At 61.3% G+C, this 56,265-nt stretch carries 55 protein-coding genes and 3 pseudogenes (2 of these 58 only partly in view); 30 read left to right on the top strand and 28 right to left on the bottom strand.

From position 1 onward, the window contains the following. Positions 1-146: the 3' portion of a PIN domain-containing protein gene (locus LB545_RS08985; protein ID WP_140581672.1), read on the top strand. The gene continues 322 nt to the left of window position 1, outside the view; only the last 146 of its 468 coding nucleotides appear in the window; its start codon lies beyond the left edge, outside the window; the stop codon is at positions 144-146. A 132-nt stretch (positions 147-278) separates the two neighbouring features. Here the strand turns inward: LB545_RS08985 and LB545_RS08980 are convergent, their stop codons facing one another. From LB545_RS08980 to LB545_RS08955, 6 genes are all read right to left on the bottom strand, one after another. Then, positions 279-1,115, bottom strand: a complete 837-nt coding sequence (locus tag LB545_RS08980; protein ID WP_140581674.1) for an HNH endonuclease — start codon at positions 1,113-1,115, stop codon at positions 279-281. Between the two features lie 505 nt (positions 1,116-1,620). Next, the gene (locus LB545_RS08975) at positions 1,621-2,814 is read right to left on the bottom strand and encodes an IS91 family transposase (RefSeq protein ID WP_140581677.1); all 1,194 of its coding nucleotides are present in this window, start codon (positions 2,812-2,814) and stop codon (positions 1,621-1,623) included. A 2-nt stretch (positions 2,815-2,816) separates the two neighbouring features. Further along, the gene (locus LB545_RS08970) at positions 2,817-3,725 is read right to left on the bottom strand and encodes a tyrosine-type recombinase/integrase (RefSeq protein WP_140581679.1); all 909 of its coding nucleotides are present in this window, start codon (positions 3,723-3,725) and stop codon (positions 2,817-2,819) included. 284 nt (positions 3,726-4,009) lie between these two features. Beyond that, entirely contained in the window at positions 4,010-5,875 is a 1,866-nt protein-coding gene (locus LB545_RS08965; RefSeq protein WP_140581682.1) for a TRAP transporter large permease subunit, read from the bottom strand. Between the two features lie 65 nt (positions 5,876-5,940). Further along, positions 5,941-6,924, bottom strand: coding sequence for a TRAP transporter substrate-binding protein (locus LB545_RS08960; RefSeq protein ID WP_140581684.1), 984 nt, complete (start codon positions 6,922-6,924; stop codon positions 5,941-5,943). Positions 6,925-7,003: 79 nt separating this feature from the next. Then, positions 7,004-7,762 (bottom strand): GntR family transcriptional regulator, encoded by a 759-nt coding sequence (locus tag LB545_RS08955; RefSeq protein ID WP_140581901.1) that lies wholly within the window; start codon positions 7,760-7,762, stop codon positions 7,004-7,006. Positions 7,763-7,929: 167 nt separating this feature from the next. Between LB545_RS08955 and LB545_RS08950 the strand changes: the two genes are divergently transcribed. From LB545_RS08950 to LB545_RS08935, 4 genes are all read left to right on the top strand, one after another. Next, positions 7,930-9,129 carry a mandelate racemase/muconate lactonizing enzyme family protein gene (locus tag LB545_RS08950; protein ID WP_140581687.1) on the top strand — a complete coding sequence of 400 codons (1,200 nt, stop codon included), beginning with the start codon at positions 7,930-7,932 and terminating at the stop codon, positions 9,127-9,129. A gap of 9 nt (positions 9,130-9,138) precedes the next feature. Further along, on the top strand, positions 9,139-9,900 hold the full coding sequence (locus LB545_RS08945) for an SDR family oxidoreductase (RefSeq protein ID WP_140581690.1): 762 nt from the start codon (positions 9,139-9,141) through the stop codon (positions 9,898-9,900). A 764-nt stretch (positions 9,901-10,664) separates the two neighbouring features. Next, the gene (locus tag LB545_RS08940; protein WP_140581692.1) at positions 10,665-11,144 is read left to right on the top strand and encodes a hypothetical protein; all 480 of its coding nucleotides are present in this window, start codon (positions 10,665-10,667) and stop codon (positions 11,142-11,144) included. 151 nt (positions 11,145-11,295) lie between these two features. Further along, entirely contained in the window at positions 11,296-12,450 is a 1,155-nt protein-coding gene (locus LB545_RS08935) for a hypothetical protein (protein WP_140581695.1), read from the top strand. Here LB545_RS08935 and LB545_RS08930 read toward each other — a convergent pair. Continuing rightward, on the bottom strand, positions 12,417-12,656 hold the full coding sequence (locus LB545_RS08930; RefSeq protein WP_140581697.1) for a hypothetical protein: 240 nt from the start codon (positions 12,654-12,656) through the stop codon (positions 12,417-12,419). The genes LB545_RS08935 and LB545_RS08930 overlap by 34 nt on opposite strands. Positions 12,657-12,918: 262 nt before the next feature. Here LB545_RS08930 and LB545_RS08925 point away from each other — a divergent pair, with 262 nt between their 5' ends. After that, positions 12,919-13,200 (top strand): hypothetical protein, encoded by a 282-nt coding sequence (locus LB545_RS08925; RefSeq protein ID WP_224704891.1) that lies wholly within the window; start codon positions 12,919-12,921, stop codon positions 13,198-13,200. A gap of 243 nt (positions 13,201-13,443) precedes the next feature. Then, entirely contained in the window at positions 13,444-13,734 is a 291-nt protein-coding gene (locus LB545_RS31155) for a sigma factor (protein WP_411971074.1), read from the top strand. On the opposite strand, the gene LB545_RS08915 is transcribed toward LB545_RS31155, so the two are convergent. Beyond that, on the bottom strand, positions 13,722-14,684 hold the full coding sequence (locus LB545_RS08915) for an alpha/beta fold hydrolase (protein WP_224704890.1): 963 nt from the start codon (positions 14,682-14,684) through the stop codon (positions 13,722-13,724). The two genes, LB545_RS31155 and LB545_RS08915, sit on opposite strands and share 13 nt — an antisense overlap. A 173-nt stretch (positions 14,685-14,857) precedes the next feature. On the opposite strand from LB545_RS08915, the gene LB545_RS08910 reads away from it, so the two are divergent. Together LB545_RS08910 and LB545_RS08905 are read left to right on the top strand one after the other, a co-directional pair. After that, a complete protein-coding gene (locus LB545_RS08910; protein WP_140581700.1) occupies positions 14,858-15,916 on the top strand; it encodes a PdxA family protein in 1,059 nt (352 codons plus the stop codon). A 31-nt stretch (positions 15,917-15,947) separates the two neighbouring features. Further along, positions 15,948-17,021 (top strand): tartrate dehydrogenase, encoded by a 1,074-nt coding sequence (locus LB545_RS08905; RefSeq protein WP_140560091.1) that lies wholly within the window; start codon positions 15,948-15,950, stop codon positions 17,019-17,021. Positions 17,022-17,100: 79 nt separating this feature from the next. Here the strand turns inward: LB545_RS08905 and LB545_RS08900 are convergent, their stop codons facing one another. From LB545_RS08900 to LB545_RS08890, 3 genes are all read right to left on the bottom strand, one after another. Next, positions 17,101-18,444: an MmgE/PrpD family protein gene (locus LB545_RS08900; protein ID WP_140581703.1), complete on the bottom strand. Its 1,344-nt coding sequence runs from the start codon at positions 18,442-18,444 to the stop codon at positions 17,101-17,103. Positions 18,445-18,510: 66 nt separating this feature from the next. Then, positions 18,511-19,260, bottom strand: a complete 750-nt coding sequence (fabG, locus tag LB545_RS08895; RefSeq protein WP_140581705.1) for a 3-oxoacyl-ACP reductase FabG — start codon at positions 19,258-19,260, stop codon at positions 18,511-18,513. Then, positions 19,257-19,967 (bottom strand): FCD domain-containing protein, encoded by a 711-nt coding sequence (locus LB545_RS08890; RefSeq protein WP_140560088.1) that lies wholly within the window; start codon positions 19,965-19,967, stop codon positions 19,257-19,259. The genes fabG and LB545_RS08890 overlap by 4 nt, the downstream gene beginning before the upstream one ends. Positions 19,968-20,071: 104 nt before the next feature. On the opposite strand from LB545_RS08890, the gene LB545_RS08885 reads away from it, so the two are divergent. From LB545_RS08885 to LB545_RS08840, 10 genes are all read left to right on the top strand, one after another. Next, the gene (locus LB545_RS08885) at positions 20,072-20,656 is read left to right on the top strand and encodes a chromate transporter (protein ID WP_140630282.1); all 585 of its coding nucleotides are present in this window, start codon (positions 20,072-20,074) and stop codon (positions 20,654-20,656) included. Continuing rightward, complete coding sequence (locus tag LB545_RS08880; protein WP_140560086.1) at positions 20,643-21,182, top strand: chromate transporter; 540 nt, start codon at positions 20,643-20,645, stop codon at positions 21,180-21,182. The genes LB545_RS08885 and LB545_RS08880 overlap by 14 nt, the downstream gene beginning before the upstream one ends. A 165-nt stretch (positions 21,183-21,347) precedes the next feature. Next, positions 21,348-22,406 (top strand): ABC transporter ATP-binding protein, encoded by a 1,059-nt coding sequence (locus LB545_RS08875; protein ID WP_224704928.1) that lies wholly within the window; start codon positions 21,348-21,350, stop codon positions 22,404-22,406. Between the two features lie 11 nt (positions 22,407-22,417). After that, complete coding sequence (locus LB545_RS08870) at positions 22,418-23,464, top strand: ABC transporter substrate-binding protein (RefSeq protein ID WP_140560084.1); 1,047 nt, start codon at positions 22,418-22,420, stop codon at positions 23,462-23,464. 135 nt (positions 23,465-23,599) lie between these two features. After that, a complete protein-coding gene (locus LB545_RS08865; protein ID WP_224704889.1) occupies positions 23,600-25,330 on the top strand; it encodes an ABC transporter permease in 1,731 nt (576 codons plus the stop codon). Positions 25,331-25,538: 208 nt separating this feature from the next. Then, a complete protein-coding gene (locus tag LB545_RS08860; RefSeq protein ID WP_181171885.1) occupies positions 25,539-26,246 on the top strand; it encodes an FCD domain-containing protein in 708 nt (235 codons plus the stop codon). A gap of 248 nt (positions 26,247-26,494) precedes the next feature. Continuing rightward, positions 26,495-27,904 carry an MmgE/PrpD family protein gene (locus LB545_RS08855; RefSeq protein WP_140581716.1) on the top strand — a complete coding sequence of 470 codons (1,410 nt, stop codon included), beginning with the start codon at positions 26,495-26,497 and terminating at the stop codon, positions 27,902-27,904. Positions 27,905-27,963: 59 nt separating this feature from the next. Continuing rightward, positions 27,964-29,055 (top strand): isocitrate/isopropylmalate dehydrogenase family protein, encoded by a 1,092-nt coding sequence (locus tag LB545_RS08850; protein WP_140560081.1) that lies wholly within the window; start codon positions 27,964-27,966, stop codon positions 29,053-29,055. Next, entirely contained in the window at positions 29,042-30,127 is a 1,086-nt protein-coding gene (locus LB545_RS08845; protein WP_140581719.1) for a tartrate dehydrogenase, read from the top strand. The genes LB545_RS08850 and LB545_RS08845 overlap by 14 nt, the downstream gene beginning before the upstream one ends. Before the next feature lie 448 nt (positions 30,128-30,575). After that, on the top strand, positions 30,576-31,670 hold the full coding sequence (locus LB545_RS08840) for an IS1595 family transposase (protein ID WP_140581722.1): 1,095 nt from the start codon (positions 30,576-30,578) through the stop codon (positions 31,668-31,670). Positions 31,671-31,708: 38 nt separating this feature from the next. On the opposite strand, the gene LB545_RS31150 is transcribed toward LB545_RS08840, so the two are convergent. Continuing rightward, positions 31,709-32,023, bottom strand: a complete 315-nt coding sequence (locus LB545_RS31150) for a Tn3 family transposase (RefSeq protein WP_140581906.1) — start codon at positions 32,021-32,023, stop codon at positions 31,709-31,711. 13 nt (positions 32,024-32,036) lie between these two features. Continuing rightward, the gene (locus LB545_RS31145; protein WP_140581724.1) at positions 32,037-32,447 is read right to left on the bottom strand and encodes a Tn3 family transposase; all 411 of its coding nucleotides are present in this window, start codon (positions 32,445-32,447) and stop codon (positions 32,037-32,039) included. Here LB545_RS31145 and LB545_RS08830 point away from each other — a divergent pair. Then, positions 32,370-32,805 (top strand): annotated as a pseudogene (locus LB545_RS08830) (transposase); the annotation flags it as partial. The gene LB545_RS31145 and the pseudogene LB545_RS08830 sit on opposite strands and share 78 nt — an antisense overlap. A gap of 110 nt (positions 32,806-32,915) precedes the next feature. Further along, positions 32,916-33,040, top strand: a pseudogene (locus LB545_RS30990) (type IV secretory system conjugative DNA transfer family protein); the annotation flags it as partial. A gap of 917 nt (positions 33,041-33,957) precedes the next feature. Here the strand turns inward: LB545_RS30990 and LB545_RS08825 are convergent. The 7 genes from LB545_RS08825 to LB545_RS08795 form a co-directional block, all read right to left on the bottom strand. Next, positions 33,958-34,722, bottom strand: a complete 765-nt coding sequence (locus LB545_RS08825) for an ATP-binding cassette domain-containing protein (protein ID WP_140581727.1) — start codon at positions 34,720-34,722, stop codon at positions 33,958-33,960. Then, complete coding sequence (locus LB545_RS08820) at positions 34,715-35,875, bottom strand: hypothetical protein (RefSeq protein ID WP_140581730.1); 1,161 nt, start codon at positions 35,873-35,875, stop codon at positions 34,715-34,717. The genes LB545_RS08825 and LB545_RS08820 overlap by 8 nt, the downstream gene beginning before the upstream one ends. 81 nt (positions 35,876-35,956) lie before the next feature. Continuing rightward, a complete protein-coding gene (locus LB545_RS08815; RefSeq protein ID WP_140560076.1) occupies positions 35,957-36,358 on the bottom strand; it encodes a periplasmic heavy metal sensor in 402 nt (133 codons plus the stop codon). Further along, a complete protein-coding gene (locus LB545_RS08810; protein ID WP_140560075.1) occupies positions 36,355-36,789 on the bottom strand; it encodes a hypothetical protein in 435 nt (144 codons plus the stop codon). The genes LB545_RS08815 and LB545_RS08810 overlap by 4 nt, the downstream gene beginning before the upstream one ends. After that, positions 36,786-37,382, bottom strand: a complete 597-nt coding sequence (locus LB545_RS08805; RefSeq protein ID WP_140560074.1) for an RNA polymerase sigma factor — start codon at positions 37,380-37,382, stop codon at positions 36,786-36,788. The genes LB545_RS08810 and LB545_RS08805 overlap by 4 nt, the downstream gene beginning before the upstream one ends. A 96-nt stretch (positions 37,383-37,478) precedes the next feature. Then, positions 37,479-37,859 carry a hypothetical protein gene (locus LB545_RS08800; RefSeq protein WP_224704888.1) on the bottom strand — a complete coding sequence of 127 codons (381 nt, stop codon included), beginning with the start codon at positions 37,857-37,859 and terminating at the stop codon, positions 37,479-37,481. Between the two features lie 46 nt (positions 37,860-37,905). Further along, on the bottom strand, positions 37,906-38,340 hold the full coding sequence (locus LB545_RS08795; RefSeq protein ID WP_140581735.1) for an EF-hand domain-containing protein: 435 nt from the start codon (positions 38,338-38,340) through the stop codon (positions 37,906-37,908). 252 nt (positions 38,341-38,592) lie between these two features. Here LB545_RS08795 and LB545_RS08790 point away from each other — a divergent pair, with 252 nt between their 5' ends. From LB545_RS08790 to LB545_RS08780, 3 genes are read left to right on the top strand one after another with little or no spacing between them, the layout of a single operon-like run. Beyond that, positions 38,593-39,015: an EF-hand domain-containing protein gene (locus LB545_RS08790; protein WP_140581738.1), complete on the top strand. Its 423-nt coding sequence runs from the start codon at positions 38,593-38,595 to the stop codon at positions 39,013-39,015. Between the two features lie 36 nt (positions 39,016-39,051). Then, complete coding sequence (locus LB545_RS08785; protein WP_140581741.1) at positions 39,052-39,477, top strand: BA14K family protein; 426 nt, start codon at positions 39,052-39,054, stop codon at positions 39,475-39,477. A gap of 52 nt (positions 39,478-39,529) precedes the next feature. Continuing rightward, complete coding sequence (locus tag LB545_RS08780) at positions 39,530-39,973, top strand: VOC family protein (RefSeq protein ID WP_140581744.1); 444 nt, start codon at positions 39,530-39,532, stop codon at positions 39,971-39,973. Positions 39,974-40,864: 891 nt separating this feature from the next. Here LB545_RS08780 and LB545_RS08775 read toward each other — a convergent pair. From LB545_RS08775 to LB545_RS08765, 3 genes are all read right to left on the bottom strand, one after another. Continuing rightward, positions 40,865-41,080, bottom strand: coding sequence for a hypothetical protein (locus LB545_RS08775; protein ID WP_140581746.1), 216 nt, complete (start codon positions 41,078-41,080; stop codon positions 40,865-40,867). 414 nt (positions 41,081-41,494) lie between these two features. Further along, positions 41,495-41,638 (bottom strand): hypothetical protein, encoded by a 144-nt coding sequence (locus LB545_RS08770; RefSeq protein WP_181171884.1) that lies wholly within the window; start codon positions 41,636-41,638, stop codon positions 41,495-41,497. Further along, positions 41,635-42,279: an autotransporter outer membrane beta-barrel domain-containing protein gene (locus tag LB545_RS08765; RefSeq protein ID WP_140581749.1), complete on the bottom strand. Its 645-nt coding sequence runs from the start codon at positions 42,277-42,279 to the stop codon at positions 41,635-41,637. The genes LB545_RS08770 and LB545_RS08765 overlap by 4 nt, the downstream gene beginning before the upstream one ends. Positions 42,280-43,270: 991 nt before the next feature. On the opposite strand from LB545_RS08765, the pseudogene LB545_RS08760 reads away from it, so the two are divergent. Next, a pseudogene (locus tag LB545_RS08760) lies at positions 43,271-44,165 on the top strand (HNH endonuclease). A gap of 29 nt (positions 44,166-44,194) precedes the next feature. On the opposite strand, the gene LB545_RS08755 reads toward LB545_RS08760, so the two are convergent. Then, complete coding sequence (locus LB545_RS08755; RefSeq protein ID WP_140581751.1) at positions 44,195-46,558, bottom strand: hypothetical protein; 2,364 nt, start codon at positions 46,556-46,558, stop codon at positions 44,195-44,197. 191 nt (positions 46,559-46,749) lie between these two features. Between LB545_RS08755 and LB545_RS08750 the strand changes: the two genes are divergently transcribed. From LB545_RS08750 to LB545_RS31140, 3 genes are all read left to right on the top strand, one after another. Then, a complete protein-coding gene (locus LB545_RS08750; protein ID WP_140581754.1) occupies positions 46,750-47,436 on the top strand; it encodes an XRE family transcriptional regulator in 687 nt (228 codons plus the stop codon). Further along, positions 47,437-47,946, top strand: coding sequence for an RES family NAD+ phosphorylase (locus tag LB545_RS08745; RefSeq protein ID WP_318012529.1), 510 nt, complete (start codon positions 47,437-47,439; stop codon positions 47,944-47,946). A 1,096-nt stretch (positions 47,947-49,042) separates the two neighbouring features. Further along, complete coding sequence (locus tag LB545_RS31140; RefSeq protein ID WP_411971073.1) at positions 49,043-49,261, top strand: FCD domain-containing protein; 219 nt, start codon at positions 49,043-49,045, stop codon at positions 49,259-49,261. An 85-nt stretch (positions 49,262-49,346) separates the two neighbouring features. Here the strand turns inward: LB545_RS31140 and LB545_RS08735 are convergent, their stop codons facing one another. After that, positions 49,347-50,354 (bottom strand): LysR family transcriptional regulator, encoded by a 1,008-nt coding sequence (locus LB545_RS08735; protein ID WP_140523218.1) that lies wholly within the window; start codon positions 50,352-50,354, stop codon positions 49,347-49,349. Between the two features lie 122 nt (positions 50,355-50,476). Between LB545_RS08735 and LB545_RS08730 the strand changes: the two genes are divergently transcribed. Together LB545_RS08730 and LB545_RS08725 are read left to right on the top strand one after the other, a co-directional pair. Beyond that, complete coding sequence (locus LB545_RS08730) at positions 50,477-51,175, top strand: HAD-IA family hydrolase (protein ID WP_140523221.1); 699 nt, start codon at positions 50,477-50,479, stop codon at positions 51,173-51,175. Positions 51,176-51,206: 31 nt separating this feature from the next. After that, positions 51,207-52,502 (top strand): NAD(P)/FAD-dependent oxidoreductase, encoded by a 1,296-nt coding sequence (locus tag LB545_RS08725; protein ID WP_140581759.1) that lies wholly within the window; start codon positions 51,207-51,209, stop codon positions 52,500-52,502. 20 nt (positions 52,503-52,522) lie between these two features. Here the strand turns inward: LB545_RS08725 and LB545_RS08720 are convergent, their stop codons facing one another. The 3 genes from LB545_RS08720 to LB545_RS08710 all read right to left on the bottom strand — a co-directional run. After that, positions 52,523-54,565 carry an NADH:flavin oxidoreductase gene (locus LB545_RS08720; protein ID WP_140523226.1) on the bottom strand — a complete coding sequence of 681 codons (2,043 nt, stop codon included), beginning with the start codon at positions 54,563-54,565 and terminating at the stop codon, positions 52,523-52,525. A gap of 142 nt (positions 54,566-54,707) precedes the next feature. Beyond that, positions 54,708-55,499, bottom strand: a complete 792-nt coding sequence (locus LB545_RS08715; protein ID WP_281405127.1) for an amino acid ABC transporter ATP-binding protein — start codon at positions 55,497-55,499, stop codon at positions 54,708-54,710. Next, a protein-coding gene (locus tag LB545_RS08710; RefSeq protein WP_140523229.1) for an ABC transporter permease subunit crosses the window boundary here: on the bottom strand, positions 55,483-56,265 show its 3' portion. 57 nt of this gene lie beyond the right edge of the window; the window shows 783 of its 840 coding nt (coding positions 58-840); its start codon lies off the right edge, out of view — the gene reads right to left on this strand; its stop codon occupies positions 55,483-55,485. Before LB545_RS08710 ends, LB545_RS08715 begins: the two co-directional genes overlap by 17 nt.

Below are 56,265 nucleotides of genomic sequence, written 5' to 3'. Positions count from 1 at the left end.
CGAAGGCGGCGTCGGAGGGACGAGGCGTGGTCACCATGGAGGAGTTCAAGCCGAACGGCGCGAAAATCCCGAACATTTGCCGCCATTTCGAGGTGGAGTGCCTGTCGCTCGAAGAGTTCATGGAGCGCGAAGGCTGGGAGTTCTAGAGGCACTTGGGCTTAAACCTGCGACCCGCTTATTGAGAGTAGCTGCGGGCGCCGCGATGGCAGCTTTTTGCCAGTCACCGCCCGCCAATCGCCAGTCGGTCCCCATAGGCACTCGGGGGTCTCCGCCGCTATCTAATTCTCCGCCTCTGCCGCAGCGGCTGCCCGTTCATCGGGCGTCGGGAAGATAGTTAGAAGCTCCTCAGGAGGAATGTTTTTTGAACCTTTTTCAAGCAAGCCGCTGGAGGTAAGGCATATAAAGCCGATTCCGAATTGGCACGCGGAGATCATAAAGTCCTCCTTCTCCTTGTAGCCGTAGCGGTAGCCGAATCTGCGCCCGTACTCCTTGATGTTGCGTCGGGTCCCCTCCTCTGTCTCGGGCAGCATCCGATTCAGGTAGTCCGTCAGCATCGAAGCCCGCGGATGGCGGCCATGCACTATGCCCGCCCAGATGTAGTGCTTCCTCGTAAGGAACTTGCCGCCCGTCTCCCTGTAGTAGATCGCGCAAGCTAGCTTCCGACCGATGACCTTTGCGGCCTCGAAAAACTCCTCGGACGCTCCCGCAAGCGGCAAGTTGGTCAGGTCAGCATCCGGCGGCACCTGGATACCCATCTTAGTGAGCGCTTCCGCCTTGGCCTTATTGCTAAGCTTTGTGTTTAAGAGTGCCGATTTGTAGTTGTTCTTGATGCCGTCCCGTAGCTTCCACATCGACCACAGGTCTTTGGTGAACAGATCGGGGTTCCCCATCTGCATGTAGTAGCCGAATATCTGGTCTTCCTTCTTGCTCGACCGGTTGCAGGCTTCGCACGCCGGAAACTCAAAATCCTCGGGGAAGTAGCCTTTCGGAAAACACGCCTGAGGCGGGATGTGATCGATCGTGGACGACTTTGTCGCGCCGCCGCAGAGGCAGCACAGGGGATGATCCTCTAGCAGCTGTTGATAGCGGCTCTTCTTCTGCTTCGCTTGTCCCATCTAGCATCTCCCAGAGTGCTTGCCAGCTTGCAGCCTTTAGCCACGCAATGACGGTGTCTTACGCGCCTCCGATCAAGCCTAAAGTTGGGCGTGCCCGCAATGGCAGACTTCGGGAAGCAGTCAGTGGCTTCGGAACGACAGAGATGAGGTCGGCTGCGGAATGGCAGCTATAGAGATAAATACAGCCGAAAGCTGACGGACTGCTGTCGTGAAGAGTTTCGGGCGCCGGCAGGCGTACGAAAGTCCCCGAGGAAGGAACCCGCGGGCCACAGGCGATGGCTATGGGGATTTCGATTTTTGGCTGGTGTCGGGGATGGCGCGACCACCGCCGAGAAGCGGCGGGATTGATGCACACGGACCGCCTTGTCTTCCGGCCTTCGGCATGCTCGGCTCGGGGTGCGGTCGGACGCAGCCCTGTCGAGGCCGATGATCACCATGGACGCGCGTGGGTTCGTTGCCGGAGGCTGAGCGCCTGTGGCTGAAGGCTGGACTTCGCCATGCCGCGTCATGGGACGCTCTCCCGGTTCGTCGCCGATGCGTCCGGCGGCCCGCGCGGCTGCCTCCACCGTTCGAACACGTCGATGATGATCATCCGTCCGCCGCAGCACGGGCATGGCGGGCGGAAGTCAGTCGGTTCTTCCGGAGTGTCGTCTTCGGGCGGCGGCGCGACGCTCAACAGTTTGCGCGCGAGTGCGAGGCTGGCCTTGCGAGCAGAGCCGGCGAGCAGGCCGTAGTGCCGGATGCGGTGGAAGCCACGCGGCAGGATGTGGAGCAGGAATCGGCGGATGAACTCGTCGGTGGCGAGCGTCATGATCTGCTGCCGGTCTGTGCCGTCGCGACGATAGTCCTTGTAGCGGAACGTGACCTCGGCCTCATCGAATCGGATGAGGCGGCGGTTCGAGATCGCAACCCGGTGGGTGTAGCGGGACAGATAGGCAAGTACGGCTTGAGGCCCGGCGAAGGGCGCCTTGGCATAAACCACCCAGCGCTTCTTCCGGACCGGCGCCAGGTGCCGCAGGAATGCTTGCCGGTCGGTGAAGTGCGCCATCGATCCAAAGAAGGTGAGCCGGCCGGCATCGTGCAGCGCGACCAGCCGCGTGAGGAACAGGCGGCGGAACAGCTTGCCGAGCACGCGCACCGGCAGCAGGAAGGCCGGGCGCGACGATATCCACCGGCTTCCGTCTGGCGCGATGCCGCCGCCCGGCACGATCATGTGCACGTGCGGATGGTGCGTCATCGCCGAACCCCAGGTGTGGAGCACGGCAGTGATGCCGATGCGCGCGCCGAGATGCTTCCGATCTGCCGCGATGGTCAGCATCGTCTCCGACGCTGCCTTGAACAGCAGGTCGTAGACCGCCGCCTTGTTGTGGAAGGCGATGTCGGCGACCTCGGCGGGCAGCGTGAAGACAACGTGGAAGTAGCCGACCGGCAGCAGGTCGGCCTCGCGCTCGGCAAGCCATGTCCGCGCGGCCGCGCCCTGGCACTTCGGGCAGTGCCGGTTGCGACAGGAGTTGTAGGCGATGCGCCACTGGCCGCAGTTCTCGCAGGCTTCGACATGCCCGCCGAGGGCCACGGTGCGGCAGTGCTCGATCGCCGACATGACCTTGAGCTGCTGCAGGGTCAGATGTCCTGCATGGGCGGCCCGGTAGGCGGGCCCGGCAGTGCGGAAGATGTCGGCAACCTCGATCGAGGCGCGCACGCTCAGCCGTCGGGTGAGATCTCTTCCGGCTTGAAGAGGCCAAGCTTGTCGAGCGGGCTCGTGACCGTGCGCACCGTGCGGGTTGCAACCTTGGTGTAGAAGGCGGTGCTATTTAGCTTGGCGTGCCCGAGCAGGACCTGGATGATCCGGATGTCGGTGCCGTCCTCCAGCAGGTGGGTGGCGAAGCTGTGACGCAGCGTGTGCGGCCCGACCCGCTTGGCGATGTCGGCGGCCTGCGCTGCCTCGACGACCACGCGATAAAGCTGGCGGGTGCTGATCGGCTTCATCGCATGCTGCCCCGGAAACAGCCAGCCGTCGCGATGCATCACCCCCTGCTGGCGTCCGACCTGCCACCACTGGCGCAGCAACAAGAGCAGATCTTGCGACAGCATGGCGTTCCGGTATCGCCCGCCCTTGCCACGCTCGACACGTAGCAGCATCCGCTCGCTATCGATGTCAGCGACCTTCAGCGTCGAGACCTCCGCCACGCGCAGGCCCGCGCCATAAGCGACCGACAGCGCGGCCTGGTGCTTGAGGCAGGTGGTGGCGTTGAGCAGCCGGGCAACCTCGTCGCGGCTCAGGACCACGGGCAGCGTGCGCGGATGCGCCAGCCGAACGAGCTTGCGCGCCAGATCCGGACGATCGACCGTATGCGTGAAGAAGAAGCGCAGCGCCGACACGATGCTGTTCATCGTCGGCACGGGAACGCCGTCGTCCTGCTGCTCGATCTGGAAGCGGCGCAGGTCGTCGGTGGTCGCTGTGTCTGGTGAGCGCCCGAGGAACGTCGCCAGGCGTCCGATGTCGCGGAGATAGTTGCGCTGCGTCTCCCGTGAGAAACGCCGCATGTTCATGTCGTCGATCAGCCGCTGCCGCAGCGGACTGATAGGTGCATCAAGAATAGGATAGGGCATGGTCGGGCTCCTTGTTGAAGAAGCCCGTGATGCTCTGCCCCTGCCGAACCCCGCTCAACGCAGGCGCAACGTCCGGTTCTTGATCTCTACCTCAACCGCAGGCGCCCATCCCGCGCAGCGGGTTCGTTCATCGGCCCCATCGGTCGTCAAGCTGCGTTCGTAGACTTTCAAAAGCGGGAACTGCCTCTAATACATCCGAGTGCCAGCCGATTATGTCGGCACGCACTCGTCAATGCTTGTGGTACGTACGCCGTTACCTTCGATGCCGAATCCGTTTGGGGAAATCACTCCATCAGATTCCACAAGCCGAGCGTCAGAACCGGGAAAGCGCAGACGAGGGCTAGGACGATGACGCCGGCAAGGAAGAACGGCATGACCTCCCGGAAGACCTTGACCGGTGAGACCTTGGCGATCTGGGCCGAGATGAACACGAGAATCCCGACCGGCGGCGTCAGCCCGCCCATCTGCAGGTTGATGATCATGATCATCCCGAGCTGGACCGGGTCCATGCCGACCGATTTCATCAGCGGCAGGAACAAAGGCGCCAGGATCAGCATCGCCGGGGTCAGGTCGAGGAACATGCCGGCCACGAACAGGATTGCGTTCATCATCAAAAGGAGCAGCAGCTTGCTTTCGCCGCCGACGCCGATCCACTCGATCAATTGCTGGGGAATCTGCTCGGCGATCAAAACCCAGGCGAACGGGATCGATGCCGCGATCAGGAAGCCGATCAGGGCCGAATCCGTCGCGCATTCGACGAGCGAGCGATAGAAGGCCTTCCACGTGTATTCCCGGTAGGCGAACTTGCCAAGGATGAAGGTCCAGAACAGCGCGATCGCCCCCGCTTCCGTCGCCGTGGTGATGCCGAAGCGTATGCAGCCGATGATGATCGCGGCGATGAACAGGGCTGGCAATGCGCGCAGGAACGTCGTGCCGACCGTGCTCAACGGTGCCCTTGCCGACGCCGTTTCATAGCCGCGCTTTCGCGCGACCAAATAAGCCGTCGTCATCATGGCGATCGCGATGAGCACACCGGGCACGTAACCCGCAATGAAGAGCTTGGCGATCGAGACGTCGGCGACCGAGGCGTAGACCAGCATGGCGATGGCCGGCGGTACAACATTCGGAAGGATCGATCCTGCAGCGGTCACGGCACAGGAAAAGGCCGGTGAATAGCCGCGCTTGACCATCTGCGGAACGATGATCTTGGTAGTGCTGGCCGCATCCGCTCCGGACGAGCCGGAGATACCGCCGATCAGCAGGCTATTCAGGATATTGACGTGGGCCAGCCCGCCGCGGAGATGGCCGACAAGGGCTGCGGCCAGATCGATGAGCCTGGACGACAGGCCGCCGAGATCGAGCAGATAGCCCGTCGTCAGGAAGAAGGGGATGGCGAGCAGCAGGAAGTTCGTCGCGCCGCTCGCCATTGTCTGGACCACGGCCGGGCCGGGAATGATGTCGGCGCCCCAGGTCGTCAAGAATGCGCCGAAAAGCAGCGAAAACGCTACCGGAACGCCGAGAAACAGGCAGACGAAGAAGGTCACCGTCATCAGAAGGCTGGGCGAGATGTCGATGAATGGCAGGAAGGACGAATTGTCCATCACAAGATAGGCGATTGCCGCGGTGACGATGGCAGCCGCATTGCGCAAGAAGGTGCGGCCGTCTCCGTCCTGGAACAGCGCGAACAGGAGCCCGATAGCGGCGGTCGTGGGGATCACGCCGAAGCGGTAGGCGTTCGGCCATTGCAGGGTGATGCTGAGGCCGCCGACGAGGGTGGCGAGCCGGTAGCCCGCGAACGCCAGCATGATGAGGGTCAGCGCCACAATGACGTCCCGAAGGAATCGCGTGACGCGGTACCCCAGGACGAAATCGACCGCGACATGCCGTTTCTGCCGGATGCCCATCGCCGCGCCGATGAAGATCATCCAGGTGAAGGCCCAGACAGAGAACTCCTCCGTCCAGGAAAAGGAATCGTTGAAGACGTAGCGTGAGACCACGCCTGCCAGAACGGAAAGCGACATGAGAACGAGCACGACAAAATTGACGGCGCCCATGGCTTTCTCAATGAGAGAAATCACGGGCTCGAACCGCGCCTCAATAGAGGAGCCGCGGCCAAGCGCCGTGGCCTGCACGCTATCTGGAGCTTCCATGACCTTCCTCCCGGCAGTAACGGTAGAGAGCGTCGGCTCCGGTCATGGGGCCGACGCATGAGACGCTATTTGGTGTTCTGGATGATCTTGATGAGCGCGTCGGCGTCGGGGATCTTCGCGGCGAACTCTTTTTGCACAGGTTCCATCAGCGCAATCCAGGGCGCCTTGGCCTCGATCGTCTTGATCTTGGCGCCCTTGCTTTCGGTTTCGGCGAGCGCTGCGCTGTCCGCCTTTTCCTGTAGCGCCGGCAGTTCTTTCTGGGCCTTGACGGCCTCTTCGGTAACGATCGCCTTGTAGTCGTCGGGCAGCTTGTTCCACCAGTTGTCGGCCACCACCCAGGTGCCGAAGGCGTAGATGTAGTCGATCTTCGTGTAGTAGGGCGCGACTTCATAGAATTTGAACGTCAGGTAGTTTGAGGCCGTGTTGTCGAAATAGTCCGCCACGCCGGTCTGCAGCGCATTGTAGATTTCGGGAGCCGGGATCGGCACGGGATTGGCGCCGACCGCCTTCCAGGTCGCAACGAAGAGCGGGCTCTGGATGACGCGCATCTTCTTGCCCTTCACATCGTCCGGCTTATCGATCGGAAAGGTGCTCATCAGGTTGCGGGCGCCGTTGACGGAAAACCCGAGCAGATGGAACCCCTGCTCCTCGAATTTCGGAGCAAGCTGCTCCGTCAGCGGCCCGTTGATCGCAACGGCCTGGGCATCCGACGTCACCAGGAAGGGAAGATCGAGCACCTGGACCTGCGGCACCCAGGACGACAGGACTGAACTGGTGAGAACGCCCATCTGCACGGAACCCAGCCGGATTCCCTGCGCCGCGTCGGCTTCGCCGCCAAGCAGGCTGTTGGGATAGATCTTGATATCGACGTCGCCCTTGGTGCGCTGGCGCACCGCTTCAGCGAAATTCTCGGCAGCGACCTCCTTGGGATTGCCCTTCTGGACGTCGAGCGAAAGCTTGGCGGTGAACTTGGCAGCTAAAGCGTCTGTGGCAGACAGGGCGGTCGCTGCTATCGCGGCGGAAAAGATCAAGGCAAGGATAGATTTCACGTGGGTTCTCCTCTCTGAAGTTTGGAATGCAGAAAATTGGGCGTAGGGTTATTGGCCCATCGCCGGCGACGTTTACAGATCAGATCAGCGGCGCCAGGCTGGCATCGAGAAGCGAGGGATCCACCTCTCTCTCGATCGCTTCGAACATACTTTCTACGAAAGCGATGAGATCGTTCGTGGCCCTCACCGCCCGATCTTCATGGCGGTTTGCCACGGCATCGAGGATCGCCAGATGGCAATCGATGGCCGCGGCCAGGCCGTCCGTGGCCGACAATTGTGTGTGATGAATCCAGCCGATCCGCCGGAAGATCGTGTGGAGCGGACGTAACGTATGCTCGAGAAACGGCTCGGCGGCGGCGGAGAGAATAAGCTTGTCGATGCGGCGGTCCAGAACGTTGAAGGCATCGACCGTCAATGTATCTCGCCGCTCTCCCAGTAGACGGGACATATGCAGCAACTGGTTGCGGTGGGTCGACTGCGAGCGTTCGGTCGCAAGCTGGATAACGAACCGCTCCAGATCACCGCGAAGCCGGAGCAGCGTCCGGTCACGGGCAAGATCGATCGGCGCGATTTGGAGCCCGTGGCGCGGATGGACGACGATCAGGGTGTCGTCAGCGAGCCTGCCGACGGCCTGATGGACCGGCGTACGACTGAATCCCGAGAGGTTCTGAAGCTCCTGGATCGAAAGCCGGCTGCCCGGCCTGAGCTCACAGTTGATGATCAGCCCCTCGATCCTCTCGTAAGCGAGCTCGAAGAGATTTCTAGAATTTTGTCGCCGGGGCGCATCCTCCGCCACCAGCGAATCCGCCAGTTTCGGCACTGTTCGTTTGTTAGCCATGCCAATCCTCCCGAGACGGCGTTCCAACTCACCGTAAAAACTCTTATGACATATTGTGATATTTCACAACAGGGATTACGCTGCCGTACGTTACCGGGGAACATGGTCACTCATGACTTGACCGTGCGCCGTTCTCTGGAAGCAATATCTGGAGGAGGATTTCGACCATGAAAATCACTGCGCTTGAAACCCTGCGCACCGAGGAATTCTCCAACGTCCTGTGGGTGCGCGTGCACACCGACCAAGGCACGATCGGGTTGGGAGAAACCTTCTATGGCGCCGGCGCGGTGGAAGCTCAGATCCACGACACGCTGGCGGGCCGTCTTCTTGGACAGGACCCACTGCGCATCGAAGCACTCAATCGGATCATGACCGACCTGCCGATGGCGCAGGCATCGACGGGCGTCGAATATCGCGCCGCTTCTGCCATCGACATCGCGTTATGGGACCTGTTCGGCAAAGTCTGCCATCAACCGGTGCATCAGATGCTTGGCGGCCCCTGCACCGACAGACTGCGGGTGTATAACACCTGTGCGGGGTATGGTTACGTGCGCAACAAGAATATCCGCCCGGTCGACACCTGGAACCTCGGCAACAAGGAGGGTCCTTATGAAGATCTCGCAGCGTTCATGACCGATGCGGGAGCGCTGGCCGAGAACCTGCTCGAAAGTGGCATTACAGCCATGAAGATCTGGCCGTTCGACCCGGCCGCGCAGGAAAACCGCGGCATGTTCATCAACGCCGAGCAGATGAAAAAGGCGATCGAACCCTTCGAGAAAATACGCAAGCGGGTCGGCGACAAGATGGAGATCATGGTCGAGTTCCACTCCTTATGGAACCTGCCGACAGCAAAGACAATCGCTCGCGCGCTCGAGCCCTATCAGCCGACCTGGTATGAAGATCCCATCCGCATGAATTCTCCGCAGGCGTTGGCGGAATATGCGGCCTCAACCGATGTCTGGGTATGCGCCAGCGAAACGCTCGGCACGCGGTTCCCCTACAAGGACATGCTCGATCGCGACGCCACTCATGTCGTGATGGTCGACCTGTGCTGGACCGGCGGCCTGACGGAGGGGCGAAAGATCGCGTCCCTCGCCGACACCTATCACCGCCCCTTCGCCCCGCATGACTGCACCGGGCCGGTCGGCTTCGCGGCCGCCGTGCATGCGTCCTTCAGCCAGCCCAACACGCTGATCCAGGAATCGGTTCGGGCGTTCTACGACGGCTGGTACAAGGAACTGGTCACTGTGGTTCCAACCATCAAGGACGGCTATGTGCTGCCGATGGAAGGTCCTGGCCTCGGCGTCGACCTGCTTCCTGCGGTATACGAGCGCTCTGACCTCATCTGCCGCAAATCCGAACTGTGAGGCACTGATATGACTCTGTTCGATCTCTCCGGTTCCACCGCTCTCGTCACCGGTTCTTCCCGGGGCCTTGGCCGCGCGATTGCGGAGGGGCTGGGCGCCGCCGGTGCCCGGCTTGTCCTCAACGGCCGTGCCGGCGCCGGCCTCTCGAAGGCCGCGCACGAAATGCGCGCCGGCGGCAACGAGGTGCACGAAGCCGTTTTCGACGTGACCGACGAGGCAGCGGTCAAAAAGGCCTTCGACCGCTTCGACGCTGAGGGGCTCGCGGTCGATATCCTTGTCAACAATGCCGGCATCCAGCACCGGCAGCCGATGGTCGATCTGTCGCTTGCCGACTGGCAGCGCGTGATCGACACCAACCTGACCAGCGCCTTTCTCGTCGGGCGCGAAGCGGCACGCCGCATGATCCCGCGCGGGCACGGCAAGATCATCAACATTGGCTCACTCACCAGCGAACTCGCGCGCGCCACCGTCATCCCGTACACCGTTGCAAAGGGCGGTATAAAGATGCTCACGCGCGGCATGGCGGCCGAATGGGCGAAATCCGGCATCCAGGCCAATGCGATCGGCCCCGGCTACATGCTGACCGATATGAACGAGGCCCTCGTCAACGACGAGAAGTTCGACGCCTGGGTGAAGGCAAGGACCCCAGCCGGCCGCTGGGGCAAGCCGGAGGAGCTGATAGGCACCGCCGTCTTCCTTGCGTCGCGCGCCTCGGATTACGTCAACGGCCAGATCATCTACGTCGATGGCGGAATGATTTCCGTTTTGTGAGCAGTGCCTGCATGCTCCTTTGAGTAGGCTCTAAATCTTGTCGGACATCGATCAACTCGTTGTCGCGTGGCGCCAACTGGGTCGCTACGTATCCGGTACGCATGTCCGCCGTCATTGTTCAGGCGCCGAAAGCTGCCAGTCCGCTTTCGGCGCCCTTCCGGTCCCCTTCCGGTCATTCACGCGCCCGCCGATAGCCGAAGGAGCCAGTGCTGTTGACGTCAAAAACACAAAGGCCGCCACTACATGTTCGCCATTTGTGCTTCGAAAGTCGCATAAATGGCAGTGAGGAACGCAGCCGGCCCATGACCGCTGTGATGTCCGGAATTATTTGGCATTTCATGGGGTTTACCAGTCCGGAATTATGGGCCGCAGGCGTTCAGCCTATACGATTGAAAACAAGAGGATTTTCAGGTCGAGGATAGGGGTTTCCGATCCAAAGACCGGGTTTACCAATGGCCACAATCACAGCTAATTCTGGATTGGCGTTAAGTGGTTGAATCAGCGTGGAAGTTAAGCGCCTCTATTGGTCAACCTGCTTGCGGTCGGCAACGGATAGGTCAACCCCAAAAACCCAGGATTGGTAACCGAAGCAGCAGCCCTATCGACTAAGATTCAGCTCTACGCCTTCACTGTCCCCAGCAAGGGCTCTCGGTAGCGAATGGCGCCCTTGAGCGGGCGAGGGCGGCAAGGCGTGGGTGTCACGACACATATAACTCGAGCTGCTACTCGGTGGTTTCCGTTCTGCAGCTGGGGACTAGCGCACGATGTCGAGGAAAGAGTTCGTTCCACTCAACCTGCTCGCCAGCTTGGCGGGAATCTCTCGACAAGCGGTTTGGAAGGCCTGCCAGCGCGGCAACTGGCGGGGGCACGCCCTGGAGGTGCGCGTCGTTCAGGGCAAGGGTGGCAACGCGGGCAAGCAGTATCTCGTTAGTTTGGCTTCCCTCCCACCGGAGTTGCAACTCCGGTTAAAGCCCATTGAAACGCAGGCTCAAAACCGTCCGAAGCCGATTGCAAGCCGGGGGCGGCGCGGCAGAGCGGATCAAGGCAAGAAACGCGTCGTCATCAGTCGGCAATGGGATGCTTTGGTACCGTTCGACGCTGTCACCAAGGCCCAGATTGCAGAGGATCTAAAACAGGAAACTCGAGGCCTTTTGGCGGCCGGCGCAGCCTGGGGACATGTCAAAATCTTGGCTCGCAACCTTCTGGCAGAGACCACTAGGTCATGGGGATTCCGCCCCCAATGATCCAGCCAGTTTTGAGCAAGCTTGTTCGATCCCGTGGACGCTCGTTTCGGAAGAGATGCATTATCGGAAGGTCCATCAGTTTCGCACGAACCGCAAAGGTTACGAGGACAGCCGACCGCGCGGGCGGCGCTCCATAGAAGGCATGCGCCCGATGGAATTGGTCGTCGGAGATGTGCATCCGATCGACATCCACCTGACGCGGGCGGACGGCTCGATTTGTACTGCAAAGCTGATCGGGTTCCTCGACTGGGCGACTGGCCGCGTTTGGTGTGATTTGATCGCATTCGACACGCGCGGCAGCGTCAACAACCGTGATGTGATCGAAGTATTTGCGGCCATGGTGGATCATCCAGCCTTCGGCCTGCCTGAAGCTCTCTATATCGACAACGGCAAGGAATACGGGTTCGCGACGTACCTCGACGACGCCATGACACTGATGGTGCCCGGGTTCCATGGGCCGGGTCGCTCGATGCGAGTTGTCAATGCCTTGCCCTACAACGCCTCGGCAAAGCCCATCGAACGCTGGTTCGGCGACTTCGAGTCACGCTATCTGAGCACGCTACCGGGCTGGATTTCCGGCAACCGTATGAACAAGCGCCAGGAAGCGATCGGCCGGACGGTTGCGCCCTATGGCACCTTCGAAGATTTCATTCCCGCGTTCTTCGGTCTCCTGAAGGCCTATCACAGCATGCCTACGGGAAAGCAGAGTGGCCTCAAGGGGCATTCGCCCAACACCACTTTTCAACAGCACGTGGTTGCGGGCTGGTCAGCAATCACCATGAGCCGGGACGAGGTCCGTGCTGCAGTCGCGCGCCGGGTCGAGCGCACCGTCATTCAAGGCGCGATCCAACTCCGTGGGCGTCGGTGGTCCTGCGAAGAGTTGTGGCAGTACACGCACGACAAGGTGCTGGTCTGCGACCCGGTCTATCATGCGCCGGCAGAGCTGCTTGTGCTGGACATGAAGGGTAAAAGGCTCGGGATCGCAACCCCCGATGTCCCACTTCATCCACTTGATCATCGTGGCGCCCAAAGCACGGCAGCACGAGCAAAGGCGCACCGCGATGCGATAGTGCAGATGGGCCGCTCGGTCCCGAAAATCGATGTTGCAGCTCGGCTGATGGCGCTTGGTCAGGATCAACCTGAAGTCATCCCCAACGAGCCGGCGGGCAAAGTATCATTCGACCCGTCTCAGCGGCCGGCGCGGATTCTGATGCCGAAGAAGCCGTTGATTCCTGAAGAGCGCCGGCGCGAACAGGACGAGCGCATGGCCGCTCAGATGGACTTGGTGAAGAGGATCGTCGGATGACGATATTCGTTGAAACCCGGGCTGCGCTCACCGTGCGGGCTGCGTTCGATACGGCGGTCAAGATCCGATATCCGGTGCTTGCGGTCGGCAAAGCCGGACTCGGAAAGACTGTAGCGCTCAACTGGATAGCCGGCCAAAGCGGAGCTGCCTATTGTGAAGTTGCGCAGCATACCAAGGCTATCAGGCCGATGTTCCTGATGCTGCATGACGCGTACGGCGTCCAAAGGGGCAGCAAGCACACATATGACCTTGCCAAGGATTGCATGAAATTTTTTGGGCGCCCGATGCGGCCCGACGCGTCCGTTGCTCGTGGACGAATATCAGAACTTCACACCCACTGTTTTGCGGGAGCTGCTGCATCTTCAGGAGCGATGCGGCTTCGCTTTACTGCTCGCCGGCAACACTCATCGGTTAGCGGGCACGAGGCGTGATACCCATGCTATGGATTAGATCGAAAGCCGTATCGGCATGCGTTTCGAGATCGGGCAGCCGACGCGGGAGGACTGCATAAGGATCGGCGCCGAAAACAACGTTGAGGGAGCCGACGCCTACGAAGCGATTGTTATCTACGGTGAGAACACCTCGCTTCGCGCGCTTTGCCACCTCCTCCAGAATTGCGCTGCCGTTACCAATGGCGTTGGCAGCATTCGTCTTTCTCGGATCGAGACCACGCTTCGTGTCGTGTCGTGCGGCAGCGATGCGCTCAAGCTTTTGCACGAGCGCGGCGACGACCTCCGAAGATCGGCTTAATTCCGGACAGCGACAGATAATTCCGGACTGCACACCAGCACAGCAGTGAAGGGCCTCGAAATCACGGTTGGGCGCTGGGTTACGGGCCCGTCACATCGACATATGACGAGATCAGAGTTTTGCCTGCAAGAGCCCTTATACCTTCTACCTTCCGGGTATTAGCCCCATTCAAACGCAGAAAGACGACCTTAGCACGGGTTCTGGTGAACGAGACGATGATTCCATTGTGCAACTCATCCCCGCATTGCGGGCTTTGCGCACACATTCTACCGAGCCCCGAACGATGCCGACGACCTCGTTCAGGAAACCTTAGTCAAGGCACTTAACGCCTTTGACAGCTGCGAGCAGGGCACCCGATTGAAGTCGTGGATGTTCACGATTACGCGAAATACGTTTTACACGAAAGTGAGAGTTTACGCACCAGAAGCCCCTGGGGCTACGGACTGGATCGCCGACTTGTCAGACTATCGGGAGAAGGGCGTCAGAGCACAAACCCTGACGCAAGAAGTCAGGAGGCCGTATCAGGAACGATAGGGGATCGGTTCACCGCCGTTGAAGAAGGTCCAGAAGCTTTCATAGACCAGGTCTGGGCGGTGCTCGGCCGGATAGTGACCGGTCGGGATAGCCCAGCCCCTCAAGTCAGGTGCCCAGGGTTCCCAGGCTTCAATCGGCGTCAGATGACGGCCGACATGGCTGTTGCTACCCCAGATCACCATCGCCGGGCACTTGATCTTCTTCTTGCCGAAATCGGCCGTGTCCATGGCGAGGTCGAGCGTCACCGTCGCGCGATAGTCCTCGCACACCGCGTGGATCTGTTCGGGCGTCGTGCAGCGGGCATATTCCTTGAACGCTTCGGGCGAGAATATCTCCAGGCCCACGCCTTTCTTGTTGAGCTTGTAGTTGATGTAATAGTCGAGATCGGCACAGATCAGCTTCTCGGGGAAGGGCGCCTTTTGCGCCATGAAGAACCAATGGTAGCTCTCCAGCCCCCAGCCGAGGGTGACGTTGGTGAGAAGATGGTAGGTGGGGATGATGTCGAGCGCGCAGAAGCGCGTGATCCTGTTGGGCTGGTCGAGCACCATGCGAAAGCCGACACGTGCGCCGCGGTCGTGGCCGGCAAGCGCGAACTTCTCAAATCCGAGTTCGCTCATCACATCGAAGGCGTCTTCGCCCATGGCGCGGAAACTGTAGGCGGCATGGTCCTCGCCGCCATCGGGTTTCGAACTGTCGCCATAGCCGCGCAGGTCGATGGCCACCACCGTGAAGGATTTTGCCAGGGAAGGCGCGATCCGATGCCAACTGACATGCGTCAACGGGTTGCCGTGCACCAGCAGCAAAGGCGGGCCTGATCCCGCAACGGCGACATTGATCTCCGCCCCCCTGGTCTTCACCGTCCTGTAGGAGAACCCCTCCATCAAGCTGCCATGCTTCTCTTCCAGTGGCGGCATAGAGGATGCAGTGTCCGAGGTGTGCTGGGTGTCCATGGTGCTTCTCCAAAAAGGTCGTCCTAAGTCTTCCTCTCAAATTGAAGATTGTCAACAATTTTCAGTTGACTTTTTTTGGATGCGGCGCAACATCACCTCATAAGGGTCACGAAGCCAAGCTTGCGCGGCCGATATTGGGTGGCCTCACCACCGTCGAGCCGAAGGGCATATCCATGGCAAATCAAGATAGATCCGCGCGCAAGAGTGCCTCATCCCTGCCTCGTCTCGCCTTGCTGCCCGGTGACATGACAGGCATCGGCCCCGAACTCGTCGCCCGCGTGCTGTCGGATGGCAGGCTCTCCGATGTGGCGCGCCTTGTCGTTCTGGGGGACCGGCGAGTCCTGGAGATGGGGGCTCGCGACGCCGGCGTATCCCTTGCCATCAAGACCGTGCCGGATGTCGCATCCGTCGACTGGGATGCAGCCGGAACGCCTCTCATCGATCTCGGCAACATCGATCCCGAGGCCTTGCCGCGCGGCATTGTTTCACCGGAGTCCGGCAAGCTGACTGGCGACACCTTGGCCGAGGCGGTGCGGCTGGCGATGAAAGGTGACGTCGATGGCATCACCTTTGCGCCGCTGAACAAGGCAGCGCTTCATGCCGGCGGCTGGAAGTTTCCCGACGAGCACAAGATGTTTGCCGATCTATTGGGCCACAAAGGCTATTTCTCCGAGATGAACGTGCTCGACGGCCAATGGATGTCGCGCGTCACCTCGCACGTGTCGCTGCGCACGGCGCTCGATCAGATCACGCATGACAGCATCATCGAGGCGATCGAACTGGTCAATCGCACCATGCAGCGCGCTGGTGTGGAGAAGCCGCGCATCGCCGTTGCGGCGCTCAATCCTCATGCCGGTGAGAACGGGCTGTTCGGCCGTGAGGAGATCGACCTGATCGGACCGGCGGTCAACGCCGCCGCGGCCTCAGGCATCGATTGCAAGGGGCCTTTCCCCGCCGACACCATCTACATCAAGGCCTTCGCTGGCGAATATGACAGCGTGGTCGCCATGTACCACGACCAGGGGCAGATCGCGACCAAGCTGCGCGGCTTCAACCGTGGTGTGACCGTCACGGCGGGTCTGGAGACCGTATTCACCACGCCGGCGCACGGCACCGCCTTCGACATCGTTGGCAAAGGTACCGCGTCGACAGGCGCGCTGGAGAGCGCCATTCAACTCGCGGCCCAGCTTGCGCGCCGAAAGGGCATGCAGCACGTAGAGGCCGCAGCCTGAGCAGTTTTCGCCGATCATCCTGGAAAGCAAAATGACACAATCCAACAGTTTCCGCATCGCGGTCATCCCTGGCGACGGGATCGGCAAGGAAGTCGTACCCGAGGGCGTGCGCGCTTTGGAAAAGGTCGCGTCGCGGTTCGGCATCGGGCTGTCGTTCGACTGGTTCGATTTCGCTTCTTACGATTATTATGCCCGCCACGGCCGCATGCTGCCGGAAGACTGGAAGGACAAGATCGGATCGCACGACGCGATCTTCTTCGGCGCCGTCGGCTGGCCAGCCGGCGTGCCTGATCATGTGTCGCTGTGGGGGTCGCTTCTCCAGTTCAGGCGCGAATTCGATCAATATGTCAATCTTCGGCCTGTGCGCCTGATGCCCGGCGTGCGGAGCCCGCTCGTCGGTCGCGGCCCTGGCGATATCGATTTCTGGGTCGTGCGCGAAAACACCGAAGGTGAGTATTCATCGATCGGCGGCCGTATCTTCCCGGGTACCGAGCGCGAAGTGGTGGTGCAGGAAACGGTGATGACGCGTATCGGCGTCGATCGCGTGCTGAAGTTCGCATTCGAGCTTGCCGCCAAGGGCAAGCGCAAACACCTGACCTCGGCGACCAAGTCTAACGGCATCTCGATCAGCATGCCCTATTGGGACGAACGCGTGGAGGAGATGGCCAAGGCTTTCCCCGACGTGCGCTGGGACAAATATCACATCGATATCCTGACGGCTCAATTCGTCCTTCACCCCGACTGGTTCGACGTGGTCGTCGCATCGAACCTCTTTGGCGACATCCTTTCCGATCTCGGCCCCGCCTGCACGGGAACGATCGGCATCGCGCCGAGCGCCAACATAAATCCGGACCGCAATTTTCCGTCTCTGTTCGAGCCGGTTCATGGCTCGGCACCGGACATTGCCGGGCAGGGGATCGCAAATCCGGTTGGACAGATCTGGTCGGCTGCGATGATGCTTGATCACCTCGGACAGCCTGAGGCGGCTGCCGGAATTGTTTCGGCCATCGAGACCGTTCTGGCCGAGCCATCGCTGCGCACACGGGACCTCGGCGGCACAGCGAACACTGTCGAGTGCGGCAAGGCAATCGTCGCCGCGCTCTGATTTTTAGATCAATCACGCTGGCTTAGAGCCAGGACGGCAGGCTGCCTCGTCGGCAACCTGCCCGTGCCGTCGCTTGCGCCTAGGCTGCCGGCGTCGCGGCCTTGGCGATGACGGCGGTATCGTCGAGGCTCTCGATATCCCAGCACAGATCGCGCAAGCGCGCCGCCGCCCTTGCGCCCAGAACCGGTTCGGCAAGCCCACCGAACTTTGCGTTCAGGTCATCGTCGGTCATCGGCCGCGCCAGGCTGCCGATCGCATGCTCGACATGTCGCTTGAGAACACGGCCATCCCTGAGCTTGATCGTGACGTGACATTCGTCTTCGGCAACGCCTTGTGATGCCACCGCGCTGACGCGATCACGCAGCGCGATGACCTGGGGATCGCACACGCTCGCATCGCTGTACTCTGCCTCGCCGGCGCGGCCTTCGATGATGGCGACCGCCGCCGAGTGGTAGACACTGAATTTGCCTTCAAGGCCGACCTGCGGGGTTTTCTTGCCGGTCAATTCAAGCACCAGCGGATCGACTTCCAACTCAATGCTTTCGATCTCGCCGGCCTTCAGCCCGTATTCGTTGCGCAACTGCACGCAGCCGTCGATGATCGGATGGATGACGATGCCGCAAGCGAACGGCTTGTAGGTGTTCAGCCCGATCTCGAAACCGTCGCCCAGACCTTTGGTGATCTCATCGAAATTCCGCTCTGTGGACATGACATGGGCGAAACCGCGCGGCGCCTCGAGCACGCGGTTTGACGAGGTGAAGTCGCGTTGCGCCAGTAGAGCGGAGAACAGGCCATTTTGCGCCGCCCGGCCGGGGTGGAAGCTCTTGCACATGGTCCCGAACATCTCGCGAAAACCGGAAGACTGCGTGCCGGCGATGCCGAGCGCCCAGATCATCTGCTGCTCATTGAGGCCAAGCAGGCGCCCGGCGGCGGCCGCCGCGCCAAAAACGCCGGCCGTTCCCGTGATATGCCAGCCGATGTCATAGTGCGCCGGATAGACGGCATTGCCGATGCGGCATTCGACCTCGACGCCAAGGATGAAGGCATGCAGGAGATCACGGCCGCTCGTCGGCTGCAGTTGCGCGAGGCTGAGAATCGCCGAAGCGACCGGCCCTGCCGGGTGGATGATGGTCCTCAGATGGGTATCGTCGAAATCGAAAACGTGGCTGGCGATGCCGTTGATGAGAGCGGCATTCAAGGCGTCCAGCCGTTCGCGGCGGCCGAGGATCGCTGCTTGATCCTTGCCGGCGAAAGGCGACACTGCGCCTAGGGCAATGTCGACGCTTGGGTGCTGCGAGCCGCCAACCGCGCAGCCGGTCCAGTTGAGGAACGAGCGCACTGCCTCGCGCCTGACGTTCGTGGGTACGCTGTCCGCGGATGCCGACACGACATAGCGCGCCAGTATGGCTGTAACGTCCATCATTTGATCTCCCTGGATCGTTGCTGAGCATCGCGCGGCGCACCGGCATGCTTAGCGGTCTGGCGTGGATTACGCCATGAAGGCACCGCCATTGACGTGGACGGTCTGGCCGGTGATGTAACGAGCCGCCGGTCCGCAGAGATAGCGCACGAGCGATGCAACTTCCTCCGGCGTTCCGCGCCGCCTGGCAGGCGGCAGTTTCCCGGCATGATGAGAGGGTTCCTCGCCGGCACGCTGGGTGTCGATCATGCCTGGCGAAACGCAGTTCACGGTGATGCTTTCACCGGCAAGGTCATGGGCGAGCGCCCGCGTTAACCCGGCCAGACCCGCCTTCGCCGCAATGACATGCGCGCGGCCGCTCGCGCCGGTATGAGCCGACAGGCCGCCGATGTTGATCACCACGCCTTGTCCCGATTTCTTAAGGTACGGGAGCGCCGCATGGGCGGTCAGGAACGCGCCATCGAGAATGATCGAAAGCACCTCGCGCCACTCGACAAAACTCAGATCTGCAAAGGCCGTCTCGCGTCGCACGGCAGCACTGTTGACGAGAATGTCTATGCCGCCGAACTGCCGGACCGTCGCGCCGATCAGCGCGTCAACGGCATTCGGGTCGACGACGTCGGCGAGGACGGCCGCGGCCCTGCCTCCGGCAGCGATGATCTCATTGACGACGGATTCGGCTTCAGCGTGCGACGTACGTGCGTTGACGACCACCGCAGCTCCGGCACGAGCCAGTTCCAGCGCCATCACGCGGCCGATATTGCGTCCCGCTCCGGTCACGATGGCGACGCGGCCCTCAAGTTCCCGAGCGTCGTTCATGCGATATCCCTGGTTTTGCCAGCTTTGCCGATCGCATGCGTCGGATCGGCCGACGCGGGCAAGGTCATGCGGCCCTTGCCGCTGAGCACATGAAGGAAGGCTGTTTCCACGGCTGCGGCGGCGTCGCCTTCACGCAATGCTGCAACGATGCGGCGATGCTCGACATTGGATACGATCAGGCCGCCACCCTGCAGCAAGGCGCGCTCCCGAAACAGGTGCAGTTCCTTGACGAGTTCGGAATAGGCTTTGTGCAACCGGCTGTTTCCTGCAAAGCGCAGGATGGAATCGTGGAACGCCAGATTGATCGGGTAATAATCATCGAGCGAATGGGCGATGGCCGCCTCTTCCATGCGATCCAGCAAGCTCTCGAGTTCCGAAATCTGCTCCGCCGTGACTTTCGTGGCCAGAAGTCGCGCCGCTGATGCAAACAGACCGGCGCGCACATCGTAGAGTTCCGCGGCCTGTTCCTCGCCAATCCTGCGCATGAACACGCCTCGATTGGGCACGAGTTCGAGCAAGCCTTTTTCGGCAAGTGCGCGGCAAACTTCACGGATCGGGCCGCGGCTTACCGAGAAACGGATCGCCAGCGAGTTCTCGTTCAATCGCTCGCCCGGGGCGAATTCCCCCGACAGGATGAGGGTCTCTAACTCGCGCCGCAGGACGCTCGTCAGGGAATGGTTCTGAAGAAATTCAAGCTCGGCCCTCATGACATCATGATCTACTATTTACTGCAAACTGTCAACAGAATACAGTGCGTCGCTGATCGCGATCACGGGCGTTCTCGGGTGAAAGCACGACAATCGGAGGTTTCATGGACCAAATGGACGTCCCGCCGACGACAGATGCGTTGCCGCCGCCAAGCCTCCTCGATCTCTTCCTGGCATTCACCAAGCTCGGCATCACCAGCATCGGCGGTGGTGTGAACGGTATGATGCACACCGAGTTCGTGGTGAATCGGCGCTGGTTCACCGACAAGCAGTTTTTGTCCGGCCTTGCGCTCAGCCAGTCCCTACCTGGCGTCAATGTTGCAAACCTGGCGCTCTGGCTCGGGTTTCAATGTCGCGGTGTTGTTGGAGCCGTGGTTGCGCTGGCAGCGGTGGTGCTGCCACCTGCTGTCGCGATTGTCCTGATAGGAAACATCGTGCTGAGGCTCAGCCCCGATCCTGTGATCGGCGCGATGCTCGTGGGTCTCGCGGTTGCGGCGTCCGGGTTCTCGCTGTCGGTCGGCTACCTTGCCATGCGCTATGCCTGCGTCGACGTTGTTTCAATAGCCCTCTTCGCATGCACGCTGATCGGCGCGACGGTCTTTCATTTCTCGGCTCTTGCCGTGGTGGCGGTGCTCGCACCCATCGGCATCGGCGTCGGCTTTGTAAGAAACCGGCATGAAAGACGATAATCTTCTCGTCAGTCTGTTTCTGGTCTTCGCGCCCATGTCTTTGATGGCCATCGGCGGCGGGGCCTCCATTCTGGGCGAACTGCAACACAGCGTTGTCGACAACCGGCATTGGTTGACTAACAAGAGCTTCCTCGACATGTTTGCCATCTCCCGCGTTGCGCCCGGACCGGGCACGCTGATCGTCACCCTGATGGGTTGGCATCTTGCTGGATGGGCGGGCGCGATCGTTTCGACGATTGCGATTTTTGCGCCGTCGTCGCTGCTGGTGATCGTGGTCGCGCATTTCTGGCACAGCCGCCCCAACGCGGCATGGCAAGGGGCTCTGATTTATGGCCTGGCACCGCCTGCCGCCGGCCTGGTCCTGTCAAGCGTGTTCACTCTCCTGAGCAATGCGAAAGGCGGATGGATTGCCTGGTGCGTGGCCATCATGGTCGCTGTTGCGGCGCGGATGGTTCGCCTCGGGCCTTTGACGCTGATGATCGTCGGATCGGTCGTTTTCTGCGGGTTGATGACGGCTGTCGGATAGGCATTTCAGCCCTATTTCCGGGCCGAAAGGCATCACAGCATTTCTACATCGTGCAGATAGTCGTCAGTTAATTGTTGACAATTGACAAAATTAGACGGAACTTTAGCAGGAGGCACAAGCGCATCGCGTTTGTGAGGAAATGTTCGGGAGGACCCTTTGGCCTTTGTGGAACTCGACAAGCTGACCAAGCGCTACGGCAAGTTGACGGTGGTCAACCGCGTCGATCTCGCCATCGAAAAGGGAAAGCTGGTGTGCCTGCTCGGGCCATCGGGCTGCGGCAAGACCACGACCCTGCGTTTGGTGGCCGGTTTCGTTCAGCCGTCGGATGGTCAAATCCGCGTCGGTGGCCGTGTCGTGTCGTCGCCGCACGCCAGCGAACCGCCGGAAGCACGCAACATGTCGATGATCTTCCAGAGCTATGCGCTCTGGCCGCATATGACTGTGTTCGAGAACATCGCCTACGGTTTGCGGCTTCGTCGCATGGGCAAGGCCGACATACAGACTAAGACAGGTCGCATCCTCCAGGCGACCAAGCTCGAAAGTCTGGCTGAGCGCTATCCGGGCGAGTTGTCAGGCGGTCAGCAACAGCGTGTCTCCCTGGCGAGAGCCCTCGTCATCGAGCCGGAGACGCTGCTCCTCGACGAGCCGCTTTCCAACCTCGACGCCAATCTTCGCGAGGAGATGCGATTTGAAATCCGCCGCCTTCACGACGAGTTCCGCTACACGACCGTCTATGTCACGCATGACCAGACGGAGGCCATGACCGCCGCCGATGTCATCGTGGTGATGAACCAGGGCAATGTCGAACAGGCGGGTTCGCCAGAGGATATTTACGAGCGGCCTCGATCGGAATTTGTCGCGCAATTCATCGGCGGCACCAACATCTTCAAGGGCAATCGGGTCGGAACGGACGCCGTCGATTGCGGCAACGGTCTGGTGCTGCGCTGTGGCAGCGGCGACTATGCCGCCAGTGGCCAGACCGCCATATCCGTGCGCCATCACGATCTGCATCTCACCAACGAGAAACCGACGGGCGATCCGAGCAACTGGGCCACCGGAAAGGTCGTGCGCCAAGTCTATCTCGGGTCGCATCGCGATTATCTTGTCAATCTATCAGGTGGCGAAACCGTGCGGGCGATCGCGCCTGTCGATGTCGCGGTCCCGGAAAACCAGCAAATTTGGCTTCATTGCCCACCTGATCGTTGCCGGGCGCTCGCACACTAGGGAGAGAGAGAATGTCCAACAGGAAAGTCGCAGCAGGCGCGCTCTTCGCGGCGTTGACATGGGGGCAGATGGCATGGGCAGCCCCGCCCGAGCCCTACAAGGTCACCGACGAGCTCGTTGCCGCCGCGATCAAGGAAGCGTCGGTCGTCTACTACACCTCCACCGACGTCCAGGTCGCCGAGAAACTGGGCGCCGCATTCGAGGCGCACTATCCGGGCATCAAGGTCCACGTGGAAAGGGCCGGTTCGGAGCGCGTCTTCCAGCGCATAGGTCAGGAGTATTCGAGCGGCATCCACAATGCCGACGTCATCGAGACCTCCGACGCATCCCACTTCCTGACGTTCAAGGATCAGAATTGGCTGACGCCGGCTGTTCCGGAGGATGTCGCCAAGATGTGGCCGGAAAGGGATCGTGATCCCGATGGCCTGTACGCCGCTTTCCGCGCCACGCTGACGGTGATCGCCTACCGGACCGACATGGTCAAGGAAGGGGACGCGCCAAAGACCTGGACCGATCTGCTCGATCCCAAATACAAGGACAAGCTGGTGAAGTCGCACCCCGGCTACAGCGGCAACGTGATGACTGCCACCTATGCTCTTAGCCAGCTTCTCGGTTGGGACTATTTCGAGAAATTGGGCAAGCAGGGGGTGATGCAGGTTCAGTCCTCGACGGAGCCGCCGAAGGTTCTCGCCCAGGGCGAGCGTCCGATCCAAGCGGACGGCAACGAGTACAACGTGTTCATCCTCCAGGACAAAGGCGTGCCGATCAAAGCAGTCTACCCGGCGGAGGGAACCTCGATTGCTTATGGCAACGCCGCGATCCTGGCTTACGCTCCTCATCCGAGCGCAGCCAAGCTGTTCTACTCCTTCATGTTCTCGCAGGAAGCACAGCAGTTGAATGACGATTTCGGTGGTCTGCGTTCGGTTCGCCCTGATGTGAAGGAGAAATCCAACCGCACGCCGCTCTCGCAGATCAAGCTTCTCGATTCCGATCCGTCCAGCGTTCGGGATGCCGTGGAAGAGATCAAGCAGAAGTACGAAGAGTATTTCGGCACCTAAGAAGCGGCTCGGCGCCGCCCACGGATTAGGCGGCGGAGTGGAAGATCAGGCGATGTCGCCGCCGGCGACATCGCGAGATCCCGAGCCAGTCCGGCGGATGTTTCGCCGACATCGGATCAACCCAGAGGTGACCAGGTGACCATCGCTGCATTGTCCCCCGATTCCGCCAACAGGCGACACCTCGGCAGGTTCGATTTGTCGACACCGCTTTTCGTTTTTCTTGCGCTCGTCCTGTGCGTGCTGGTCCTGCTGCCATTGTTCTGGCTGGGATACTACGCCCTGACCAACAAGGCCGGTTCACCAACCCTGGCGAACCTGGCTCGCCTCTTTACCGATGCCACAATTCGCCGGGCCTTCCTCATATCGCTGGGTATGGCCGGTTGTGTCGGCCTGTTTTCTTGCCTGGTGGCCACGCCGTTGGCCTGGCTTGTCGCACGCACTGATATGCCGGGACAGCGCCTGGTCCGCAGCCTGGTGACGGCATCCTTTGTGACGCCGCCATTCCTGGGCGCTATTGCCTGGGCGATGCTGGCCGCACCCAACAGCGGCATTCTCAACAATATCTACCGCTGGGCATTTGGCCTCGATCAATCGCAGGCTCTGTTCAACATCTACACCTTCACCGGACTGGTGTTCGCGATCACCTGTTATTCGTTCCCCTTCGTCTTCACGCTCGTTGCCAACGCCTTCGACAAGGTGCCTTCCGATCTCGAGGAAGCATCTGCGATCCTCGGCGGCAAGCCAGGCACCACATTGCGGCGGGTGACGTTGCCCATGGTGCTGCCGGCGATGCTCGCCGGAACTCTGGTCGCCATCGTCCAGGCCTTCACCATGTTCGGTTCGCCGGCGATCCTGGCGCTGCCGGCGGGATTCCACGTTCTCACTACGAAGATCTGGAGCTTCTTCCAGTTTCCTCCCCGGCTTGACCTTGCGGCAGCGAGTGCCGTGCCTCTGCTTGTGGTGACGATGCTCTTGCTCTGGGGGCAGAGATGGCTGCTCGGACGGCGTGGCTATACCGTGCTCGGTGGCAAGAGCGGCACCCCCCGGCGTGTGAAGCTGGGCAACTGGAAATGGCTGGCGGGTGCATACGTGCTGTTCATCCTCTGCGTGACGATCCTGTTTCCCTATCTGGCCTTGCTCAAGGTGGCTCTGACCCACAACATCTCCGAACCGCTCAGCTGGAATTCCTTGACCCTCCACAACTTCCATTTCGTGCTTTTCGAATTCTCCAGCACGCAGCTCGCCATCTGGAACACCTTGATCCTGGGCTTGGCGACGGCAACGATCGCGACGGGCATAGCGCTTATCGTATCCTATCTGGTTGCGCGCCATGCCGTGCCGGGCGCCTCGCTGCTCGGCATGCTGGCAACCGCGCCGATTGCGATCCCGGGCATTGTGCTCGGCGTCGGGCTTTTCCTCGCCTATGCCAATCCGACATTCGGCCTCTACGGCACGCTCTGGATACTGCTCATCGCGTTCCTGACGATCGAGCTTCCAGCCGGCTACCAGCAACTGTCATCGGCCTTCCATGGCGTGCATCCGGAGCTGGAGGAAGCCAGCCGCATTCTCGGCGCCACCCGCTTGAAGACCCTCTGGCGGATCACCGCGCCGCTGCTGCGCACGAGCCTGATCGCGGCCTGGTGTTTCGTCTTCATCGGCACCATCCGGGAGTTGTCGGCGACGGTCCTGCTGACGACGGCGCAGACCAAACTGGTCTCCGTCATCATCTATGACCTGAACGAAAGCGGCGACTACGGAGCTATTTCGGTGCTTGGCATTCTGCTGCTGGTGGTCTCGTTCACCGTCGTCTTCATAGCCAACAAGGTTCCGGTTCTGGGCGGCACAGCCCCGAGAAGTGGCAGTTGATGGGATGCCGGTCTGGTTCCACAGCAATTATCGGCGTTTCACTTGACAACGCGAAGCATGTCTCAGTCATGGTCTTGGGTCGATGCTGTTTGCATCCAATTCGACGAAGGAGATCAAACCGTGGATAATGCGCTGGCAAAGCATTCGCGGCCATCGGGGCCGGGGGCAAGCGACATCTCTTGTGGCGCATCGAACGGAAGTCGAGCTCATGGCTAACGAAAACGAGAGCATGCAGGGGGTTTCGCCCATCGACTTTTTGCGCACGCGTTCCCTCGCCAATGTTGTGCAGCACGAAATAGAGCGAATGATTGTCGAGGGGGAATTCACCCCCAACGAGAGGATCAACGAAAATGCCCTGGCCCAGCAGCTCAAGGTCAGCCGGGGACCCATCCGGGAAGCCTGCAGCGCGCTTGCCGCTCTCGGCCTCATCCAGGTGATCCCCAATCGCGGCTTCTTCGTGCGCGAACTCAGCGAGGCCGAAGCCCGTGATGTCTCGGAGGCTCGCGCCTACATCTTCGCCTGCATGACCATGAGCGTTGCGGAGAGGATCACCGCCCCCGAGGTTGCCGAGTTGAGTGCGCTCGTTGATCGCATGGACGTGCTGGCCAAGACCGGCGAGGTGAGCCAGTACTATCCGGTCAATCTGGAATTCCATTCCGAACTGGCGAGGATGTGTGGCAACGCACGGCTGGCGCAAATCTACCTCGGTCTCGCCCGTGAGCTCCATATCCAGCGTTATCGTGCGTTGGCGAGTGGCGACGTGCTCGACATATCCAACCGCGAGCATCGGGCCATAGTGGAGGCTGTTGCCGCCCGCGATCCGCAACGGGCCTTCACGGCCGGGCGGGAGCATATCGTCAACGGCACGTCGCGTACGCGCAGGGCCAGTGTGGCTTTGCGCCACGGCTCCGACTGACCCACCAGCGCGACTCTCATCCATTTCTGTTGTCGACGTCGAGGAAATATACGCTGGTAGCATTTGCATGCCAGCGGTATGGCCGTCCGACGAACGTCGAAAAACCTGCTTGCCTGTCAACAAAAAATTGTTGACAGTTTACCAAAACTACCTTCCTACTCCTCTGCACCACGGTGCCATAAACGGAGCCGAGCTTGAACTCGGCACTTGGTTTGGACCGGCACACCGTTCGATGGAGAGGATTATCAATGCCCGACACCGCACATGCAGGGCTCACAAATTATGTGGCGGAATTTGTCGCAGCAGCCACTCCGGAAGATCTGCCGGCCGACGTCGTCGCCCTCGGCAAGAAGTCGATATTGGACGGCATCGGGTTGGCTCTTTCCGGCTCGGTCGCGCAGAGCGGCGACCTTGTCCTACGCCATCTCGATGAGCTTGGGCTGATGCCGGGTACCGCCACGGTCATCGGCGCTGGGCGCAAGGTCGCACCCCGCTTTGCGGCCTTCGCCAATGGTGTCGGCATTCACGCCGACGATTACGACGACACCCAGTTGGCCGTGGCCACGGATCGTGTCTACGGCTTGCTGACCCATCCTACGGCGCCGGCACTACCGGCGGCCCTGGCTATCGGTGAGCAGGTGGGCGCTACGGGCAAACAGGTGATGTTGGCGTACCATCTTGGCGTCGAGGTCGAGTGCAAGATCGCCGAGGCCATCGCGCCGCGCCACTATCAGACCGGATTTCACGCGACGGCCACTTGCGGGACCTTTGCCGCCGCTGCCGCCGCGTCTTGGCTTCTATGGTTCGACGCCAAGACCACGGCTCGCGCGCTTTCGATCGCAGGCAGCCAGTCTGCTGGCCTGCGCGAGAATTTCGGCACAATGACCAAGCCGTTCCACGCGGGGCGCGCATCGGAAAGCGGCGTCGCTGCCGCACAATTCGCCGCTCACGGATGGACTGCCACCGACAAGATACTGGAGGCCCCCCGCGGGTTCTTCCAGGCGGCCGGCGGCGGTTACGATGAGAACGCGATCCGCGGCCGCCTCGGCGATCCCTGGACGTTCGCCAATCCGGGCATCTCGATCAAGCCTCATCCGTCGGGGTCGTTGACCCATCCCGGCATGACGGAAATGGCGCGTCTCATCCGCGAGAATGGCATCAAGGCCGGGGATGTGAAGCACGTACGGGTCGGCACCAATTCCAACATGCCGAATGCTCTGATCCATCACCATCCGCATGACGAGTTGCAGGCCAAGTTCTCCATGGAGTTCTGCATGGCCATCCTCTTGCTCGACGGCAAGGCCGGGCTTGGCGAGTTCACCGATGCGACAACGGAGCGGGCGGATGTCAAGGCGATGATCGACAAGGTCGATTTCGTCGTTGACGAAAGGGCCGAAAAGGCCGGCTATCACAAGATGACGACGATCATCGACATCACGCTCAACGATGGCCGCGTCATCCACGGCGAGGCCGACTTCGGCAAGGGCAGTCCCGCCAATCCGATGAGCTACGAAGAAGTTGCCGACAAGTTCAGGGACAACGCCGCCCACGCCCGTCTTGCCCGTTCGGCGGCGGACGAGGTCGTCTCGCTGGTGCGCGACCTGGAAGAACAGCCCTCCATCGAGCGGCTGATGAGTCTGGTCGCCAAGGCCGGCTGACCGATCTTCACGGCGCCGCGGCATCAGCGCCGTGGCCGGCATTCAGAAAGGTTGGCCCGATGGCCCATCTCACGATCGGCATCCTCAATGGCGACGATATCGGACACGAGATCGTGCCTGCTGCCGTGCGGATCGCACGGAGCGCCGCCGCGCGGAGCGGTCTGGAAATCGACTGGCGACCGATGCCGATCGGCCGCTCGGCGCTCGACACGCACGGCTCGACAATGCCCGACGGCACGCTCGAGACACTTTCGACACTCGATGGTTTCATACTCGGGCCGATCGGACATCGTGCCTATCCAAAAGTGCCTGGCGCGATCAATCCGCATCCGATCCTGCGCAAGCACTTTGGCCTTTTCGCCAATGTACGGCCGACGCGTTCCTTCCCCGGTCTCGGCGCACTGTTCGACGACGTCGATCTCGTCATCGTTCGGGAAAACAACGAGGGTTTCCAGCCGGATCGCAATGTGGTTGCCGGTTCCGGAGAATTTCGCCCCACGCACGATACGACCATTTCGGTTCGCGTCATCACCCGTGCCGGCAGCTATCGCGTCGCTAGGGCCGCGCTCGAACTTGCCAGGACCCGGCGCAAGAAGCTGACGATCGTTCACAAGGACACCGTGTTCAAGCTCGGCTGCGGTATGTTCGTGGAGGAATGCTATCGGGCCGCCGAGCAGTTCCCCGATGTCGCGGTCGATGAGGTTATCGTCGACACCTTCGCCATGCGGCTGCTGCGCGATCCCCAGACATTCGATGTCGTCGTCACCACCAACATGTTTGGCGACATACTGAGCGACGAGGCCGCCGGCCTTGTCGGCGGCCTCGGCATGGCGCCCGGCCTTTGCATCGGTGAAGGCAACATAGCCATGGCGCAGGCAGCGCATGGCTCTGCTCCCGATATCGCCGGCAAGGGCATCGTCAATCCCTATGCGATGATCGAATCCACCCGCATGCTGCTGGAGTGGCTTGGCCACAACCGCGGCATTGCCGAGGCGCTCGGCGCGGCGTCCATCATCGCGGAAGCCACCATTGCCGCGCTCTCGCGGCCTGAAACGCGCACCGGCGACATACGCGGGACCACCAACACCGAAGGAATGACCAGCGCCATCATCGCTGCCATCGAAAAGGAATCTCAAAATGTCCTTGCATAAGATCGCGGTCATCGGCGGCGATGGTATCGGCCCGGAGGTCGTTGAGGCCGGCGTCGAGGTGCTGGAAGCCCTGGCCGCCGTCGAGCCAGGCCTTGCCTTCGATTTCAAGCGCTTCGATTGGGGTTCGGACTACTATCGCCGCAACGGCCGCATGATGCCGCGGGATGGCCTCGAACAGATCAAGGGCTTCGATGCGATCTATTTCGGCTCGGTCGGCGATCCCAATCTCCCCGACGACATCACGCTCTGGGGCTTGCGTCTGGCCATCTGCCAGGGATTTGACCAATACGCCAATGTGCGGCCGACGCGTCTGCTGCCTGGACTGACCGGTCCGCTGCGGCCCGAACTCGGCAAGCAGATAGACTGGGTGATCGTCCGTGAAAACAGCGAAGGCGAATATGCCGGCGTCGGCGGCCGCGCCCATCGCGGCCTGCCGATCGAGGTCGGCATGGATGTCGCCGTCTTCACACGCACCGGCATCGAACGGATCGCCCGCTTTGCCTGCGACCTTGCCATGTCGCGCCCCCGCAAGCTGCTGACGGTGGTGACAAAGTCGAACGCACAGCGCCACGGCATGGTGCTTTGGGACGAAGTCGTGCGCGAAGTGGTTCGCGACCACCCCGGTCTGACGGTCGACTGGATGCTGGTCGACGCCATGACGCAGCGCATGGTCAACAAGCCAGGCAGCATCGACACGGTTCTAGCGACCAACCTCCATGCGGACATTCTTTCTGACCTGGCCGCAGCGCTTGGCGGGTCGCTCGGCATCGGCTCGACATCGAACATCGATCCGTCGCGCAGTCATCCGTCCATGTTTGAACCCATCCATGGTTCGGCCTTCGACATCACCGGCAAGGGAGTCGCTAATCCGCTTGGATCGTTCTGGACGGCAAGCCTGATGCTTGATCATCTCGGTGAGCAGGCCGCGTCGCGACGTCTCATGGTTGCGATCGAAACCGTCACCGGTCGAGGAGAATATCTAAGCCCCGATCTTGGTGGCGCCGCCAGCACCGCCGAGGTAACCTCTGCGGTGATCGCCGCAGTTTCGGGTGTGAACAGTCCAAGCTCCTGACGCTCGCCCAGACAGAAGTTCTCATTACACGCGCCTTTGGCCAATTCCGGCCGAGTGCATTTTGGTTTCCGCAGATTGGGACGACAGGCTCGTCGAAGCATACCAAACTTAAGTTCACCATCTGCTTTACCAATGAAGGATGGATGGGGACAAGAGAGACTGCTTCGTTGCCGACGACGCATTGCCGAGCGGCGATGGTTCGATAGCTTTCGTCCAATCTCGAAAGGGTGCCCTTCAGGTTGCGCCGAGGACGACACATCCAGCGTCCCAGTTTCGGCCGACAGCGGGCCGTATTTGAGAGAATTGGTTGCAAGCTCGTGGATGATCAAAGGATTCAGGACAAAAGCAGTTCAAAATCTTGCGCGGCCTTTATCAACCAAAGACAGCAATATCCTTGTGATGTATGGCTTTTCATGCGATTCTTCAGGCGGATCTGAAGGAGGTGAGAATGCCTGAAATGCCTGCAGCGCTTTCCAGCATTCGGACTGTTGAAGAAATGATCGTGGCCTTCCGGGATGAGCAGCATTGCCGTCGGTTACTGGAAAGCATGGTGTGGCCGGATGGCCGGATCTGCCCAGCCTGTGGTTTCAAACGCTCGATCGCGATAGCCGGCCGCGACATGGGCAGGCGGCGCGCCCGACCGGGTCTTTATCAATGTTCCAGCGGCGATTGCCGGTTCCAATTCACTGTGACGACACACACGCCTCTGCACTCCACGAAGCTTTCCTTGCGTGTTTGGCTGAAGGCGATGTGGCTGTTACTGCAATCGGACAAGGGCTTGTCGTCGGTGCGTCTGGCCGAGGCGCTCGGGGTGAGCCAGCCAACGGCCTGGCGGATGGGACATGCACTGCGGCTCATGGTGGCGCGGGATAACATGCTCGACGGCACAGTAGAGATCGACCATTTCCATCTCGGCGGAAGGTCCAGAAAGAATCCTGACGACCCGCCTCCGGGTCGCGGCCGGAAAGGCCAGGCGAACACGGACAAAACGCCAGTCATGGCAATGGTGCGGCGACCGACCGATGTCATGCCTGGCACTCCAGCCGGTGACGCGCGTGCCGCGGTCGTGACCGGTCTCTCGGTGCGGGCAAGCGAACGCGTCATTGAAGCGCAGATTGAGTCCGGAGTTCATTTGATGAGCGACGAGTGGAAAGCATTCATGGCCATTGGTGAGAGCTTTGCCAAGCACGAGACCGTGAAGCATTCCCGCGGCGAGTATGTTCGCGACGCCGTCCACGTCAATTCGGTGGAGGGCTTCAACTCCCGCGTCCGCCGTACCATCGCCGGCGTCTTTCATCATATCAGCCCGCAGCATGCCGACCTGTATTTCCACGAGATAGGCTTCCGATGGTCGCAACGCGTCGTCACAGGAAACGCCATTCGTAAAACCAGGCCTGGCCGGGAGAGCGTGCGAACCTTGTGGTCGCGCGTGCCGCCTGCGCTGCAATTGATGAATGTCTTCCGCACCGCCACGGGTCGTCAGATGCGCCGAAGCCCCGATGGCGGCATCACCATCAAATCTGCCGTAGCTGTCTTTGGTTGATAAAGGCTTCTTGCGCTAAGAGCGAACGGAGTGAGAACTTATGCGGCACGCCGTAGCCCAACCGGGAGTCTCAGCGACCGGAACCCTTCCGGCAGATGCTGATCGCTATCCCATCTGTAGATGCCGGTCAGATTGATATGATCCAGCTCAGCGGCGAGATGTGCTTGAGCAGGTGATCCGGAAATCTCGCGACGCATTTTGCGCAAGTGGGTGACGGCACGTTCAATATAGACCGTGTTCCAATGGACGATGGCGCTGACGACGAGGTTGAGGCGGGAGGCGCGGAAGGCTTGGCTTTCGAACGATCGGTCACGGATTTCGCCGCGCTCGTGGAAGAAGACGGCGCGCTTCAGCTTATGCGCCGCCTCACCCCTTGTTGAGGCCGGCCTGGCAACGCCGTCGTAGCACTGGACTTGAGTACCATTCGATCATGAACAGCGATCGCTCGATCCGGCCAAGTTCCCGTAGCGCCCTTGCGAGCTGGCTTTCCTTCGGTGATGCTGACAGCTTCTTCAGGATTGTAGACGGCACCACTGATCGCGTCGTGATCGACGCCGCCAAATGGAGCAGATCATCCCAATGATCGAGAATCAGAGCTGCGTTGATCGGTGCCCCGATATGGTTCGACAACGCCGGATAAGCATCGCCTTTCTCGAAGGTGTGGAACTTCCGATCCTTGAGGTTGCGTAGCCGTGGCGCAAGGCGGCCGGCACCAAGGTGCTGTGCGCGACATGGCAAAGGTGCCGCGTCTACTTCATGAGGAACGTGCTGGCCCATGCCGGCAAGAGTGGCCGCAGGGTCGTCTCAGCCTTCATCGCCACCGCTTTCGCCCAGGAGACGCTCGAGGCCGCGTCCGTACAATGGCGCGCCGTCGCCGACCAGATCCGGCCGAAGGTGCCGAAGCTGGCGACAATCATGGACGACGCCGAGCTCGACGTGCTGGCCTACATGACCTTCCCGAAGGAACATCGCGCCAAGCTCCACTCGGCGAATCCGATCGAGCGTCTCAACGGCGCAATCCTGCTCGAATAGAACGATGAATGGGCAGTGCAGCGGGCCCAGATATATGACTCTGGAAACGATCAGCCAGATGAGCGATGATCCCATGATCAGCCTGCCAGGCGTGGCGCGCTGATCAACCCGGCCCATGCCGGAGAGCACGGCGACCAATGCCGCCAGCTACACCACGCCGCGGGACACGATCCAACGCGTCGATCCCGAAGGAGCGCTGGAGCGACGGAACCAGAGCGCCTGGAGGGCGATCCAAAGAAGAGCCGCAAGCATCAACCGCTGATGATGCTGGACGAATTCCCTGCGCTAGGCTAGGTCGCGTCGACTTCTTCGAGACCGCGCTCGCCTTCATAGCCGGTTCGAATCCGACCCCGGGAACATTCAGTGCTGATCAAATATGGCGCAACTGCTAGAGTAAGCACCGCTGCGGGACCGCTTATGCTATACGCAGGAAGGCCTTCGGGCCTCCCTTTTGTCGTGTGCGGACGGTGGCGTTGAATGTTGCAGGACCTCGGCCCTGAATCGGATCAAGGCTTATAGCCGCTCAGCGTACCTGGCGGTTTCCGCAAGCCTTAGAGTCCCGTGGCCGTCGGCATTTTTCGGCTGCGCAAAGACCTCAAACGGAACGGTCGTTGGCGGGTTTCGCTCACGCCGAACTGCCAACTTTGTTGACCGACGCAGCTATAGCTGAACGGATCGGGAAATGGTGTAGGAGTGGTGTGGATCATACGGTGCTTTTGAAGCTATGACAGCCAAGCGCCATATCTCTCCGTAAGTCACTGATTTTTTTTGGAGAAATTTGGTAGCGGGAGAGGGATACCGTCAATACAGTGCAGCCACGGAGTTCGTTTGCTAACTCGACTTCTTTGTGAGTTACAGGGCAGTTTGCAGCCTCAAATCGTGTCCCCGCAACCACTTTCATCATAAATCAATAACCGTCCCGGTCTGACCGGGGCGGTTTTTGCGTTTAAGGGCTGTTCAACGTCCAGAATGGCTGAGTTACCGCCCCGCCCCCCCTTGGCCTCGGCGTGATCCCGCGGCTCGATACGCTGGGTGAGCCTATCGCGAGCAACAGGTTCGGGCGGTATGTCGATCGCCTAAGCCGCGTCACATAAACTGAACATCATCCGCTTTGTGTGCCTGTCTACGGATCGTCAAGTTGGCCCAAGGCTGCCGGTCGGCAATGCGCCTTATTCCGGTGGTTCGGGATGTCTTTGCCATTACCCAAAAGCAGACGTCACCCGAAAGCCATCCCCCCTCGGCAAAATATGCCGTGTTACCTCCTTTGCCAGCTCATGGGTTCCGACAGCGCCTGCATAACGTGGAGCTCAAAGGCGCCGGGCGCGTGGCTGGCCTCGGCCAACTGCCGGGCGTCCCACTCTCGGGCAATGCCGCCCTCGGCCAGAAGCACGGCGCGGCTGCACAGGCCGGGAACCGCTTCGACCACGTGGGTGGAGATGATGACGGCTCGGCGGCGGCTCGCCGCCAATGCAAGGATGATGCGTTTGACCTCGAAGGCGGCAAGCGGATCAAGGCCGTTCAGGGACTCGTCGAGGATCAGCAGCGGCGGCGCACCGAGCAGAGCCGCGGCAATGGCGATCTTGGCCCGCGTACCGAGTGAATATTCGGCGATTGGCCGGTCGATCCAGCGCTTGAGCCCGAGCCGTTCGGCGACATTGACGCCGGGCCAGTCATCTTCGGCACAGCCGCGGATCGAGGCGACGAGCTGGAGATATTGCCGGCCGGTCAGCGCCCCCGGCAGGTCGGGCGGCTCGATGGCGAGGCCGAAGCCGGACTTGGCGCGCTCCGGCGCAGCGGCAAGATCGACGCCGTCGATCGCCACGCTTCCCGCGAGCGGCCGGATCTGGCCGGTGATCGCCCTGAGCAAAGTGGACTTGCCCGAACCATTGGCGCCGAGCAGGCCAAGGATGTCACCCCGGCCGAGCGATAGATCAATCCCGCTCACGACTACGCGGCCACCATAGCCGGCGCTGAGCCCGCGAACCGCGAGGATCTCGGCAGGATCGATGCTACTATCCATGGCGATATCTCCGTTGCGCCCGATGCCACAGGAACAGGACAAGGGCGGCAAAGCCGATCAGCACCGTGCGCCCATATTCGAGCGATTCGTAGCTGGTGTAGGCGATGGCGCTGAGGAAGCTCAGCGCGGCGACGAACGGCGCCGTCATGAAATAGGCGCTGAACACCGCATAGGCGCCGTTCAGCGCCAGCAGCCAGAAGCCGCTGGCGAGCGGCATCGCCCAGGCCGATGGCTCCGCCGCCACGGCAGCGCCTGCCGGCAGGAGAAAGAAGGCTACCGACAATTGCAGGGGCAGCCGCGCCAGGCGCAGCCAGGCCCTGGTAAAGCCGAGCGGAGCCGTGCGCAGCACCGGCGAGCCGAGCGGATGGAAGCGCGCGCTCAGCATGAAGACGAGAAGGCCGCCGGTCAGGCCGGTCATGGCCGCCGGCACGGCATCGTGATGAACGAGGCTGATGGCTGCGGAAAGGGCCGCGACGACACCAAAGAAGACGGCAGCGCCCACCAGTCGCCAGGACGGGCGCACATGGCTAGCCGGCTGGCCCCAGGCCCAGCTGGAGAGCCAGGCCGGCGCCAAACGATCGAACGCGCCGAGCCAAGGCCGACGCCCGCCCGGATCGCCCGCCAGATCGGCGGTGTCGGTGTGGACCAGGTCGCGAGCGCTCCGCAGGCGCAGCACGGCTGAGACGCCGAAGCCAGCGCCAAACAGCATCGCGGCGCCGAGCCCCCAGACCGGTGCGAGTGGTTTTGCAATTACGAAACAGCCAAGGCCCACCGTCGCCCCGACGACGGAGGCAATGGGAACGCCCAGCACACACGCCGCCACCGCCGCCATGCGCCGGCGCTGCACGAGCGAGAGCGGCAATGCCTTCAGGAAGGGCGCGAAGGCGTGCGACAGGCAAAGTCTCGCGATCGCGTTGCCAGCGAAACCACCAAGGCCGAGAAGTGCCGCCGGCAAGCCAAAAGTCCACAGCGACTGCGGCTGCCGCAGCGTGGCTGCCGCCGTCTGCAAAGCGACAGCGATATCAGTGATGGCATAGGCAAGCAGAACCCCGCCGCCGAGCCCAATCCAGGCAAGGTCGCGGCGGCGCATCGAGCGCAGGCCAGCCAAGAGCTCGCGCCGGAGCAAGGTCAGGACAAGCCTGTCGTGCCGCATTGTTCCATCATCGCGATCGCAGACCGGTTGGATATCGACATAGGTCGGCGACGATTGTGCCGCCAGTAGGGCCGTCGCGCCTCAACCTCCCACGGCGGGCTTGGCGTTGACATTCTTTATCGCGGCCAGGAGATAGTCCTGCATGGTCGCCTGCAGGTTGGTCGTTGCGCTGCGCACCGCCGCCATCGCGTCCTTCACCGCCGCTTCGTCAAAGGGTTTGGCTGTTTGTGCCGCTGCCAGATTGGCGCGCGCGGCACGCAGTTCGCGCAGTGCCTGGAAGGTGCGCGCGCGGTTGTCGCGCAGCACGCCACGGAACTCCTTTCTCACCTCGGGCGGATAGCTGCTGGCAATCTCCGACAACAGAACGCGCGCCGCCGCGCCCTGGCGCTGGCCGCGCATGGCATAACCGACCAGGAAGAAGTTGACGGCGAGCGACAGCGCAAGCAGCACCAGCGTCGCCGTCCGTGTCCAGGAACGCTTCAAAGCGAGCCCTCCTCTGCCGGATCATCCGCGACAACACCGCCATCGGCCAATGACGAACCCGACGCCAACGCCAGAAGCTCCGTATCCGACGGATCGTCCTGCAGCCGCGCCACCTGGTAGCCGGCCAGCGTCACCGCCACGACCACAGCAGCGGCGCAGGCCGCGAGCCCGGTCGGACTCAAGAGCAGGCGCGGCAGGAAGGACGGGCCAGCCGAGCCGGCTTCGATGCGAGCCAGCACATTGCGTGCCAGTTCCTGGTCGTCGCCACCGGTCAGCGCCGCCTCGAGCACGAGTCGGTCGAGCGCGGCATCGGGATCGTCATTCCGCTCCGCTGCCATCAAGGCCAGCGCCTGCTGGCGGAAAGGCGCCGGCCATGCTTCGACGGTATCGCCGAAGCGGCGCCTGCATCGTTCAAATTCGTCCCGTGTCATGAGGACTTCCTTTCGCGGCCCACGGCCGCCATTGCCAAATGATCCCTGAGCGCGCGCCGTCCGCGGACAAGCAATTGCTCGGCCGAGCCGACGCTGCTGCCCATCACCTCGGCGATCGCCGCGATGTCGAGGTCGCCGACGGCCCTCAGGAGCACCGCCATGCGCTGCCGTTCCGGCAGGCGCGAGAGCCGGTCACGCACGATCGTCAATTCCTGCCGCGCCGCGGTCGTCGCTTCGGCATCCGCCTCCGGCGACGCTAACTCGTCCCTTATGTCGTCCAGCCCGATGAAACTGCGTAGCGCCCTGCGTCGACGCTGGTCGATGCACCGGTTGGCAGTGATCCGGTAGAGCCAAGTCGAAGCCCGCCCTCTGACCGGATCGAACCGCGCGGCCTGTTTCCAGACGGTCACGAACACCTCCTGCACCACATCCTCGGCGTCGCCAGCACTGCCGAGATAGCGCGCGGCAAATATCCGCAGCCCACGGCCATGGCGGGCGATAAGCTCGGACAGCGCGCTTTGGCTGCCCGCGGCGATGCGCGCCAGAAGCTCATCGTCGCCACGGGGCTCATCATGTCGCACGGCGGCGGGCATCCACGGACGAGACTGCTGGTTCGGCGAATCCGAAATTCGCATCGATCAGGCGGAGCACAGAAACGAATTTCGGATTCAAATCCATCACACCAGATGTCAGCGCCGCCAGCGGCGGAAGCCGTGGACCGTGTTGCCGTTCGGGCCGGTGAAACTGCCGGCCGAGCGGCCCCGGAACGGCCCGCGCGCCGACACTCGTTTTCCCGAAAAGGTCTGCCCGTTCGGCCCGGTGCCAGAATAGCTTCTGGCGCAGCGGTCAACAACGCCTCCCACGCATTTGGAACTCGACGTGTAGGTGCCGCCATTCGGACCGGTGCGGGTGGTCGAGCCGGTGTAGACGTTGCCGTCCTTGCCAACGCTGCGACTGATCTCGCCGCCATGCGCGGTCGGGCGCTGCCACTCCTCGGCCGAAGCCGGCGAAGCTGCTGACCAGACAAGCATCGCACCGAGACAGAACATCGGAATCTTTACCGAAGACAAAATGTAGTACTCCTTGTTTTGTAAAGGGAATGATAGCTGCCGATCATCAGTTGGCGTGCTCGGCAACCAGCTTGCGGACGGAGGCGATCTCATCGGCGGAGAGCTTGCCGTCACCATCTCGGTCCGCAAGGTCGAACAAAGGCATGCTGCTGACGAATTCCTGCTCGGAGACCTTGCCGTCGCCATTGGCGTCCATGCGCCGCCAGCGGCTGCCGAGCCGCGCCTGTGCCACCTCGGCGCGATCCTTGATCGCCTGGCGGGCGCTCTCCATCTCCTTCTCGTCGATTACGCCATCGCCATTGCGGTCGAGCTTCCTGAACAAGCGCTCGCGGGCGGCCGTCATCTCATCCTTGGAAATGGCGCCGTCGCCATTGGTGTCGATCCGTTGCAGAATGCGCTGGCCGGGCATGTCCTGTGCCTGCGCCGCAAAGAGCGGTGTAAGCCCGATGAGCAGACCCGCAATGAGTGCAGAGCGTTTCATGATGGTGGTCCTTTCGTGTCCAGTCGCGGGGAGCGACTGCTGACCGATACGCAGCGCCGGCCTGGCTCCTACGCTCGACGCGGAGGATTCTTTGCCGACCTGCCAATCTCTGTCGCGGCGGGATAGGCCGTTACGCCGGCACCATTCTTGAAAAAAATCACCTCGCGCCGCGTAGGGGCACGGAAGGCGCCGCGTAGAAGGCTCTGCAAGGACGGTCCGCGGCGGACCATCCGATCCAATGCGGAGACCAGCATGAATAAGATCGTCATGGCCTTTGCCGGCCTGCTGCTTGGCGCGGGAAGCGCCTGTGCGGCGGACGGCAGTGCCAAGGAACTCTTCCGGCGCATAGACACCAACGGCGACCGCAAGCTCGAATTCAGAGAAATCCAGGCCGCGCGGGCGCACATATTCGACCGGATGGATGCCAACCACAATGGTTTGCTCGACGCGGGCGAAGTGCGCGCGGCGGTGGAACAGGTGAAGTCGAAGCGTGACTTCCAGGCCGCCCAATTCGGCGGCTTCCAGGCGCAGGCCGACCGCATCGACCGCAATGGCGACGGCAAGATTTCGCGCGCCGAGTTTGCCGCCTTCATTCCCGACCGATTGCTGCAGGCGGACACGAACGGCGATGGCTCGCTTTCGATCTCCGAACTGCGGGCGCTCCGACGTCAGTAATCCCAACCCTTCGACCCCATCCACAGGAGTGAAAAGATGAAACGGACAATCACAGCGTTTTGCGGTTTGATGATCGGAGCTACGGTGCTGGCCTCGCCGGCCCAGGCCCTGCCGGTCGTGCCGACCTCTGCCCCGGCATCGGTCACCACAGCGCCGACGCCGGTCTGGTTTCGGCGCGGCTTCTACGTCGTCGGCGGCGGATACTACTACAATGGCTATCGCGGCTATGTGCGCGTGCGACCAGGCTATCGCTATTACAACGGCTACTGGTTCCCCGCCGCCGCCTTTGCCGCCGGTGTCGCGGCCGCGTCCGTCGCACCCTTGCCGCCGCGTCCCGCCGTCCGTCTGGAAGCAGCGCATATACGCTGGTGTTACGAGCGCTACGTCTCCTACCGCGCCTGGGACAACAGCTACCAGCCCTATAACGGGCCTCGCCAACAATGTTGGTCGCCCTATAGTTGAAGGCTCTTCGCTGAGAGCCTTCAACCCTTTCAAGGCAGCATAGGAGATGACCATGATCGACAACCGCTCGATGCCCACGAGCACGGTCATACCGGTGCTTTCGTATCCCGATGTCGAGACGGCCAGCCATTGGCTTTGCGGGGCCTACGGGTTCGAAATACGGCTGATGATCGGCAATCACCGTGCCCAGCTCGGCTTCGGAGACGGCGCCATCGTTGTCACAGAATTGAAGTCTGGCGGACTGACGCGGACAGGTGGGCCATTCGCAGTGATGGTACGCGTCGAGGATGTCGACGCGCACCACAGCCGAGCCGCGCGGCATGGCGCAGTTATTCTCAGCGGCCCAACGAGCCATCCCTATGGCGAGCGTCAATATTCCTGCCGTGACCTCGCCGGCCACAATTGGACCTTTTCGCAGTCGATAGCTGATGTAGTGCCCGAGGACTGGAGTGGCATTGCGGTGCAAAGCTCAAAGGGTCCTGATGTGGAGAGCTGAAACCAACCTGCTGCAGCGACACCGTTTGGATTGCGAAGCCGTTGCGCTGCCGGTCTGCTTTCGGCCCCATTGCGGACGTCAGACGGTCTACAATTGGCCATCGACTGGGATTCGTGGAAGCTTTTCGAACTTTCTGGGTTGCGTATCGGCCCGAATTTCGCGGGCTTATGAAGGACGTTGGGGCGGCTGAACTAGCCGCGGTGCAAACTTGATCGCGATGCTCATCTGGGGTTCGAGTCGGTAGACCGCTACATCGCAAGACCCACTATTGAGGGCGCGTTCTTTTGCTATCGCCGGCATGCAGCGTGAGCAAGTTGCGTTCGATGCCGTGCGGTCGAAAATCGCGACCCGTGGCGATGATGGATGGGGCAGATACGTAAATAAAATCAGCTAGTTACGAGCTTTTGTGTGCAAAATTCGCACACGAAAGTTCTGCTTCTCTTCTTTTTTCGTTCCCACGACGGAGCCGCCGACAGCCCTTCTCGGATGCTCTTCTGCCGACGATATTGACCGCTCCAATGCGGATGTTCGCCGGGATATCCGTGAACCTCATGATCCGCCGCGGCGTCCAGTTTGCCTGGGCTTCCTGGAAGCTTTTCGAACTTACTGGGTCGCGTCCCAACCCGAATTACATGCGCTTTCGGTTTGGCTGGTGGAGCGTTATCCGCACAATAGAATTCCGCACATGGTTTCCGCACACAAACCATTCTTCGGATCGCTATCCGGGCGCAACTTAGGGCGATGTCCGGAAAGCGGTCGTATTCCGGACATCAACCGTTGGGGCAGGCACGTGTTCAGGGACCAGCGGGACTGGGCGATGCGGCGCCAATCCGATCCTGCACGCGAGGCTGGCGCAATGGCTTCCGCCCTTGCTGCTGCCGACGATCTCTCCTACTGCTGATCGGGCGCTTGCAGGGCGGAGATGCAGTGTTCCAGCCGGTGCAGTCGCCACTTGCGGGAATGGATGTGATAGCCGAGCTCGGTGAGCCTTCGTGGCCTCAAGGCCGCTCTCTCGGAAACCAGCTCACCTTCCAACTGGGCGATTTCCTGCCTGAGCTGTTGAGCATCAGCAAGCCGCAGTTGCCGAATCCAGCTTCGACCGCGCATTCTCGGTGCTCCGAATGCTCTAAGAAAAGTCTCGGAGACCGCTGCTGCTAGGGGAGTTGATCGGGCGCTGTTCGAAGTCAAGCAATGTTCTATCCTGCATTCGCATTCAATGGCTCGCGCCCGGCGAGGCTTGTGCCGCAAACCCGCGTTTCAATATGCCTCAGCATCCCCGATCGGCAACCCTTCAAGTGCACATTTTCGAAGATCGGATCTGGACGACGTCGACCCGCGCTCTGCGCCTCAAAGTTACGAATCAGCGGAAGGAAGATCATGGTCGGGTCGCGGGCAGGGCGCCAGCCTGCCCAGGCCGTCCACCACTAGCCGGTCTGCACGCAAAAACCCGCCAGCCAGTCTGACGGGGCGATGCTCCAGTAGCGCTTGGACTAGCACTGCATGCGGGAGCCCACGGTGCCGTCACGGAGCGGCTGTCGCCGAAGTTCTCAAGGGCGGTTTTCGCCAGCGCTTCGCATAGATCGAGTATTTGTCGTTGTCGAAGTTGATCGAGCCGCCGATACCGATGCCGTCCCACAGATTGTCGCTCTTGCTCTCGAAATTCACGCCGCCGACACCCACGTTCGAGCCGCCGTAATAGAGGCTGGCGATGCCGTAGATATGGGACCGGTTCGTCTTGCCGGCGCCGTTGTCCCACTCGGTCTGCCAATCGAGCGTGATGCCGAGCCGGGCGTCAGGTTGTCGACCGAGCCTAGCGACACCGGTGCGCCGAGCACGTCGGTGAAGTCGTCAAAGTTGACCGCCGAGCAGATCAACTGCGCCTGCGGCGTGGTGAGCCATTCCTGGGTCAAGGCGATGCGCTTGCCGGCCTCGATGCTCAGCGCGTAACCCACGCCCTTGTTATTGTCAGCCATTCTTCCGGCCAGATTGGAGTCGAGATCGCTGTCAAACCAGGTGACCTGCGCCTGTCGGTCGACATAGAACCCGTTGGTTGCATACCAAGTCAGCGTGCCGCCCACGCCATAGCCCTTGCCCTCCACCGAACCGTCGGCCGACGGCGAGCTGACGTCCGCCGAATAGGTCCCGAAGTTCAGGCTGACGCCGCCGACCAGTTCGCCGCCGTCGGTTTGGGCAAGAGGCTTGTCCACGCCCGCCCTGAACTTCCAGCTCGACAGGTCGTAATCGGCGCTCGCGGGCCTCATTTTATATTGTGGAGAGCTAATGGATTTTCCGCCCGGCAATTCCAAGGAGCGAGCTCCGCAAGCCGAAAGGGAGGTAGTTGGGTTGGGTCGCAGGCAGGGGTAGGTGGCGGACGCAGAGCAGGCCGTGTTTGGCCTTTATGCGGGCTCTACCCCATCCAAGGAAGAACTAATGCGTCTCAACATTAGTTGTAACTAATGTAGATACACTTGGTTCCAAGGGGCATTTCGTGTCCTTATTCAGCTTTTAGTGGACATCAACTGTGGCCCATTCGCCACAATCTCCCGCGCCAGCTTGAATTTGCTGAACAGGTCATTGATTCTCAAGAAGATCTTACCATTATGCGCTTTGTGAGAATCTGGGGAGGCGATGATGATGCGGTGCGGCGTATTCATCTTTGTGGGGAGCGGCCGGTGGTGACGAGGGTCACGCGCCGTCTGCGCTCAGACACCGCGAACCTCTCAGTTCGATTAGTTTCCGACACCACACAGCTTCGAATAGGCAATGGCAGCCTTAATCCGGCAGGACAGGTGGGCTGCGGCTTGCTGGCGCCATGGCGGTAAAGAACACATGAGCACGCGGAACAATTCCATGCAGTCTCGTCCCCAAGCGCAAGAGCGCCAGGTAATCTTGGGCCAAGATCATCCGCGGCGAGCCGACGACCGTGTTCTGTCAGGATCCAGTCGTTGCTTTCTAGGTCGTTCCAAGCCCACTCGATATATCCTGCATTTGCCAGCCGTCGTAGAAAGGCGTCTGCTTCTACAGCAGGATATCTCAGACGTTCGATCGCCGTAGCGAGAGGCGATAGTGCGTCTCTTGATGCCTGACAAAGAGATCACGGACCGTTTTCAGATCGATACCGGCCACGAGGGGATGCTTGGACATTTTTGGAATGAAGCCTTCAGCGACGCTAGTTAGATATATCGACTCTCGCCACCGAGCATAATTCGCACTGATCAGCCGGGAAAGTCGTGCAATCACAGTGGGGAAACGAAGTAGGTGGTCGCGTCAAATCCCCCGGCACGATATGGCTATCTTATGGGACATGGGGTCTTCATTCACCGGTCGGATTCGATCTACGACGACAGTCCTGCGGAATGCTATCAGTTTCCCAGGCAGTATCTGGGTCGGGTGCAACAATGCGTCGGCGACTGGATTGTCTACTACGAGCCCCGAAAAATCCGTGACACACGAGCCTACTTCGCTGTTGCGAAGGTTCGTCAGGTCATCCCAGACCCCGGCACGCCTGGCATGTATCTCGCGTTGATCGAGCCGGGCAGCTATCTGGATTTTTCGGGTCCGGTGCCATTCCAGGATGGTGAGGCTATCGTCGAGAAGGGGCTGTTGAATGATGAGGGCCGGATATCGGGCCGTGCGCAATCAGCCGTGCGGCCACTGTCGAGCAAAGATTTCGAGCGCATTCTCGCGCTTGGCTTGGATGACAACGAGCCTCTCCTTCCGCGCGTCGACGAAGATTTGAACTCAGATGGATTCTCGGAAGCTCAGGTCCCCTTCATCCTCGAGCAGGACCGGGCCCGGGTGAACTACCTTGCGTCTCGCCTGGTTCGAGATCGGGTATTCCGCAAGATTGTGCTGCGAGCCTACGACGCTCGTTGTGCCGTCACCGGCCTGAAACTCATCAATGGCGGCGGACGGGCCGAGGTTGCAGCAGCGCATATTCGGCCCGTCGAGGCCAACGGACCGGATATCGTCAGCAACGGTCTGGCACTTTCGGGACAGCGCATTGTTCGACCGCGGCCTGATCAGCCTGCAAGACGATCTCGAGATCCTGATTTCCCGGCAGGCTAACGATGTCGACGGCATCAGAGCGATCATCAACAAGAGCGGCCGCGCACTGACTGCGGCCAGGACGAGTGAACGGCCGCACCCGCATTTCCTGGCCTGGCATCGCGAGCACTGTTTCAAGCATTGACCGAGTGCCTGGATGCCCCCGGGACCAGCCTACGCTGCCTCCCACACCTGGTTGAGAATTCGTGCGGCAAGCGCCGCCTTGTCCTGCGGAAGAAAGCGGCCATAGTGGTGCGCCACCATGTCAGGCGTATCCTGGATGGCATAGCTTGCCTGCTCGTAGGAGCCGGTCTGTTTCAGGATGTGAGTAGCCAGAACATCCCGGACATTGTGCGGGCCGTGAGGCAGAAGACCTGGAATCGCCCCTCGGCCGGTGTAAGGGTTAAATATGCCGTATCGCTGGATAGTCAGGCGCCACGCCTCATAGAATGTGTTCTGGTCGTATGAGGCATCCGCGCTCGTGGTCTTCACGGTCTTGATGAAGAAGGTGCCCGGGTCTTCCATTTCTCCCAGCAGGGCGCGCCGATGTCGATCGATATAGGCTTCGATATGATCGTAAAGGCCGCCAAGATTGGGCAGAACCAACCGGAATGGCTTGCTTCCGAAATAGGACGAGTGGGCATTCTTGAATGCGACCGACGGGATCAGCACCTCCCAGCCTTGATCGCGGTCGCTCCAGCGGAGCTCGCCACGCTTCATGTCGGCAAGCTGTCGCTCTGAACGGGACGGCTTCCCGCGCTCGCAGACCATCAGCTGGCGCAGATTTTTCTGCCGCAAGCCGAGATGCAGCCCGAAGCGTAGCATCAGGAATGAACGAGCTGCCTCCGCCGCAGGACGGCGGTAGAGGCGCTCATCGGGCATCAGTCGGAGAATTTCTTCGGTGATCTTCCGATACTCGCCAACCGGGCTTTCGGCTTCCAGCACCGGCATGATCGGCTCGAACGGATCACGATGGACGCGCGCGACGCGTTGGATTTCTTTCACCCGGGAGGAGGCGTGCTTGAAGTAGACATCGCAGGCGTCGTCCCAATCCGCGCGGGCACGATCGATATCCTTCTGCGACACCAATCCGTCGATCGGACGTAGTCGCGACGCCAGATGAGGATGCTGTCGCAGCCAGCCCGTTTCCTTGCGGGTAAGCGCCAGCGAAATCCTCAGCATGTCCACTTCCCACGCCGTGTAGAAGCCGCGGCGTTTCTCACGCCATTGAACATACCAATCCCAGACCGAGGGGAATACGAACAGCGCGAAGGTCAGGTGCTGCAGTGGCACGCCATAGCCGCGTACCGGGCCGCGCGGATGGGCAGCCAGAGCGCCGAACATCAATCCGAGATGTTCGATCTTTTGCGACGTTGTTTCCTCACCCCAGACACCGTTGCGCTGGAGGCCGAATGCGGTGAGCGTTGCGGTCTTGAAGCGGATCAGTTCCACCATTTCCATCGCAAGCGCTGGCGGTGCGTCGATGACACCGGACATCAGGTCGGGATCGGTGAAGGATGGACCGTCATGATCATGTTCTTCACGCTGATCTCGGCAGTCGTCATTTGCAAGGTCCGATTGGCCATAGGTGATGCCAGGAAAACGGATGGCATATCGCTGTTTCATTGCGGCGGCCTGGAACCGTCTGTAATCGGTCGAACCACGGATAATCACGCGTTGCACCCACTTGAGGATCTCTTCCTGTTCATCGCGTGAGCGTGCGTTGAAATCATCAGGCAAATGCCATGCGATCCGCCGCCGCTCCGCCGCGCCGATATCGTCAAGGATGTGTCCGGAAGCGGATCGTGTCTGATGGGGAAGCTTTGTCTTGAAGTAGCCAGCTGGAAGGCGGTAGCGGCGCTCGATGCGGGCAAGCACTTCCATGCTTGCCACGCTGCGCGGCGCCTTTGAGCCCTGCAGCCAGTGGCGGATTGTGGAGTCGTCGAAGTTCTCGTCATCGCGGACCACGGCGCGATGGAGGTGCCAGTAGCTGTCACCATGGCGACGCATGTGCAGTTCCAGCGCTTCCGGAAACGAAGCCGGATCAGACCACTCCTTGAACAGAGCTTCGGGGAATTCCTCGATCTCGCGTGGTTTGATGCCGGGCTTCTGCCGGGGTGTCGCGGTCTGTTTCTCCGGTCGATCGATCGACCTGTTGGGCCTTGCTGCAATCGGTTTTGCCGTCGGCTGCAGTGAGGAACGGCCGCGCGGGGTAGGGGACTCCGTTGCGGTGCCGCCGGAGATTTCGGCTGATCGCCTGGTCGGGCTTTTCGTATTGCGGGCGATCGCATCCAATGCGGGCACGATCGCAGTCTTGGCAGCCTGCAGCGCTTCTTTGCCGAGGCCGCATTGAAAGGCGATTTCGTCCCAATCGTAGCCGCGCGGACTTCGCGGCGGCATTCGGGAAAGACCGATCAGATTGAGGAGGAATGATTTGATCCGCGCGCTTTCCTGCGGAGGCAGGACCGGATCGACCCGGAGACGGCAGAAATCGGAAATCTTACGGGAAAGCAGCTTGTTATGTGAAATGTCAGTCATTCTATCGGCTGTGAGAGGGATTGTCCGTGTTGCGAGGGGTCGCGGACATAACCGATTCTGGCCATAGGTAGGCCGATTAAACGGCACAGCCGGTCGCGTCCATAATCGCCCTCTTTTCCTTTACGAATTTATCGAACTTGACGAACTTGCATTTTGTCTCCACATTGGGTGGATACAAGAGGACGTCAACTATGGCCGCTCCAAAGCGCAGCAATCATCGCGAGACCACATCGCATGCGAGAGCCGCCACTCTGAGCTTTACCGCGAAGCTGCCGGCACAGGCGGATTTCAAGAAAGTGCTGCTGGAACGTTACCAGGAGGCCGTCGCGCGCAGCCGCAAGGTGGGTCATCGTGTGTCGTTTCGGGTAGAGGTTGATCCAGCGGCTGACGCGCAAACGATCACGCCGGTTGAGGAGCAGCCCTTTGCTACAAGTGACATGTTTCCCATCGAGGAAGCGGGCAAGCCTGATGCCGAGTTGGAAGCTGCGCTCGCCAGTGCGCGCGAGCGCGGCCGGAAGCGTGTTGCCGAGATTGTCTCGGGGGAAGACATGCTCAGTGCTGATGCGTTTGCCAAGCTGCTCGGGACATCGCGGGTGACGGTCAACGCCAAGCGGCAAAGCGGACAGGTGCTAGGGATCGATGGCGCCAAGCGGGGTTTCCGTTTCCCTGTGTGGCAACTTGATAAGGACGGCCGTCCATTCGGGGCGCTGCCGATCCTCCATTCGACGTTGGGCAACAATTCCTGGGCGGTCTACCGCTTTCTCGTATCTCGGCACGGTGCGCTCGATGGTCGGACCGGACTTCAAGCCCTTCAGCGCGGAGATGATGTCTCGGTGTTAACTGCTGCAGAAGGCATCGCCAGCGGCGACTTCAACTGAATGCCGGGCCTATCACCTCCAACCGATTTCGCGCGCGCAACGCTCGAGATCGAAACAATAGCGCCGGGGCAAACATTCGGCAGAATCTACTGGAGGACCTTTCCCAATCCGCTGGGGTACGGCAAGTCGCCAAGCCGCTTCAGTGATCCTCGGCGCCGTATCGAGGCCAACCGGTTCGGTGTTCTCTATCTCGGAGACTCCTTGAAGGTATGCTTCATTGAGGCGGTGCTTCGAGATCGGCGCGAAGGGGTTCTCGACGACCTCCCGATAGACGAGGCGGAATTGACACAACGGCGCTATGCAGAGGTCAGGACAGTGGAAGACCTTCGTCTTGTTGACCTCAGAGGCGACAATGCGGTCAGGATGGGGGTGCCGAGTGACGTCGTCCGCGCACAGAACCACAATCTCGCTCGCCAATGGTCGGTAGCGTTTTACGAACATCCGTCCCGGCCTGACGGGATCATTTACCCTTCTCGACTCAACGGCGCGGACCAATCTCGCCATCTATGATCGAGCAGTGGGAAAGCTTCAGCCGGAACGCGTAGTGACGCTTATCGGTGCGCCGGGACTGGCTCGAGTTTTGGATGATTTTAGGGTTGCCTTGGCGTAACGGGGTTAATTGGTGAGCCTGCGGTTCAGTTCCGTTCAAGACCGCCGCCTTGATGTTCGCTTTTTGTGCTTCGAAAGTCGCATAAAAGGGCAGTGTGGTGTGATCTCCGGAATTATTTGGCATTTCATGGGGTTTAGCAGTCCGGAATTATGGGCCTGGGTACCCGCCCTATGCGATTAAAAACAAGAGGGTTTCGGGCCGAAGGTAAGGGTTCCCTATCCAAAAACCGAGTTTACCAATGGCCTCAATGACAGTTAATTCTGGGGTGGCATTAAGTAATTGGATTTGCGTGGAATTAGGCGCCCTTGTTGGTCAACCCGCTTACGTCGGCCAACGGATTGGTCAACCCCAAGACGCCAGGATTGGTACCCGAGGCAGCAGCCCTGTCGACCGAGGTTCAGCTCTATACTTCCCCACAATCGCTTGAGCCAGATGGCGTCAGTATCTCAGCGTTGGCACTTGCGCACGACGGCGACGTCCTGACTAATTCCGGACAGCTACAGATAATTCTGGACGGCACACTGGAATTGGTGCGATGGCGAAGTTAGCCTGCTCGCTGATCAGCCGTCTTTGCCTCGCTCCTCAACTTCTCAAGCCGTGACAGGCAGATCATTTCGATACGACCGGTCGGAGACTCGCTCTGCAAGCCACTGAAGCGCCTCGCGAGTGATCTCGAAGGTATCAAGTTAGCCAGAGCTATGCTGATCCGAAATATGTAGGCATTTTTCGGTCATGGGTGAGACTCGATCATGCGGATCGCGCCAATCCGATCCACGCTGCGCTGACGGTGCGCGGTGCCACGCCCTGGACGGAGCTCGACCGCGATGAAACGCGCGATCCCGATTCACGCCTGCGCCGCAGGAGCACGATGACCGTTGGCGTGTGGTCGTGCGTCGCACGCCAGAGGTCGACGATGATCACAGCTCGTCGGCGCATGAAATCTACGAGGCACGGCGCCTCGTCGAATTGCCGACAGTTCGTCTCGCCGTTGAGCGCATGGACGATGCCGGAATCCAGCGCCTGAGACGCCTGGTCGAGGCGCAGCGCGAGATGACGTATGATCCCGTCAAGTTTCAGATTTCCGACGCCGAATTCCACGACGCCATCTGTCGGGCCGGCGGCAATCCGCTTCTGGCCGATTTTCTGCACAAGATGTATTCGTTCGGCCTGGAATTCCGCCGCCGGGGCTTTTGGCGAAGGGCGCCGTGTCACTGAGCGTCCGCGATCACACCCTAATACTCGACGGCCTTGAAAAGCGCGATGCCGCCGCAGCCGTTGGAGCAATGGAGAAACACCCTTATCAGAATCCGCCGCAAGACGCTGGATGGGATGAACTCCTGATCGGATTACGGCCATTTTCCTGGCGCGATGGATCGGCACCAAGTTCAAGGCCAGGATACTGCGCGTCGACGCGCTTCATATCGGTGGTGAATTCGGTATCTATCCAATCGCAGATCTCGGAAACTACAGGAGTCTCCTGCTTGCGGGCGATGACCAGTTCGCAGGTCCGGCCGGTCTTCATGACCGGGCCTACCGGCACCAGGACACCGCGCGCCAGGTGATGCGACACGACGTTGAGCCAGCCGAGAGCGACGCCCTGCCCGAGCAGGGCGGCCTGGACCACGACTGTATAGTCCGAAAACTGCAGCCCGCCCGCCGTGCCATTTGCCGTGTTCTCCGAAAACAGGCCCGACCAGTCCGGTTCTGCCGTGCTGAGATTGATGATCCTGTCGAGCGCCGGCATGAACGTGCCGGTGGGCGCCTGTTTTTCCGGCAGGTGAGGAGCGCGGATCGGCACCAGCAATTCCGGCATCAGCTTGCGCGCGACGTGCCGGGCGTTGCTGCCATGATCGAAGCGCATCGCAATATCGACACCGTCCACGGCTCCGCCAAGCGGTCCGCTGATCAGCTGAAAGCGGATATCGACTTTCGGGAATCTCGACTGGAACAGCGCTAGCCTGGGCATGAACCAGTGCGTGGCGAAGGCAGACGACACCGAAAGAACCACTGTCCGCATTCCCGACTGCCTTGACTGCTGCACCCGCAGGACTGTTCGCTCGATTTCGTCGAAGCTGCCCGAAATTCCCGAAAAAAGCACGCTGCCCTGCTCCGTCAGGACGGCGCCGGAAGCGGTCCGGTGGAAAAGCGCGACGCCCAGATGGGCCTCCAGCCGCCCGATCGTGCGACTGACAGCCGGGCCGGTGACGCAAAGTTCCTGTGCGGCACGAGCAAAGGTCCCGCAGCGTACGGCCGCCTCGAAGGTCACGAGCGCATTGAGCGAAGGAAGCAGGTGTCGAAGGCGGGACATTACAAAATGTAAGCTCCCCGATCAGCATTTGTGGAATTGCGGCGACGCATCCTCTTCTGTTCATTGAACGCAAGCTTCCGCCGGTCGGAAGCCGGTTTCAGCGAGGAAGAGAGGCAGGTCTGATGTCCTTCAAGCAATTCAAAATTTTGACATTCGACGTCGTGGGGACGCTCATCGATTTCGAGAAAGGCATTCTCGACGCGTTCCGCTCGATCGGGGGAAAGGCTGCCGAGGGGCTGAGCGACGACGATCTCTTCGCCCCCTATCTTGAAGGGCGCGTCGATCATCCCGGCCGCTCCAGCCAGGTGATGGCGGACGTCTACCTCCATGTGGCCCATAAGCTCGGCCTGCCTGCGGACCAGCGCTCGGCCGACGCTTTCCAGATTGCCGTGCTGCGCTGGCCGGCATTCGAGGATTCCGCCGAGGCACTCAAGCGGCTGCGCCGGCATTTCCGCCTGGTCGCCATGACGAACGCCGACCGCGTTGCCTTCAGCGCCTACTCGCACACGCTGGGGACCCCTTTCCACGACGCCGTCACGATGGACGACGCCAGATGCGCCAAGCCTGACCCACGCTTCTTCTCGCATAATCTCGGGCGGCAATCCGCCTTCGGCTATCGCCAGGAGGACATGCTGCACGTTGCACAGAGCCAGTATCATGATATCGGCGTTGCCCGCTCGCTCGGTTACAAGGTCTGCTGGATCGAGCGGCGGATGCACCTGGAAGGCTATGGCGGCACACCGCATCCGGGCGAAGTGACGAAGCCGGATTTCCATTTCGCCACACTGCGCGACCTCGCCGACGCCGTCGAGCGGGAATAGCTCCGCCGGCGCCCAAGGGAGGACGATGCCGATGCAGGACCTGGCACATCCACGATCGCTGTGGCTGGAAACGGCCTCGCCGGCGCCGCCGCCGGTCGCGCTTGGAAACGCGGTCCAGGCCGATATCGCCATCATCGGCGGCGGATATACCGGCCTCAATGCCGCCTTGCGCGCCATCGAGCGCGGCCTGCATCCCGTCGTTCTGGAAGCGGTCGAAATCGGCTGGGGCGCTTCCGGCCGCAATGGCGGGGTCGTTTCCACCAAGTTTCGCGCCTCGCTAAGCGACATCGCGGCGCACCATGGGCTTGAAGCGGCGCGGCGCATGCACCGCATCGGCCATGATGCGATGGATCGCGTCGAACGGAATATCCAAGAACTGGGTATTGCCGACGCCGGCTTCATCCAGACCGGCAATTTGCGTTGCGCCCACAACGAACTTGCCCAGAAAAGGCTCGTGGCCGAAGCGGAGACGGCGCGGGGTATGTTCGGCGATGCCAGCCTGACCATACTCAACGCCAGCGCGGTGCGCGAGGAAACCGGTTCGGCCGATTTCGTCGGCGGCGTGCTTTCCACCCATGCTGGCATCGTTCATCCGCTGAACTATGCGCGGGGGCTTGCCGGCGCAGTGCGCACGCGGGGCGGCGAGATCTTCGAGAATTCGGTCGTGGTGGCACGCCGGAAGGACGGCGACCGCACCGTTTTGACGACGGCGCGGGGCCAGGTCGCAGCCAGGCATGTCTTGATCGCCACCAACGGCTATTCCGACATTACCGCCGCCACTGCGCCGGTGCGCGGAACGGTGATCCCCTTCCGCAGCGCCATGATCGCGACCGAGCCGCTTGGCGCCGACCTCAGGGCCACGCTGATGCGGCACTGCCGCAGCTACAGCGAGACGCGGCGCATGATGCGCTGGTTTCGACCCGCCGGCGACCGGATGCTGTTCGGCGGGCGCGGGGCCTTCGGGCGCGAAGATTCCGCCTCCGCCTTCCAGGCGCTCGAAAGGGCGCTGAAGGAGATGCTCCCCCAGCTTGCCGGCACCGCGATCACCCACCGATGGTCGGGGCTCGTGGCCATGACCATGGATAGCCTGCCGCAGATCGGCATGCTCGACGAGCGGACCGGTTTCGCGCTCGGCTACAACGGGGCCGGCATCGCCATGTCGGGCCTCATGGGCCGCCGCGCCGTCGACCTGATGCTGGGAGACAGGCCGGAACTCGGCCTGATGCAACGCAACGAGCCGCAATCCATCCCCTTCTATTTCCTGCGCGAGCCGGCGGTGCGCACAGTGGCGGGCTGGTATCAGTTTCTCGACCGCATCGGCCGCTGACACCGCCGGCGCGCGCACCGTCACAGCGCGCTGCATATGCGCAAGGCGTCCAGCACCGCGGCATGGATGTTGCGGCTCGAAACCGCGTCGCCGATACGGTGCAGTTCGAAGCCGCTTTCCCGCAGGCGCGGTTGCGGCGCCGCCTTAACCATGGCGTCGAGATCGGTGACGCCATCATTCGCCGAGTGGCTGCGCAGCGCAAAATAGGTTTCGTCCATGGGAATGCTGCCCTGCTCGACGATGACCTGGTCGACAAGGATACTCGTCACCTCCCGCGAGATTTCATTGACAAAGCTGGCTTCCAGCCGGTTGTCCTTGCGCTGAACCGCGAAGAGTCGGCTCTCGAAGACTGGCCTCACGCCAAGCTGCAGGAAGCGCTTCTTCCAGCGCAGCCGCTCGGCATAGGTCAGTTCCTCCGAAAGCTGCGCGTCGATCGAGACATAGGCGACCTCCGCACCTGCATCTCTGGCTTGTTCGGCGGAAAGCGGGCCTGGATGCCGTCCGGTTCCGTCGTAAATCAGCACTTCGCCATGCAGCGGCACCTGTCCGGTCAGGACGTCCCATGTGTTGAGACAGAGTTCCGCGCCCTCCTGCAGGTCGATCTGCGGCAGGCCGCCCGTGGCGAGGATGACGACATCCGGTTCAAGCGCGGCGATATCGGCGCTTTCCATATAGGCGTTGGTATGGACGGCAACGCCGAGACGCTGCAGTTCGGCTTCGCGCCACTCCACAATGCCCATGAGGTCGCGACGCCAGGAGCCGGTCGCGCCGATCCGGATCTGCCCGCCGAGATCGCCAGCCGCCTCGTAGAGCGAAACGGCATGGCCGCGCTCGGCGCTGATACGCGCCGCCTCCAGGCCGGCCGGTCCGCCGCCGACGACGACTACCTTGCGGGCAGGTCCGTCAGTCTTCTGGATGATGTGGCGCAGCGTCAGTTCGCGGCCCGTCGCGGCATTGTGCAGGCAGGAGGGGCGATACGGCGACTGGCAATGCGTGGCGCCAACGCAAGGGCGTATCTCGGCCTCGCGGCCGCCGGCGAGCTTCTCCACCAGATGGGGGTCGGCGATCTGGGCGCGCGTCATGCCCGCCATGTCCAGCCTGCCTTCCGCCACCGCGAAGCGAGCCGAAGCGACATCGGCAATGCGCGCGGCGTGAAAGACGGGCAACCCGACCTCGTGGCGGAAGGCGCCGACCGGTTCGATCCATGGAGCCAGCGGCGAGCCCATGCCGGGCATGTTCTCCTCCGCAAGCGCGCGTGTCGTATCCATCGTGCCGTAAATGGCATTGAAGAAGTCAACGCCTCCCCCCGCCTTGAGCATCAGGGCCGCCTTGACGCATTCCTCGAAGTTCAGGCCGCCATCGGGGCCTTCGTCGACGACAAAACGTATGCCGACGAGGAAATCATCCCCCACGGCCTTGCGGATCGCTTCGTGGACCATCAGGCCGAAACGCAGGCGGTTCTCAAGCGCGCCGCCGAAACGATCCGTGCGGCGATTGGTCAACGGCGACAGGAATTGGCCGATCAGGTGCCCGGCCGCCAGGGTCTCGATCCCGTCCAGACCGCCTTCCTTGCAGCGCAGGGCAGCCTGGGCGTAAGCCTTCACGACACGGTCTATGTCGTGCTCGTCCATCTCCTTGGGGATGCTGCGGTGGAGCGTCTCGCGCACTGGCGAGGGTCCGATCGTAGAAAGCCGGTCGCCGGCATAAGGATCGCCGCGGCGGCCCAGATGGGTGATTTGGCACATCAGCGCCGCACCGAGATCATGCATGCGCGCGCTGAAGCGCTGGAAGTGCGGGATGATCGCGTCGGTGCCGACATTGAGCTGCCGGAAGATGTTGGGGGAATCCAGGTCGACGTTGGACGAGCCGCCGAACATCGATAGCGCCAATCCGCCGCGCGCCTTCTCCTCGTGATAGCGCTGATAAGCTTCCTCGGGCATGCCGCCGACTTCCAGGCCACAGGCATGACTGGTGCTTATGATACGGTTGCGCAATGTCAGCTTCTTGATGGTCAGCGGCTGCAGCAGCGGATCCCTGGTAATGGTCTTGACCGGCCCGTTCATTTCATTCTCCTGCCGAATTCCGGCCGAGCACGATCGCTCGCGCAGACGGATCGGTCCGCGCGTCGCCGTTGCCGGCCTGTTGGTTCAATTTCCGAGGCCCAAGGGTCTTGGGCCTAAACTCCTAGTCCGAGGGCCTGCGGCCCTAAAGAACCTGACTCAGGAACTGCCTCGTCCTGGGATCCTTCGCCTTGGTGAAAAACTCGTCCGGTGGGCCGTGCTCCACGATCACGCCCCGGTCGGTGAAATAGATGTGGTCCGCCACCTCGCGGGCGAATCCCATCTCATGGGTGACGAGGATGCAGGTCATGCCCTCTGCCGCCAGTTCCCTGATCGTGAGCAGCACCTCCTTCACCGTCTCGGGATCTAGCGCCGCCGTGACTTCGTCGAACAGCATGATGTCGGGGCGCATGGCCAGGCTGCGCGCAATGGCGACGCGCTGCTGCTGGCCACCCGACAGTTCTCCCGGATAGGCGTTTTCCTTGCCCTGCAGGCGGACTTTGGCGATCAGCGCGCGGGCGCGCTCCTCGACTTCCCTCTTCGGCTCCTTCAGCACCAGGACCGGCGCCATCATGACGTTCTGCAGGGCCGTCTTGTGCGGGAAGAGATTATATTGCTGGAACACGATGCCGACTTTCTTGCGCAGCGCGAGAAGATCGAGCTTGGTGTCGTTCACCTCCTGCCCTTCGACCTTGATCGAGCCCTTCTGGACAGGACTGAGCCCGTTGATGCAGCGGATCAGCGTCGATTTACCCGAGCCGGACGGGCCGATGACGCAGATCACCTCGCCTTTGCGGACATCGAAGCTGATCCCCTTCAGCACCTCCAGGGCGCCGAAGGACTTGTGCACGTCGCGCAGCGATATGATCGGCATGTCCGGCGACCAGCCTGATTTCAGCTTTGCTTCGTCGGTATTCGATTTAACTTGCAACGACATATTTTCGCTCGAGCTTCCGCGTCCAGATTGCGATCGGATAGATGTAGGCGAAGAACAGGCACAAAAGAAAAAGATAGAACGGAATGAGGAATTCCGGCCGCGCGCCCGCCGCTTCCATGGCGGCCTGGGCATTGCCGACCGCCTCGTGCACACCGAGGATCGAGGCCATCGGCGTCGCCAGCGCCAGCAATGCGTACCAGTTCATCCATGGCGGAATGGCGCGCCTGACGCATTGCGGCAGGATGATCCAGCGCAAGGTCTGGCCACGCGTGAAGGCAAGGCTCTCCGCCGATTCCCACTGACCCTTCGGGATGGAGTTGATGGCGCCGCGCAGCACCTCGCTGATATTGGCCATCACCGGTAGCGAAAAGGCGAAGGTGGCCTTGATCCAGTCCGGTATCGCCACCGTTCCGGCGCCGGGCAGGCGCATCTCGAACGGCACCAGCAGCATGACCGTGAACAGGATCACCAGCCACGGCGAATTGCGGAACAGATGCGTCACGAACCATGCGGGCGTTCGCAACAGCTTCGAGCGGCTGACCCGCAGCAATCCCAGCCCGATCCCCAGAAGGGTTGCGACCGCCATGGCGATGAAGCTCATCAGGAGATTGAGAGCGAAACCCTTGAGAATGAAAGGCAGCCACAGGATCAGCGTGGCGATGGCCGACGGGGCCTGCTGCTGGGGGTCCGATTGGGCATAGGCGAAGGCAAGCGAGCCGAAGAAGGCGAGCACCAGCCACAGCCCGTGCCGCCAATGGATGCGCGA

Source organism: Mesorhizobium sp. BR1-1-6 (assembly GCF_020165355.1).
GTDB lineage: Bacteria > Pseudomonadota > Alphaproteobacteria > Rhizobiales > Rhizobiaceae > Mesorhizobium.
This window is presented reverse-complemented; position numbering and strand designations above follow the sequence as displayed.

What these genes read in the sequence shown, in the direction of transcription:
- LB545_RS08980 (WP_140581674.1), bottom strand. Translation starts at nt 1,115, where the DNA reads ATGGGACAAGCGAAGCAGAAGAAGAGCCGCTATCAACAGCTGCTAGAG.
- LB545_RS08970 (WP_140581679.1), bottom strand. Translation starts at nt 3,725, where the DNA reads ATGCCCTATCCTATTCTTGATGCACCTATCAGTCCGCTGCGGCAGCGG.
- LB545_RS08965 (WP_140581682.1), bottom strand. Translation starts at nt 5,875, where the DNA reads ATGGAAGCTCCAGATAGCGTGCAGGCCACGGCGCTTGGCCGCGGCTCC.
- LB545_RS08955 (WP_140581901.1), bottom strand. Translation starts at nt 7,762, where the DNA reads ATGGCTAACAAACGAACAGTGCCGAAACTGGCGGATTCGCTGGTGGCG.
- LB545_RS08950 (WP_140581687.1), top strand. Translation starts at nt 7,930, where the DNA reads ATGAAAATCACTGCGCTTGAAACCCTGCGCACCGAGGAATTCTCCAAC.
- LB545_RS08945 (WP_140581690.1), top strand. Translation starts at nt 9,139, where the DNA reads ATGACTCTGTTCGATCTCTCCGGTTCCACCGCTCTCGTCACCGGTTCT.
- LB545_RS08940 (WP_140581692.1), top strand. Translation starts at nt 10,665, where the DNA reads ATGTCGAGGAAAGAGTTCGTTCCACTCAACCTGCTCGCCAGCTTGGCG.
- LB545_RS08935 (WP_140581695.1), top strand. Translation starts at nt 11,296, where the DNA reads ATGGAATTGGTCGTCGGAGATGTGCATCCGATCGACATCCACCTGACG.
- LB545_RS08930 (WP_140581697.1), bottom strand. Translation starts at nt 12,656, where the DNA reads ATGCAGCATCAGGAACATCGGCCTGATAGCCTTGGTATGCTGCGCAAC.
- LB545_RS08925 (WP_224704891.1), top strand. Translation starts at nt 12,919, where the DNA reads ATGCGTTTCGAGATCGGGCAGCCGACGCGGGAGGACTGCATAAGGATC.
- LB545_RS08915 (WP_224704890.1), bottom strand. Translation starts at nt 14,684, where the DNA reads ATGGACACCCAGCACACCTCGGACACTGCATCCTCTATGCCGCCACTG.
- LB545_RS08910 (WP_140581700.1), top strand. Translation starts at nt 14,858, where the DNA reads ATGGCAAATCAAGATAGATCCGCGCGCAAGAGTGCCTCATCCCTGCCT.
- LB545_RS08905 (WP_140560091.1), top strand. Translation starts at nt 15,948, where the DNA reads ATGACACAATCCAACAGTTTCCGCATCGCGGTCATCCCTGGCGACGGG.
- LB545_RS08900 (WP_140581703.1), bottom strand. Translation starts at nt 18,444, where the DNA reads ATGATGGACGTTACAGCCATACTGGCGCGCTATGTCGTGTCGGCATCC.
- fabG (WP_140581705.1), bottom strand. Translation starts at nt 19,260, where the DNA reads ATGAACGACGCTCGGGAACTTGAGGGCCGCGTCGCCATCGTGACCGGA.
- LB545_RS08890 (WP_140560088.1), bottom strand. Translation starts at nt 19,967, where the DNA reads ATGAGGGCCGAGCTTGAATTTCTTCAGAACCATTCCCTGACGAGCGTC.
- LB545_RS08885 (WP_140630282.1), top strand. Translation starts at nt 20,072, where the DNA reads ATGGACCAAATGGACGTCCCGCCGACGACAGATGCGTTGCCGCCGCCA.
- LB545_RS08880 (WP_140560086.1), top strand. Translation starts at nt 20,643, where the DNA reads ATGAAAGACGATAATCTTCTCGTCAGTCTGTTTCTGGTCTTCGCGCCC.
- LB545_RS08870 (WP_140560084.1), top strand. Translation starts at nt 22,418, where the DNA reads ATGTCCAACAGGAAAGTCGCAGCAGGCGCGCTCTTCGCGGCGTTGACA.
- LB545_RS08860 (WP_181171885.1), top strand. Translation starts at nt 25,539, where the DNA reads ATGGCTAACGAAAACGAGAGCATGCAGGGGGTTTCGCCCATCGACTTT.
- LB545_RS08855 (WP_140581716.1), top strand. Translation starts at nt 26,495, where the DNA reads ATGCCCGACACCGCACATGCAGGGCTCACAAATTATGTGGCGGAATTT.
- LB545_RS08850 (WP_140560081.1), top strand. Translation starts at nt 27,964, where the DNA reads ATGGCCCATCTCACGATCGGCATCCTCAATGGCGACGATATCGGACAC.
- LB545_RS08845 (WP_140581719.1), top strand. Translation starts at nt 29,042, where the DNA reads ATGTCCTTGCATAAGATCGCGGTCATCGGCGGCGATGGTATCGGCCCG.
- LB545_RS08840 (WP_140581722.1), top strand. Translation starts at nt 30,576, where the DNA reads ATGCCTGAAATGCCTGCAGCGCTTTCCAGCATTCGGACTGTTGAAGAA.
- LB545_RS31145 (WP_140581724.1), bottom strand. Translation starts at nt 32,447, where the DNA reads ATGGGCCAGCACGTTCCTCATGAAGTAGACGCGGCACCTTTGCCATGT.
- LB545_RS08825 (WP_140581727.1), bottom strand. Translation starts at nt 34,722, where the DNA reads ATGGATAGTAGCATCGATCCTGCCGAGATCCTCGCGGTTCGCGGGCTC.
- LB545_RS08820 (WP_140581730.1), bottom strand. Translation starts at nt 35,875, where the DNA reads ATGCGGCACGACAGGCTTGTCCTGACCTTGCTCCGGCGCGAGCTCTTG.
- LB545_RS08810 (WP_140560075.1), bottom strand. Translation starts at nt 36,789, where the DNA reads ATGACACGGGACGAATTTGAACGATGCAGGCGCCGCTTCGGCGATACC.
- LB545_RS08805 (WP_140560074.1), bottom strand. Translation starts at nt 37,382, where the DNA reads ATGCCCGCCGCCGTGCGACATGATGAGCCCCGTGGCGACGATGAGCTT.
- LB545_RS08795 (WP_140581735.1), bottom strand. Translation starts at nt 38,340, where the DNA reads ATGAAACGCTCTGCACTCATTGCGGGTCTGCTCATCGGGCTTACACCG.
- LB545_RS08790 (WP_140581738.1), top strand. Translation starts at nt 38,593, where the DNA reads ATGAATAAGATCGTCATGGCCTTTGCCGGCCTGCTGCTTGGCGCGGGA.
- LB545_RS08785 (WP_140581741.1), top strand. Translation starts at nt 39,052, where the DNA reads ATGAAACGGACAATCACAGCGTTTTGCGGTTTGATGATCGGAGCTACG.
- LB545_RS08780 (WP_140581744.1), top strand. Translation starts at nt 39,530, where the DNA reads ATGATCGACAACCGCTCGATGCCCACGAGCACGGTCATACCGGTGCTT.
- LB545_RS08775 (WP_140581746.1), bottom strand. Translation starts at nt 41,080, where the DNA reads ATGCGCGGTCGAAGCTGGATTCGGCAACTGCGGCTTGCTGATGCTCAA.
- LB545_RS08755 (WP_140581751.1), bottom strand. Translation starts at nt 46,558, where the DNA reads ATGACTGACATTTCACATAACAAGCTGCTTTCCCGTAAGATTTCCGAT.
- LB545_RS08750 (WP_140581754.1), top strand. Translation starts at nt 46,750, where the DNA reads ATGGCCGCTCCAAAGCGCAGCAATCATCGCGAGACCACATCGCATGCG.
- LB545_RS08745 (WP_318012529.1), top strand. Translation starts at nt 47,437, where the DNA reads ATGCCGGGCCTATCACCTCCAACCGATTTCGCGCGCGCAACGCTCGAG.
- LB545_RS31140 (WP_411971073.1), top strand. Translation starts at nt 49,043, where the DNA reads ATGGACGATGCCGGAATCCAGCGCCTGAGACGCCTGGTCGAGGCGCAG.
- LB545_RS08735 (WP_140523218.1), bottom strand. Translation starts at nt 50,354, where the DNA reads ATGTCCCGCCTTCGACACCTGCTTCCTTCGCTCAATGCGCTCGTGACC.
- LB545_RS08730 (WP_140523221.1), top strand. Translation starts at nt 50,477, where the DNA reads ATGTCCTTCAAGCAATTCAAAATTTTGACATTCGACGTCGTGGGGACG.
- LB545_RS08725 (WP_140581759.1), top strand. Translation starts at nt 51,207, where the DNA reads ATGCAGGACCTGGCACATCCACGATCGCTGTGGCTGGAAACGGCCTCG.
- LB545_RS08720 (WP_140523226.1), bottom strand. Translation starts at nt 54,565, where the DNA reads ATGAACGGGCCGGTCAAGACCATTACCAGGGATCCGCTGCTGCAGCCG.
- LB545_RS08715 (WP_281405127.1), bottom strand. Translation starts at nt 55,499, where the DNA reads ATGTCGTTGCAAGTTAAATCGAATACCGACGAAGCAAAGCTGAAATCA.